Below are 43,781 nucleotides of genomic sequence, written 5' to 3' on the forward strand. Positions count from 1 at the left end.
AATGTAAGATGAGTATTTTTATTGGAGGCGCTTGGCCGTATGCAAATGGTTCGTTACATCTTGGACATATTGCGAGTTTGTTACCTGGAGATATTTTAGCACGTTATTATCGGGCAAAAGGTGATAATGTGTTGTATGTTTCGGGAAGTGATTGTAATGGAACACCAATTGCAATTCGGGCAAAACAAGAAGGTGTGACAGCGAAGGAAATTGCTGATCAGTATCATGAAGAGTTCCAGCGATGTTTCCGTAGCCTTGGTTTTACGTATGATTGCTATACACGTACAGATAGTGAGCACCATCATGAAACGGTTCAAAATGTTTTTTTACGTTTATTAGAAGAGGGACATATTTATAAAAAAACAGTGGAACAAGCATATTGCGAAACGTGTACACAATTTTTACCTGATCGTTATGTAGAAGGGATATGTCCGCATTGCCATGAAGCAGCAAGAGGAGATCAATGCGATGCGTGTTCAGCTATTTTAGATCCACTCGATTTGTTAGAAAAGAAATGTAAGTTATGTGGTAGTACACCATCCGTACAGAAAACAGAGCATTTCTATTTTGCATTGCATACATTTCAGGAGCAAATCAAAACGGCTGTAGAAAACGCCAAACAAACAGAAAGATGGCGCGACAATGCGATTCAACTAACAGAGAGATATGTAAAGGAAGGATTACTAGATAGGGCTGTATCACGTGATTTACCAATTGGGGTACCAATTCCAGTAGAAGGGTATGAAGATAAGAAAATTTACGTATGGATTGAAGCAGTGACAGGCTATTATTCAGCGAGTAAACATTGGGCTGAAAAAACAGGGGAAGATGATCAAGAGTTTTGGGATAGCGAAGCGAAAACATATTATGTGCACGGAAAGGATAATATTCCGTTTCATTCCGTCATTTGGCCAGCGGTATTACTTGGAATAGGGGAAGGAGCAATCCCGCGTCATATCGTTTCGAATGAATATTTAACAGTGGAAAAAAGAAAATTATCTACAAGTAAAAACTGGGCGGTATGGGTGCCTGACATATTAGAACGCTATGATCCAGATTCTATTCGTTACTTTTTAACCGTCAACGCACCAGAAAATCGCGATACTGATTTTTCATGGCGTGAATTTATTTACAGTCATAATAGTGAATTATTAGGTGCATACGGGAACTTTGTGAACCGGACATTAAAGTTTATTGAAAAATATTATGGTGGTATCGTGCCGAAAGGAAGTATTGATGTAGAGCTGAAAGATAAAGTAGAAGGATTATATAAACATGTAGGAGAGGGGATTGAGCAAACTAAATTCAAGGTGGCGCTAGAATCAATATTTGATGCAGTACGTTTTGCAAATAAATACTTTGATGAGAGGCAGCCTTGGAAACAAAGGGAGGATGATCCAGTTTCATGCGAAGAAACGATTTATAATTGTGTGTATCTCATCGCTAATTTTGTAAATCTTCTTGAACCATTTTTACCATTTTCAAGTGAAAGAGTTAGAAACACATTATCGATTGTGAACCGGAATTGGGAGCCTCAACATACGTTGCCAAGTAGAATTGATAGCGTGCAGCCACTATTTGAACGGATTGATGTGAAACAAATTGAGCATGAGGTAGAGAAATTATATGGAGCGGTAAAGTGAGATAGAGAAAAAGACCTTTCAAATACATGAAAGGTCTTTTGTTATGCAGTAGGATTCTCTTTCTTATCCTTTAAGAAGAACAGCACAGCAAGGATTACGAGAATAATAGCTGCAATATCATATGTTATTTTGAATGTGGTATTAAAGTTTAAGTACTCCACCAAAGGGGTTTTGACTGCTCCAGCATATATGCAAATAGGAATGATGAGCACATCGTAAAATTTCTTTTCTTTCATATATCTTATTAGGAAGAAGATACACATAATGGCAAAAAAGGCTACGCTTAAAATAGTCATTTATACCTCCAAATAGATTTGAAATTATACCACATTGTAACTTTATTTCCATTTATACGCAAGTTAATATTTTTAAGCACTATACACGCGATTACGTTTTTTTTCTTTCCTAGCTGTAAGAAGTTGAGGAGTGAAAATCCCAAGTAATATAACGATAATCCCAATCCACTGCATAAACGTTACGACTTCATGTACAAGTGTAATAGAAGCGATAATGGCCGTTGGTAATTCAGCTGCTCCTAGTATTGTACCAAGTCCTGTTCCTACTTTCGGTACGCCAATTGAAAAACAAATGACAGGTACGACAACACCGAACAAGCCGAGGAAGAAAGCATATTTCCATAGGCCAGCTTGCAAAGCACCGTCTGTTAAAAAGCTTGGTGGGAAGAATAGGCATACGATCAGAGTAGCGCTTGTTGTCATAAGAAAACTTTTCGTATAAGGCGGAACTTCTGTAGCGACACGCCCGCTTGCAAAAACATAGAATGAAAAAGAGACAGCGGCTAATAGTCCAAAGATAATCCCTTTTGTAGAAAAACTTTGTCCGAGGCCTTCAAATACACCGCCAGCAAACAATGTACCAGTAAATAAAATAATGATAGATATGACCTTTTCACGGCTCGGAAAAGTTCGATTTGCAATTGCTTCAATGACTACACCAATCCATGTGAATTGGAAAAGTAGGACGACAGCGATAGATGCTGGTAGTTCTTCTACAGAAATAGCGTAGAAGATACCGGTCATACTCATCGTTGTACCAACTGTTAGTAAGGAAAAGAATTGCTTTTTTGTTACTTTATGACGTGAAACGAAAAGAACGAGCAGGAGAAGACCAATCCATCCGAAGACATATTGTCCTCCTAATAGTTGATGTGCTGAAAATCCATCAATGAATCCGAGTTTGAAAATAGTTGAAAGTACGCCGTAGCTACAAGCTCCGAATAAAACGAGTAATGAATACTTAAATTTCTCCATGAAAATCCTCCTTTTAAATAATAAAAAACGCCCGCTATCCAAATAAGGATAACGGGCGAACGAAACAGAGTCATATACTCTACAAAATTCCGCCACTCATACGAAGTATGAATTTGGGGTATGAAATTGTAGTAGGTTTTTACATTGCTTTTGGGAATACAATAGAACATTTTACACCTTGAGGCGTGTTTTGTATCCCGTAAGGAAACTGATGTTTATCTAGTATTTGTTTTACAATGTATAACCCAAGACCACTACCTTGTACTAAGCCGTGTTTGTCAGGGTTTGCGCGATAGAATGGCTCAAATAAATGAGCAAGTTTATCCTCATCTATTTGTGAACCTGTATTTAATACTTCTAATGCGTAACCGTTTGGCTTTTCATAAAGCTTTATATATACATGCTGATGGTCAATTGTATAATGAATTGCATTTGAAATAATGTTAAAAATGGCAGTTTGAATAAATTTAGGATCAGCTAAAACTTGTACATCTTGTTTAATGTTAGATTGAACATTTAACTGCTTTACAGATACGAAATAATCTACTTTCTTCATAACATCCTCAATAATATTAGTTAATGAGATAACTTTTAAATCAGGTTTAAATTGAGGGTTTTGTATTTTGGATAATTCCGACATTTTTTCCGTTAATATGTTAATGTCTTGCATCATTTCATAGGAACGTTTTAAATATTTATCTCTATCTTTATAAGCTCCAATTCCGTGAATCATGCCATCTAGTTGTCCCATAACGGCTGCGATTGGTGTTTTTAATTCATGGGAAACCATAGACATAAATTCTTTACGAGATTGTTCTAATTGTTGTTCCTTTTTGAGTTCATTTCTTAAATCTTGATTGCTTGCATGTAAATTCTTCACTATATTTGGTACTTGTGAAGCAGCTACTTGTAAATTAAAATCTGTTTGATCCGTATTTTTGTTGAGTAGCTTTTTATCTGAGAAATCAAGATTCATAATATCTTTTAAAGCATCACTCATATATTGAAAAGGTTTAGCAATTAGTTTTGCATAAATTAAAGATCCGAGCAGAGATAATGCAAGCATTGTTGCGCCAATATGTGGAGCTAATTGCTGCAGTACATCTGTTAATTTTGGATTATCTTGCGCATCATTTGCTTTACTTGCTGCATTTTGTTTATGTAAGGCATCATTAGTAGCGACTTGCTTTTCCATTTCTGTAGATGGAGCAGAAGCGCTATTTTTCCCCGAAATATTTTGAGTATGTTCTTTTGCTTTTGCAGTTTGGCTAGGCTGCAAAAGGTGATTGATAGCTGTAGAGAGAGAATTATAATCTATAATAGCAGATTGGAAATTAAACATGTCCCCCTGTGATACAGCTTTATTTTGATTCGTTTTACTTTGGTCGTTTTGTTTATCTGAATCCGCTTGTTCTGTAGTATGCGTTCCATTTTCTTTCGCAAAACGTTCTTTATCGTAGTTTGAAGCTAAGAAGTAAATAACTTGATAAAGACAAAGTGATAAAAGAATACAAAATAATAAGGTTTTGATGAAAATATTTTTGGTGATGTTGTCTTTGCTACGATTCGATTTTGTAGCCAATGCCTTTCACCGTTTTAATATAAGGAATTCCTAATTTTTTTCGTAAGTTTTTAATATGTGTATCTATAACTCTTACATCACCATAATGTTCATAGCCCCATACCTTATTCAACAAATCACTTCTTGATAATACTTTTCCTCGATTTTGCAGTAAAGTATAAATAATTTCAAATTCTTTTGTTGTCAATTCAATTTGATTACCATGAACATAAGCGGCGTATGCTGTAGAATTTAACATCAATTCATGGAATTGTAGTATAGTCGCAGCTTCGGCTTCCTTCGTTGCTGCCCTTCTTAATACAGCTTCTACACGTTTAATAAATACGGTGTAATGGAACGGTTTCGTAATATAGTCATCAATACCTAATTCAAATCCTTTAATTTCACTTTCTTCATTATGTAAGCCTGTTAACATAATGATTGGTACATCAGATTGTCCTCGCATAATTTTACAAATACTATAGCCATCTATATCTGGTAACATCACATCAAGGAGGACAAGATCGTATGAATTTTTTTGGAAAAGAAGTATACCTTCTGTCCCAGCACCAACGACATCAACAGTAAAGTTTTGTGCCATTAGAAATTCACGAATTAGTTCTTGTATATCTGGGTTGTCTTCAATCACCAGTATATGCGTCATAGTAACACCTCCTAAATAACGCTTTTTACTGCAATATTCGAATTCATCATTTTTTCGATGACTCAGATTGTTTATACATATAATAAGCCCCCGCCATAAAATAATCATGAAAGTAGCAAGGGGAGTTGTTTAGTGAAACTGAATATTTAAGAATTACAGTAATTCTATTATAGTATGTATTATAAAATTTATAAAATATTATAACTGTATAATTTTAATATCCATGTTTATCAATGTTTAGATGTTACCTAACACAATCTATTCCTATTATATATGTAAATACAGTTGTTTTGCTACTGTAAATGAAGAAATAAAATAAGCCAAGACATAAAATTCTTGGCTACACGTAAATCGCGCTTTGAGGTTATTTTACAGTGACAGTAGCTTGCTGGGGAATACGCTCAAATAACCAGTGTATATCATTGTTATACATACGAATACAACCTAGTGTTGTCCACTTACCAATTGCCTGATTATTGTTCGTACCATGAATCGCATAAGTTGTTCCGTAAGTTCCTGCCATGTTTAGTCCGAGCCAACGGTCACCAAGCGGATTACGTGGATCGCCGCCTTTAATTTTGCCTGTGTAATAAGGACGATTTTTAATTTTATTTACGATTTGGAAAGTACCTTTAGGTGTAGGAGTAGATGCTTTTCCAGTAGCGACAGTAAAACTTTTTATGAATTTTCCGTTTTGATAATAATCCATTTTATTTAACTGTGTGTTTACAATCAGTTGATCTTTCGTTGTAGCTGCCTCAGCATTTGTGAATGGAATAGTTAAAAATCCTAATGATAATAGTGCGCCTAATAATAGTTTTTTCATTATATTCTCCTTTTTACTATTGTAATAGTCTTACATACAATGAATTTGCAATCCTCGTAATACTTTATTTACATTTTCATCTAATGTTTCAAAGAAAGTAGTAATTTTGGCATTGTGTTTGTTGTTTTTATCAATAAGTAATCTTTCATTTAATAAAAGTTCGCCATGTAGTCCAAAACTTTGAACTTGAATATTTAATTCATCTTCCGTTTCAGAAATAATTGGTAAGAAGTAGTGAAAAGCTTTCGTTGGAATGATGTAGCTTTTGCCAATCATGCTTTCTTGATTTGAATTAATCCATTTTTTCGTAACAATCTTAATGTTCTTTTTTGAAACGATAAAAGACAGTGTTGTAGACTTTGTTAAACTTACGTCAAATTCATTTGTTTCACATATGTGTAAATTAAAAACGGTTTCATTTTGGTGAGATTCAACATTTGTATTAATAAAATCGTGCATTTTATAAGCTTCCATTTCGTATTCACCCTTTTTTCAATTTCGAAAAGCGATTAATATTTATTCAAATTAATGTTTAGTCATATATTAGTTAAATTTTTAAACAAATTCCGATATAATCTTACAATACGTATATGAAGCTAATATGAAGTTCGTATGAGTTTGTAGTGGTTTTTTATTAAGAACAAAATATAACGATTTTTAAGTGTTAAAAAATGGATAAAAAATGCATATTAAGGCCCTGGTTTCTCACGTTATATACTTGTTAAGTTGTCTGAAAATGAAAGTAAATAAAGAACGGAAAAGTTTAGTGAGAGCCTTACAAAAATGTAATAAAAATGTAAGCTATTGTGATAGTTATTTCGACAATTTTTTTATACAATATTAGTAAGAAGTTGCACGTGATTGAAAGGAGAGATGACATGGAATGGATTCATGAATTATTTCAGCAATACGGGTACTATGTTGTACTTGTCGGCTTGCTGTTAGAATATATTGCACTTCCGTTTCCGGGAGAGCCAACGTTAGCATATGCGGGATTTTTAGCACATAAGGGTGATTTAAGTTTACCGATTTTAATTATCCTATCCTTCATTGGGACAAGTGTAGGAATGACGATCCAATACTTTTTAGGAAATAAATTAGGAATGCCCTTTGTTCAAAAGTATGGGAAATACGTATTTTTAACACAAAGAAAAATCGACTTAACAAGAATGTGGTTTGATAAGTATGGATACTTCTTGATTTTTATCGGTTTCTTTATTCCTGGTGTACGTCACTTTACAGGATACTTTGCGGGAATTATTAACTTACCGTTCCGCCGTTTTGCAATTACAATTTACTCAGGTGCTCTATTTTGGGTATCATTCTTCTTAATCGGTGGTTACTGGCTAGGTGGCAATTTACATGATATTTTTGGAGCGCTAGAAGGTCATATCGGTAAAATTATTTTTGGAGTGATTGCGATTGTAGCAATTACGTTAGGAGTTCGTTTCCGTAAACAGTTAAAACGAGCATTATTACAAAACGCAAGTTAATATGGAATCCATTCTATGTCAGAATTTAGGAAGGCAGTGCAGATGCACTGCCTTTTTTATTTTAATAAGTTTTTGTTTACCTGTTTAAAAATTTATAGATTATCTTGTCAATTATTAACGTCAAAATGACAATTATAATTGACAATAATAAGGATATTATTTACAATTTTATTTAAATAAATGAAAAAGAGGGAAGACATGAAGCTTCAAAATCGAGTGAGGGAATTGCGAGCAAAGCATCGTTTATCACAAGGGGATTTAGGGAAAGCGATTGGATCATCGCGGCAAACGATTAGTTTAATTGAGCGCGGGGATTATGCACCATCTATCGTATTATCGTTAAAAATCGCACAAATTTTCAATGTACCGGTGGAGGAAATATTTACGTTAGTGGAGGGGGAAGAGGATGATGAAGGGTAAAATGGGAGAACAATTTATTAGTTTTTGCAAACTCATATTAAGTATGGTAGGTGGCTTTTTTGCATCCTATATAGCTTTAGACTTACTCTCGGATGAACCGAGAAAATTATCACCCAATATATTAATAGGTGTATGTACTCTTTTTGGAATGATAATGATGTATTACACTTGGAAGAATACACGTATGTTAGCAGAGGCACGTGATGAAGAAGAGAGTGTACAAGGTAGAAAATTGGGGATTGTAATTATGTATTTACGTATAGGTGATATAGTTACGCAGGCATGGTTTGTATATGCAGTTATTGCATGTAGACGTGCATTCATGCATGATGCAAATGTTTCCTTCGCAATTTGGAACATGGTAGCTGCTACTGCTTTTACGATTATTATAGTGATCATTGGGATCATGGCGAGGAACCGTTATAACAAGCTTTACCCTGAACAAGGTGTAACGTATATGGAATCGATGGAGATGTGGAAGAAAAACGCTGATGAAGGATTAAAGCATATTGTGCATGAAGCTGGATATAAAGCGTACGAATTTACGAATAAAGTATTGGCATATGTGTGGTGGGCTGCCGTTATATATACAGCTGTTAGTGATATCAATTTCGTGTTGCTTGGTTTAATCTCATTTATTTGGATATTACATATCGGAAAATTCATGTATGAAATGCATAGAAAAATGATTTATTAAGGGGAGAAAAAGGTGGATATTTTAAGAAGGCCAGCTGGTACTATGACGGCGGCGTTAGTTTTGTCCATTTTATACGGAGTAATCCGAACTGGGAAATTAGAAGTAATTTTGAACCTATGGGCAATAGTTGGAATTTCATTGTTAGTATTAGCCATTCATGAGCTAGGGCATGTAGCATTCGGTGTAATAGGTGGTTTGAATTTTAAATTTATGACAGTAGGACCCATTACTGTTCAAAAAGAGAAGGGGAAAGTACGCATTCGAGAAAATAAATTATGGGCGTACTTTGGAGGCGTTGCAACACTAGTACCACCTTCTATAGAGACACCGAACCTTTCGAAAAAGTGGGCATGGCTTACTTTAGGTGGACCGATTACGAGTTTATTATTTGGTATTACTTCAGGTTACATATATATGGTGAGTTATTATCAATATCTTTTATATTTTTCCTTTTTCCATTTTGCAATCTTTGCAGTTACAATTGTGCCGATAAAAGGAACGCTTATGAGTGATGGTATGCAATTTCTTATTTTAATTAAAGATGATGAAAGAGCTAGAAATCATTTATATGAGATTCAAATATCGAGTGAGTTATTTAGTTATAAAAGACCGAGAGATTGGGATGAAAGATTGGTAGAACTGAGTGAGGAAAAAATAAAAGAGAATAAAGGGATAAGAGAGATAATGAGTAGACTTATGCTCGTCTTTTTGGCTCGTGCGGATCAAGAGGGAATGGAAAGAGCTGTACCGTATATAAAACAAATTGTTCAACTACCTGTAACGAAAGAAAATAAGTTTTTCGTTAGTAGTTTTCATAGTTGGTACCTTTTATATAAAGCCCTTTATGAGATGGATAGTCTTTCTTTAGAAGAAGCGAGGGAACATGGGAAGGCTATTACAAAAATGGACCTAAACGGATATTATCGCACACAAGGAATTATTAAATATTTAGAGGGCGATATGGAAGCATCTCGTACTTATATGAGGAAAGCTGATAAAGAATTGAAGAGCGCTGAGAAGAGTGGAATGGGATATTTACAATTAGAGAGAGAATGGTTTGAGCAGCTGAAAGAGAGGGTATCTTACGATGGGTGAGGTAACCTCTTTTTTCTATGTCGTCTTATGCCGTTCCATAAAAAGTGTGGGGCGAGTAAAATAAGATAAGAAGAGCAAAGCTTGGAGGAATTCTAGATGGAAATTTTAACGATTATTTTAATCGTCTTGCTCATTTATGTTGTTTTTAAAGTGGCATATGTAGCATTAAAAATACTCGCGATCTTATTAATTATCTTTTTAATCGTAGAGTTCGGCAGTAAATTGCTTGGGGGATAGGGTATGTTGAGCTTCTTGATTGTCGAAGAATGTCGGTAAGTCGATATTCTGTGTCGAACCGTCGATATAATGAAAAAATCGCTAATATAAGTGGAGAAATCGTCGATATATTTGAAAAATCGCTGATATAATCTGGTTGGTACTGGATGGGGTATATGGAAAAGAAGTTGCCGTGAGGGTAACTTCTTTTTATTGTAGTGGCGGGGTATAGAGTATAAATAGATTGCCGAAAATTGTCGGTAAGTCGATATCCTGTGTCGAATCGTCGATATAATGAAAAAATCGCTGATATAAGTGGAGAAATCGTCGATATATTTGAAAAATCGCTGATATATTCCGGCGATTACCAGATGGGGTATATAGGGAAGGAGTTGCTGTAGAGTAGCTTCTTTTTATTATGGTGACGGGGTCTGCAAACCAACATAAAAAAAGCTGGAAGAATCTCTTCCAGCTTACGAGTTACTTTCAATTTGGCGACCGTTTTCTTCTTCGTTGTCTTGTAATAGGTTGAATACATCTGCTAGACAGAATGCAATGAACCAAGTCCATAGACCGTGGAAGAAAGCTGAGCTTAATTGAAGTGGTAATGTATAGTTAGTCATTGAGTAGGAAATACATCCGCCGACAATTCCGATCATTGTTAATAACATTGTTTTTTGCGCATTTTCTTCTGGATTAAAGAGGAAGAAAATGTATCCACCTAAAATTGAAGCGCTTACAAGTGTTTCGATTCCATTAAAAATGATATTCTCTCCAAGCTGAGTGTTTGTCCAGAAGCAGATTGTTCCGCCGATAATAGCAAACAGGACAGCTATTGTATATCGTATATATTGATTCATATGTTCATCTCCTTATGTAATAAGATGATTTGGAAGTCAAAAAGGTAGGTATAGTATATTGAAGTGAGTTTTAATTGTACGTATCTTTTTATAAAAAGATCATTGAAGAGTAACTAAGATGATCGGTTATTTAAACCGTTACGTGTATGGTGTCTGAAATATACCTGACTGCTCGTTTCTTTTTGTTTGTAAAATATGAGAAACTTCCAAGTCTATATACTCTTTTTTTGTGAGTCTGTTTTCATTATAACACATTTAGAGACATAATAATAGAATTATCTGATTTTGTAATAAGTGTAAAAAATAAAAAACGCAAGGAAATACCATTAACGGTGCGGTTTAGTAGAAGAAGGAGTTTCATTTATTTTGATGAAATATGTAATCAAGGTGAGATCTAAGAAGGCTTAAATACGATAAAAAGTGTTTTATGGCATGCATGTAATGTAAGGGAGGAGAGTTAACTTGGAGTTCACAACAGAAAGATTAATAATTAGACCTTTTAAAAGTACTGATTTACAGGATGTATTTGCTATTTATAATAGTGAGGATACATGTAAGTTCCTATTACATAATAAGTGGACTCATGAAGACATGCAGGAAAGATTTAATAAGAAGATAGCAAACAATGCACTTACTAAAGACTCAATATTAAGTTTGGCGGTTATATACAAAACTAAGGTAGTTGGTGATTTATCCGTATGGTACACAAATATGAGAGACACTGTTGAGATTGGTTATAGTTTTTCAAATGAAGTAGCTGGGAGAGGTTTGGCAACAGAAGCAGTAAGTCGTTTGGTATTTAAATTATTTCATGAATGTAATGTACATCGTATACAAGCTAATCTTGATGCACGTAATACAGCTTCACAAAAATTGTGTGAACGAATAGGTATGAGAAAGGAAGCACATTTCATACAAGATTTCTGGAATAAAGATGAATGGACAGACAGTATTGTATATGGAATGCTATCCTCCGATTTGTAGTAATAAACTTAATGATTGTATTATGCTAAAAGGTGCGTGAGTTGAATAACAAAGGGCATCACATATAATATGTGATGCCCTTTCATGTATTGACCTTTTTTATATACGTTTGAAACGGCCGACAATTTCAACTGTTTCAGTAATGTTCATAAATGCTTTATTATCCACTTGACGGATAATGCGTTTCATTTCGCCTAACTCATAGCGAGTCACGACAGTGTAAATCATTTTTTTCTTATGGTTTGTATAGCCGCCGACAGCATCTACCATTGTCACGCCACGTATGCCGTGATGTAGTAGGGCGCTTTTTATTTCCTCGCCTTTTTCTGTAATTGTCATTATCGTTAATTTAATATGTTTCGTATGCACAGCATCGATCACTTTGCTGACTACAAATCGACTAATTAACGTATAAAGTGTAATATCCCATCCGAAAATAAATCCTGCTACAACAAGTAAGATTAAGTTGAATACAAATATGATTGCTCCAATTGAAACATCTCGATATTTCGCTACAATCAATCCAACAACATCAAAACCACCTGTTGAAGAAGCAAATCGGAATATGATTCCTGAAGCTGCTCCGCAGATTACACCGCCGAATACAGAAGATAGTAAAATATCGTCTGAAACTTGGTGTACAGGGATAATGTTCATCGCTAACGATGATACAGCTACAAAGTACGCTGTTAAAAAGGTTGTCTTCTTGCCTAAGTAAAAGTGACTTAAAATAAGAAGAGGAATGTTTAGTAAAAAGATAAGTGCACCGATATTGTAGTGCATTAAATAACCGATAATCATCCCTACTCCAGCGAATCCACCGCTAATCATGTTATGCGGGATAAAGAACATATTCATAGAAATTGCATACAAAATAGAAGCTACGAAAATAACAACCAACTGTATGATAAATTCTAAGTGAAATGTTTTAGCTGCTGGGAAGGATAAAAAGGCGGTGTCGGGAACGTAATCGGCGTCTCCTAGTTGACCCATAGTATGTTTCATCTCCATATTCATTTTTGATTACAAGAAGAGAATAAAGGTTTTTTCAAAAACTGGCAATAGTTTTATTATAATGCAAAAATTTTATAAATTTCTAATAAATCAAGCCTATTCATTGATGTGTGTGAATATACTAAAGAAAGCGAATACAATGTTTCTTAATTATTATTTTCTTGAGAAAATATGCAAAATACTTTTTTGACGATAAAAGGAAATAGAGAATGTTTGCCGAATGTGCTAAAATGACCTTATTAAGGATGTGAAGCGATGGAATTTTTATTGCAGGATGCAATTCTATATATATCGTTTGTAACGACAGCACTTTGTTTATTAGAAGTTTTCTTCCTTGCTAACGTTTCTCGCTTTGTGCGTCAGCAAGCATCGAGCGGTAGACAAAGAGCATTTGCGTTAGTTGATACATGTGAAGATAGTGCGGGGAATGTACCGCTATTTTCTATTTTTTATAAATATGGAATGATTCGTTCTGTACGCAGACAAGAATCAAGTGAAGAGAATGACGAGGTCGGTCCGTATACACCAATGTTTCGCTAAATAATTACGAAACATTGGAGGAATGAACATGTTAAAATCATACCGAGCTGTGCTCGTTAGTTTATCATTATTACTTGTTTTTGTTTTATCTGGTTGCAGTAATGCAACACCAATTGATGCACATAGTACGGGAATTTGGGATCATTATTTTGTATATCCAATCTCGTTTATGATTCAATTTGTTGCTCATCATATACCGGGAGCTAGCTTTGGGATTGCTATCATTATTATGACGCTCGTTATTCGTTCAGCAATGATTCCATTAGCTGTTTCGCAATATCGTAGCCAAGCGAAAATGAAGAAAATGCAACCTGAATTGCAGAAGTTAAAGCAGAAATACGGTGATGTAAGCAAAGATCTAGAAAAACAAAAACAGTATCAAAAAGAAATGTCAGAACTAATGAAATCAGGCGGTTGGAATCCACTTGCTGGTTGTTGGCCAATCTTTATACAAATGCCGATTTTCTCTGCTTTGTATTATGCGATTAGCCGAACAGAAGAGATTCGCACATCTTCGTTTTTATGGGTGAACTTAGGACATGCAGATCCTTATCATATATTACCGATTATTGCAGCATTAACGACATTTATTCAAATGAAGGTTTTCCAATCGAATATTACACCTGGAGAACAAGTACAGATGCTAAAGATGCAGCAAATTATGATGCCGGCAATGATTTTATTTATGGGATTTGCGGCACCATCAGGTCTTGTGTTGTACTGGATAACAGGTAACTTATTTACAATGACACAAACAATTGTATTAAGAAGAATAATGGAACGTGAAGAATTACAATTACAAAAAGCATAGAATAACGCCGCTCATCATGAGCGGTGTTTTTTTGTTAAGTCGTTAAGGAAATGTTAAGAAACCAACATTACTATAGGCGTTGTATACGAAAGTGTACATGCATTAGAAATATGAAGGAGGAAATTTCCTATGAAGAAGAAAACAGTTGGGTATTTAGCGATTGCAGGTGCGTTATCATTCGGAATCATTGGGGGAGTCGGCATCCCGGCATTCGCGGCAACGAATACTCCAGCAGTGGATCAGTCTGCAAAAACGGCGAGAAAAGATTTAGATGACGCTACAAAACAAAAAGTAAAAACGATTATGAATGATACAAAGAAACAGTTGGAGGAGTTAGGTGTAAAGCTTCCAGAGAAAGAAAAACGTAAAGAAATGTTTGCGGGATTAGATGATCAAACGAAAGAAAAAGCGAAATCAATTTTAGAGCAAGAAAAGTCTGGAAAATTAACAAGAGAACAAGCAAAAGAAGAATTGACAAAACTAGGAGTGAAGTTGCCGGAAAAGGGTAAACAGAAAGAAATGTTTGCGGGATTAGATGATCAAACGAAAGAAAAAGCGAAATCAATTTTAGAGCAAGAGAAATCCGGAAAATTAACACGTGAACAAGCGCAAGAAGAATTAACGAAATTAGGCATGAAAATGCCGGAGAAGGGTAAGCGTAAAGATATGCTTGCTAACTTAGATGAACAGGCGAAAGAAAAAGTGAAGTCAATTTTTGAACAAGTTAAGTCCGGCAAATTAACGCATGAGCAAGCAAAAGAAGAATTAACGAAGTTAGGTGTGAAACTCCCAGAGAAAGAGAAGCATGAAGAAATGTTTGTGGGATTAGATGAGGCAACAAAAACAAAGGCAAAAGAGATTTTAGACAATGAAAAGAAACAATTAGAGGCATTGAATGTTGATTTACCGCACCATAAGTTTTTTATGAAAAAAGATGAGAAATAATTGAATGAATTCGTATCTTTCGTGTGGGCAACCGGAAGGTACGTGCGAGGACCGATTTCTGTCAGCAGAAATCGGTCCCTTTTAATGATTTAATAAAATTTTTTTCATAGTTAGTATGTATCCAAAGACGCAGTAGAAGATTGCAAAACCGATAAATACTTCTGTATATTGATATTTGCCTAATACATAGAAGGAAACAGCTGGTATAATAGCTACCGCTAAAATGCTATAACCAGGATACTTGTACCGATGCATGATAGCGAATAGAACAGAAAGAAATGTAGCGATGATACAAAAAACAGCAATCATTATTGGTGCACCTCCTATATGAATTATACCGTTTTTAGGGAATTAGAGAAGTGTCGTAAATTCTGTTATAATATAAGAAGAGAAAAATTTCGTATGTTATATAAAAAATATATTGATTTTTTCTAACAATTCAATATAATGAACAATAACTACAAAATTCGACATCAAGAAGTGATGATGAGGACACGATCAATTTTTTACGATTCTCAGAGAGGGAAGCCTTTGGCTGTGAGCTTCCTAATACGAAAAAATAGATTACCACCTCTGAACTGCAGCAGTGAACGAACATTTAGTAATTGCTTGCCGGCAAAAACCGTTATTTTAGACTTGAGAAATTGGTGAAGTGTGTTACTTTGCGAATTGAAACAAGGGTGGAACCACGAATATAACACTCGTCCCTTTTTTAGGGAGGAGTGTTTTTTTATTTCATTTTTGCATCACACTAGAATTGGAAGGAGGATAAGAAGCATGCATCATGATGAGAAGAACAAAATTGGTTTAACGGTAGCACTTTCTATCGTAGTAGGAACGATCATTGGGTCTGGTGTGTTTATGAAACCAGGCAGCGTATTAGATTACTCGGGGAGTTCTAATATGGCGATTCTTGCTTGGATAATTGGTGGTCTGTTGACGTTAGCAAGTGGTTTAACAGTAGCTGAAATTGGAGCGCAAATCCCGAAAAATGGTGGGTTGTATACGTATTTAGAGGAGATTTATGGAAGCTTTTGGGGATATTTATCAGGCTGGATGCAAACGATTGTGTATGGGCCAGCTATTATTGGAACGTTAGGGTTATACTTTAGTTCTTTAATGATTAATTTTTTCTATTTAGATAAAGTATGGAATTTACCAATTGCGATCGGAACAGTTGTGTTCCTTGGCGTTGTAAATAGTATGGGAACAAAATACGGAGGTATCGTTCAAACGATTACGACAATCGGAAAGATGATTCCAATCGTATTAATTGTTGTGTTAGGTTTTTGGAAAGGGAATAGCGACATCTTTAACGTAGTTGTGCCGATATCAGAAAATCAAAGTATCGGGATGGCAATTTTAGCAACGTTATTTGCTTATGACGGTTGGATTTTACTTGCTTCGATTGGTGGAGAAATGAAGAATCCAACAAAGCTATTACCGAAAGCAATGACAGTTGGGATTTTAATTGTAACAGCTGCTTACGTATTAATTAATTTGGCGTTATTGAATGTATTACCAGCAACGCAAATTGTAGAACTTGGAGAAAATGCAACAGCGACAGCTGCAGGAATGCTACTTGGAGAATATGGTGGGAAAATTATTAGTATCGGTATTATCGTTTCTATTTTCGGTTGTTTAAATGGAAAGATTTTAACGTTCCCACGTATCCCGATGTCGATGGCAGAACGTGGACAACTTCCATTTGCTAAGTTTATTGCGAAGGAAAGTCCAAGATTTAAAACACCAGCAAATGCGATTACTGTTGAAATCATTTTAGGAATTATTTTAATGATTATTAGCGATCCGAATAAGCTATCTGAGATTTCCGTATTCATTATTTATATTTTCTACGTAATGACGTTTATCGGTGTCTTCATTTTAAGAAAACGTAATAAAAATAAAGAGCGTGCATACAGTGTACCGTTATTCCCAATCGTACCAATCGTTGCGATTTTCGGCTCGCTCTTTGTAATTGGTAGTGCCATTATCAATGATCCGGTAAGTTGTTTCTTATCAATTGGAATTGTGTTTACGGGGCTGCCGGTATATTGGTATTTAAATAAGAAGAATAAAAATGAAGTGTCATGACTGAAGGGTAGGCGTATAATGCGCCTACCTTTTTTACTGTAAAAAAATTGTACTTGTGTTCAACTTCTATTTTGGTTACTATAATCGTAGTAACCAAAATAGAAAGCGTGGGGAAAGACTTGAATTTTCGTGTGTATATTTTAGCTATCGCGGCTTTCGTAGTCGGAACGGTTGAGCTAATTATAGGAGGAACGCTCGATTTAGTTGCCAACGATTTAGGTGTATCTATTAGTGCAGCTGGTCAGCTTATCACAATATTTTCAGTAGTATTTGCTTTATCAGGTCCTGTTTTACTAGCTTTAACAGGGAAATTTGAAAGAAAAACATTGTATGTTGGGGCATTATCAATTTTCTTAATCGGAAATATTATTTCAGCATGTAGTGTGAATTACGGGATGTTAATGTTCTCAAGGGTGATTTGTGCGGCGAGTGGTTCGCTTATTATTGCACTGTCAGTAACACTTGCTTCTAGCGTTGTAGAACCGCATTTTCGTGCGCGTGCAATTGGAATCATTTTCATGGGGATTAGTGGGTCACTTGTACTTGGAGTACCGCTTGGCCTTGTACTCGGAAATGCATACGGATGGCGTGCACCATTTGTACTCATTTCGATCTTAACAGTTATAGCAATCGCTTGTATTTCATTATTCTTAACGAAAGTACCACCGAAATCGGTATTATCAATAAGAGAGCAGATTGCTACGTTAAAAGATAAAAAAATCGTCAGTGCACAGTTAACGTCATTCTTATTTTTAACGGGTCATTTAACACTATATGCATATTTAACACCATTTTTAAAAGATGTTATGCATGTGGAAGCGAATTGGATTAGTGTATTTTACTTCATCTTCGGAATCGCAGCAGTAATTGGGGGCGGCTTCGGAGGTTGGCTTGCTGATAAATGGGGATCGAAGAAAAGTATTATTTCAATTATTATCGTATTTGCGTGTGCGATCTTCCTATTGCCGATGATGACATTCTCATTCCCGCTGTTCATTATTATGATGGGACTTTGGAGTATGCTGAGCTGGGCTATTTCGCCAGCACAACAAAATTATTTAATTGAAATTGCACCGGAATCAGCTGGTATTCAGCAAAGTTTAAATAACTCTGCCCTTCACTTAGGAATTGCGCTCGGTTCAACAGTAGGCGGAGTTGTTATTGAGAAATCGTCTGTTATATATAATGCTTGGGTAGGAGGCGGCTTTATTATATTAGCGCTGCTTTGTGCGATTTTCTCGATTACGAGAGGACGTTCTACTCAGTTTGCGAAGGAAGAATCTATCGTTTGATAGGTTCTTTTTTATTTGTAAAAAATTGCAGGTTTTAGTAGAAAGGTAGAGAATTTGTATGTAGCGAGGTGATAGAAAATGGCATATGATTTAGTCGGAGTGATACTTAGCCTTATACCAATATTTGTGGTCGCGTTTATTTTTAGATGGGTTCGTTTCATCTATCAAAATTCAGAGAAACAAGAGGAGCAAAATGAGAAGATTATTGAGCTGTTGATGGAGATAAAGGAACAAAATGAAAAGGAGTCTAGGTGAACAGCTAGACTCCTTTTTTGTATGCAATTAATATCTCAACTTCATCAACAAACTCTTAATTTCCTCATCTTCCATAAAGAGATCATGGTGTTTCTGGGTAATCTTTGCAAGTGCAACGTCATGATAGAAAAATTCTGTAAAGAACTTTACGAAAGGTTGTGACATTGTTTTCATTGCTTGCCATGACTCTTGCTCTACACCAGCAAATAAAATTTCGCGGTCGTCAACGATGAGCAGTAAGTATCGCTCTAGCGCGTTAGGCTCTTCCGCTGGGATTAGAAAATGCATATTTTCTAAGTCTGTTTCGACTTTTCCAACTATAAGTGATTCGGTTTTGACGCCTTGTTTTGCTTTTTCTTCTAATAACGGAAGATATTCTAAAAGAGTATCATTCCAAGCTGAAATGCGAATTGATTCTTTTGCACTTTCGATGAGCTCTTTACTTTGAACGCGAATAGAAGATTGCATTTTTAAGCTCCATACACGGTCATCTGTAAATGATTTTTTCGATATAGTTGTCTCCAATTCTTTAATATTGGATTGAAATTCTGTCGTTAATTTTTCAATTGCTAGCTTGAGTGGTAATGCTGTATACATCTTTTTCTTCTCCGAAACAGAATCCATTACCATTCCTTTATCGATTAGACGTGCAAGCACTTCATATATTTTTGCTTTTGGCACGCCAGAATGCTTCACAATCGTTGTAGCATCTAATGGTTCGTTGCTTGATACGACAACTTCGTAAGCTTGGCTTTCATATTGTGAGAAACCGAATTTTTGTAACATAGTTCCCTCCGAACGAATGAGATTATAGTTTAAGGATAATGAACTATTTGTTTTTGCACAAGTGGTAGTCAGTTTTCTAATTGTATTAAGGTGAGAATTAATTTCAATTTTTTAATTTTATCCATTATACTTAATATAGTGATTAATATGATTACAATACAACAAGAAGGGTAATTAACTGTTACGATTTATTTAACAAATTATAACGAAAGTTAATTAAATATATCAGTAAGCCCTGCTAGTCAAGTGATTGGCTAGTAGTGAGGGTTAACTGCGGGCAATCCCTAAAGCTGATTGAACTACAACGTGGCTAGAAATGGCGAGCGTGAATGTCGCGAAAGCAGAAAAAATCAATCAGATGGTGCAAGGTTAAACCCTAAACACTAGAACAATGGGTCTTCCGCATCGAATCATCTAAGTCAAAAGTGATAAGATGAACGTTCAACGACTATCTCGTATAACTGACGAGAGTACACCACAAGCCTATGGTGGTGGAAAAATCCTCTATCTCTAAGTAGATAAACATATAGTCTGCGCTCATGTGAAAACATGAGAAGTTCATAAGAGAACTGGCTAAGGAATTGCGCCCTTAGTTGAACAAGATAAATTTGATTGAATCTATCAAACTTCATTGATTTTATCGAACGTACGTGCTATGTTTGGTTCGATGAGGTGAGAATAATAATGAAATTTTCACGAGTTAGTCAAGTATCAGAATTAACAGGTTTGCATCCGAGTGGTCTCAGGAGAATGCTGGTGGAACACGCTACGATTCAGAAGAACAAATCTTTCATTAAAGGAGTTACATTCTGATGATATTGGCGAAGAAAGTTAGACTGATTCCAACGCCTGAACAAGAAAAAGTGCTTAGAAATCATGCTGGTGCTGCAAGATTTGCTTATAACTATTGTAAAAGAATGAGTGATAGATACTATAAGCTATTTGGAAAATCTGTTTCACAGTTAGCTTTACAGAAACGATTTACAAAGATTAAGAAGCGAAAGAGGTATGAGTGGTTAAAAGAAATCAATGCACAAGTTCCCAAACAGGCTTCAAAAGATTTTGATACGGCGAGAAAACATTCGTTCAAAAAGTACAAAAATGGTTATCACACTTCTTATAAATCCAAAAAAGATTTAATCCAAGGATTTTATGCCAATTATGAAAGACTGGTTATAGGAAAGAAAGTCGTTCATATTCAGTCTATTGGAGAAGTGAAAACAAGCCAACAACTACCAAGGAATAAAAAACCATCCAATCCAAGAGTTACCTTTGATGGTCGTCACTGGTGGATTAGTGTAGGGTTCCAAGAAGACTTTGAATCACAAGAACTAACGAATGAGTCGATTGGTGTGGATGTTGGTTTAAAAGAACTTTTTGTAGCTTCTAATGGTATGAAAGAACGAAATATAAACAAAGATGCTAAGGTTAAAAAACTTTTGAGAAGGAAAAAGTCAGCGCAAAGAGATATGTCTAGGAGATTTAAAAAAGGTGTAAAAATTCAATCTGCCGGATATGAAAAAGCGAAAGCTGAGCACCTGCGGTTATCTAGGAAAATTATGAATATCCGAAATAACCATATCCATCAAGCAACAGCTAAATTGGTGAAAACCAAACCAATGAGGATTGTTGTGGAAGACTTATCTATTTCGAACCTGTTAAAAAACAAAAAACTATCGAAGGCACTTTCCTTTCAAAAATTAAACTTCTTCTTTCAATGTTTATCATACAAGTGCGAGAAGTACGGCATTGCGTATGAAAAAGCTGATAAATGGTTCGCCTCAAGCAAGATTTGCTCATGTTGCGGCGTAAAATACGACCATTCGGTTCAACCAGAAGGACAGTGGAGTTTAAAGATTCGTGAATGGCGTTGTGCTTCATGCAATAGCTATCACGATAGGGATGTAAATGCTGCGATAAATTTATCAAGATGGGTAAAATAAATGCTTGATAATAGGAGGTAACGATACTGCCTCGTGTGGAGTGTTATACCCCTCGTCCCTTCGGGGTTGCGAGAACACGATGAAGCACTAACTCGTGTAAATTTGATTGAATTGTATAGATTTAGTTAAGTTTATCGTATCGGGATGCTTGGGGGAAGATGTTAAGAAGTTTACGTTTAAAAATTGCGGTAGTATTTTCGGTACTTATTTCTATGATGTTCGTAATATTAGGTACAGCTATGTATGAATTACAGAAAGAGAAGGAAGTGCGCTCCTTAGACCAGTATTCTCAAAATACGATGGATCTTGTGACAGAGCAACTTACGACATTTGTTCAAAGAACGGATGAAGATATGGGGTATTATGCGAACAGTGAGATGATTCGTAATATGCTTCAAGACGGAGTTACTCCAGAAGAGGAAGCATTTTTGACGAAAGAGTTTTCGGAGTATAAAAAGAACCATCCAGGCATTTTAGACTTATATATTGGTACGAAAGATAAAAAAACATTAAGTGCCAATCTTGCTGAAGGTGGAAAAGTGCCAGAGGGATATGATCCAACGACAAGACCTTGGTATAAAGACTCAGAAGCTGATGTGAAAACGGTTCACTGGGGACAACCTATGTATGAAATTGCAACAGGTAAGTTAAGCGTGGGAGTTTCTAAAGCAATTACAGCTCAAGATGGATCTGTATTAGGTGTTGTGGCGATGGATGTATCGCTCGGAACAATTCAGAAATTACTTCATAATATTCAATACAATAACGGCGGAGAAATGTTTATTATAAATGATAAAAATATGGCTCTTGTTTACCCGGAAAAGATAGGGAAAGATGTTTCGAAAGAGCCACTTGTGCAGAGTTTAAATAAAGATGTAACAAAATATGCTGTCACTACATTAAAAGGTGAAGAGGTAGTTGCATATAGTCAGTCATTTGATTTGATGAAATGGAAGATAGGAATTTTTTATCCGAAAGAAACAATTGATGGGCTATTACATAGTACGAGAAATACAGTCATTATAATGGCATGTATTAGCTTATTCGTTGGAATCGTAGCTTCATACTTGTTCTCACGAAGATTAGCAAGACCACTGCAATTATTAACGAATCACGTTCAAAAAGTAGCAGAAGGTGATTTAACGTTGCAAATGAAAGTGACAAGTAAGGATGAAGTTGGAGAACTGACGAACCATTTTAATCATATGGTTGAACAAATGAATGAAATGGTAAGAAAAATTAAAAATAGTGTATCAACCGTGCAACAATCAACGAATAATCTACATTATTTAACGAATGAAACTGTAGCAGCTAGTAAAGAAGTGTCAGGTGCAATGGATGACGTGAGCGGAGGAGCTTCTACGCTCGCTAATAGTGTAGATGAAGTTTCAGAGCAGCTCGAGAATATGGCGCAGTCAGTGGAACAAATGAATAACTCTGTTGGTGAAATAAAAGGAGTAGCTGGCAAAGCAGAAGAGGCATCTAAGCAAGGATTAAATACGATGCGAAATTTAGTTCGTACGAGAGAACAATCTTCTTCAATTGTCGTTCATACAGAGGAAGCATCTGGAAAGTTAGAGCAAAGAGTTGGATCGATTCAAAATGTTGTAGAGCTTATAAAAGGTATTTCGGATCAAACGAATTTACTTGCTTTAAATGCTTCAATCGAGGCGGCACGTGCGGGTGAACAAGGTAAAGGCTTTGCTGTTGTTGCGGAAGAGGTTCGAAAATTAGCGGAACAATCAAAAGAAGCAACAGTAGAAATTGCGACGATGATTGGTGATGTACAAGTAGAGGTAAGAAGAGTTGTAGAAGTTGTAAGTAAATTAAAAGACATTGCGGATATACAAAATAATGTTACGACAGAAGCAGAGGCGGAATTCCGTACAATTATGTCAGTTGTAAATACAATTAGTACTTCAGTAGAGCAAATCGTAGAAGAGGTACATAACATCGGTCACGAACAAGGAGAAATTACAGCGGTCATGCATACAATTGCTGGTACGAGTCAAGAAAGCGCAGCTGTTTCGGAAGAAGTAAATGCTGCAACTGAATCACAAGTGAATCATCTAGAAAAGGTAGCTCATACGATGGAAAGCTTGACGGAGCATATGAGAGACTTGGAAAGATTGGTTGAGCAATTTAAAATAGAGGAATAACAAATTAGTAAAATGATGCGTATTTCGGTAAAATAGATAATGGATATATAAGAAGCAATTATAGGAGGAAGACTACTATGGCAATTGTTGACGTATCGATTATTCCAGTAGGAACAGGTAATCCAAGTGTTAGTGAATATGTAGCAGAAGTACAAAAGGTGCTAGAGAAAAATGCAGATCGCGTGAAGTATCAATTAACACCAATGAATACAATTATTGAAGGAGATCTTCCTGTCATTCTAGAAGTAATTCAACAAATGCATGAAGTTCCATATACGAAAGGTGCACAGCGCGTTGCAACAACAATTCGTATCGATGATCGTCGTGATAAAGTAAGCACAATGGAGAAGAAATTAAACTCTGTTCGATCAAAATTATAAAGAAAAGCAGCGATCTTCGCTGCTTTTTTCATATAGGAGGTAGATAAGATGAGTGAAAAATTTAACGAACAATTTGACGGGTTATTAGAGAAATACACGGAACTATTACTTGGAGAGAGCAATGAAGAGAGAAAAGAACAGGTACAGAAGTGGGCACTGTATTCTTACATAGCGAAGACGATGCCGGCTTTAGTGAAGCACTGGAATGAGACTTATCCCGATGCGAAAGAAGAGATGGTGCAGTTAATTACTGATATTAAAAGGCTGAATGAAGAAAAGAGAAATGAACAATAAAAAAAACTTGGGATAAATATAATCTCAAGTTTTCTCTATTAATATCCTCATATAATTTACATGGAATATAAAGGATTTTATAAGCATGTCGAATATTTTCGGCATGCTTATTTTGTGCCTATTAAACTCTATTTTTCTAAATGTCGAAAAATATTTCAGGCATATTTATAAGCGAGAATATAGGTTTTTAAATGTTTTTATAGTATTTTATAAATTATCTAAATAATTATTTGTATCCAATAATTTTAAACAATGATATAATTTCGAAGAGGGGTAAAAAACAGATAAATCAAGTCATAGGGGTGAATTACATGGAACAATTAATGCGAAATTCGTTTCTTTTCTTATCTAAAAATAAAGCGCTAACAAAACTGGCTAAAAAGTACGGTTTACGCTTTGGTGCAGGTCGCTTTGTCGCAGGGGAGACAATTGAATTAGCGACAGCAGCTATTAAACAATTAAACAAGCAAGGACTTTGTGTAACAATCGATTATTTAGGGGAGTTCGTTGATAATGAAGCGGAAGCAAATGAAATGGCTAACCAATCGATTGAAGCAATCCGTGCTATTGGAAGAGAAGGTTTGGATTCGCAACTTTCTTTAAAGATGACTTCTATGGGATTAGATATCTCTGATGAAATTGTAATGAACAATATGCGCCGCATTTTAGAAGCTGCAAAAGAAAATGGTGTATTCGTTACAATTGATATGGAAGATTATACACGTTGCGGAAAGACAATCGATATCTTTAAACAATTAAAATCTGAGTACGATAATATCGGTACTGTTATTCAAGCTTACCTATATCGTACAGAAAAAGATATTGAGGATTTAAATGCTTATAATCCTAATTTACGTCTTGTAAAAGGGGCTTATAAAGAACCTGAAGAAGTGGCATTCCCAGACAAGAAAGATGTAGATGAAAATTATAAAAAGATTATTAAAATGCACTTATTAAATGGAAATTATACTGCAATTGCTTCACATGACGAAGCGATTATTGAATATACAAAAAAACTTGCCGAAGAACACAACATTCCAAGAGACCAATTTGAATTCCAGATGTTATATGGTATTCGTAATGAGCGTCAACTTGAGCTAGTAAAAGAAGGTTACAAAATGCGTGTTTACGTACCTTATGGAAACGACTGGTATGGTTACTTCATGCGTCGCCTAGCAGAGCGTCCAGCAAACGTTGCGTTCGTATTAAAAGGTATGGTTAAAAAATAACCAAGGAGAAAATACTCCTTGGTTATTTTAATTGCTGAAATGCGTAATGTGCCATTTTCTTTGTATCAGGATACAGTTGCTTGCGAGTAGAAGATAATACAACATTAATGACGCGTTTACCGTCTTTCTCATCCACTGTTACGACTGTATATTTTCCGAGTGCTGATAGACCGCTTTTACTTCCAATTGCATATGGATCGTCATATAGTTCTTCTCGTCCATAGTTTGCAATCTTTGGAGAGCGTTCTGAAGTATGTAGAGTTGTACGCGTTGAATTCATATATTCTAAAACAACTGGGTACTTTAATGCTTCTTTCGTAATTATAGCAATGTCATATGGTGATACTTTGTTTCCTAGTGCATCAGCACCACTTGCGTTTTTGAAAGTCGCATGCTTTGTACCAAGTTCCTTCGCTCTAGCATTCATCATTTTTACAAATTCATTTTTTGATCCTGCGATATGTTCTGCGATGGATTCAGCTATTGGATCTGCACTAATGATAAGCATCAGTTTTAATGCCTCATCACGTTTTAACTTTTCCCCAGCACGAAGTTTAATTTTCTTACTTTGACTTTCTGTTTTAATTGCGTTTTCTGTAACTGTAATTTCCTCATCCTCTTTTACATTCTCTAGTAAAAGAAGCGTTGTCATCATTTTGGCTATACTAGCCGGATAAGAGCGTTCGTCTTCTCGTTTGCCATACAAAATTTCACCTGTGTCTGCATCGATTGTAATCCCGTATTGCCCAGTGATGCTAGGTTGATCGGCTCTTACAGCTTGTTGTCTTTGTGCGTAAGAGAAGAAAATCATCCCTGTAAATAGTGTGGCAATCATTACAATCATAACTATTGTTCGTTTCATTATAATTCCCTCATTTGTTACAAATAAATTGGGCAGAAAAAGCAGCCATTACCCATTATGCCACGTTCTCTGCCCAAAAATATAGCGTTATTTTTCGCCCATATTATGCTTCTTATATTGTTGGTTATTACCTTGACGTCCTTTTTCCACGCCTCGATCAGTTGGTCCAGCGTTTCCTGTCACACTTGCTGCGCTAATTCCAGCCTTTGAAGGGTTCTTCTTAAGTTTTGCCATATATATTCCTCCAGTTTCGTCAGATTATAAAAAGGGAAAGTGTATTTTAGTGAAGAAAATACATATATAGCATGGGCAAATAAAAGAAAAATATTTATTTCAGAAAATTTTATCAATAAATATATTGCGAAAATTTAAACAGTATCATATATTTATTAGTAGAGGCTCACTCATTGATTGCGACTTATGTCGAAAAATTGAATGAGCATTCATTCAAGAATAGGGGGAGAATTGGATGTTCCAAATTAAAAAGGCTGCTGTTCTAGGTTCAGGCGTAATGGGTTCAGGAATTGCGGCACACTTAGCTAATATTGGTATTCCGACATTATTGCTTGATATTGTACCACCTGCGCTTACGAAAGAAGAAGAAGCGAAGGGACTTACATTAGAACATAAAAGTGTGAGAAATCGTTTTAGTAATACGGCACTACAAAAACTATTAAAGCAAAAACCAGCTCCTCTGACAGTGAAAGGAAATTTAGCACTGATTGAAGCAGGTAACTTAGAAGATGACCTTGAGCGTCTAGCTGATGTAGATTGGATTATTGAAGTAGTAGTTGAAAACTTAGATATTAAAAAGAAACTATTTGAAAAAGTAGATGCTGTTCGTAAACCGGGTTCTATCGTAAGCTCGAATACGTCAGGCATTTCAGTTGAAAAAATGGCAGAAGGTCGTTCAGACGACTTCCAGAAACACTTCTTAGGAACACACTTTTTTAACCCACCACGATATTTAAAACTTCTAGAGGTAATACCGACGAAAGAAACTGATCCACAAGTATTAAGCTTCATGAAACTATTTGGCGAAGACGTTCTTGGAAAAGGCGTTGTTATCGCGAAAGACACACCAAACTTTATTGGAAACCGCATCGGTACGTACGGTTTATTAGTAACTCTTCAAGAGATGGTAAAACGCGGCTATAGCATTGGGGAAGTTGATTCTGTAACAGGCCCACTTATTGGTCGTCCGAAGAGCGCAACGTTCCGTACATTAGATGTTGTCGGTTTAGATACATTTGTACACGTTGCAAATAACGTATATGAAAACGTACAAGAAGAAGAGCGCGATGTATTTAAAGTACCAGCTTTCATGCATGACATGCTTGATAAAAAATGGCTTGGAAGCAAAACAGGTCAAGGCTTCTTCTTAAAACAAGGAAAAGAAATTCTAGAATTAAATCCAGAAACAATGGAGTACGAAGCTCGCAAAAAATTAAAAGCTGCATCGATCGAGTTAAGTAAACAAGAAAAAGGTTTATCGAATAAATTGAAAGCGCTTGTATACGCGAAAGACCGCGCAGGAGAGTTGTTATGGAACATCATTACACCAACTCTTTTATACTCTGCAAAACTTCATAAAGAAATTGCTGACGATATCGTTGCAATTGACCAAGCGATGAAGTGGGGCTTCGGCTGGGAGCAAGGACCGTTTGAAGTTTGGGATGCAATTGGCGTTGAAAAGTCCGTTCAAAAGATGGAAGAAAACGGCGTAGTTGTTCCGACTTGGGTGAAAGAAATGTTAGAGAAAGGTTTCACTACTTTCTACAAACATGATAACGGAGATAGCTACTATTACGATAATGGCGAATATAAGTTAATTGAGCGTAATAAAAAGGCCATTTCTCTTAAACAATTAAAAGCGAAAAACGGCGTATTAAAGAAAAATAGTGGAGCGAGCTTAATCGATTTAGGCGACGGCATCCTTTGTTTAGAATTCCATTCGAAGAGCAATGCAATCGGTATGGATATTACGCAAATGATTAACTACGCTGTTGATGAAGTAGAAAAGAATTATAAAGGTCTTGTTATCGGTAACCAATCGAAGAACTTCTGCGTTGGTGCGAACTTAGCAATGATCTTAATGGAAGCACAAGACGACAACTACTTTGAAATTGAGTTAGTTGTGAAAAACTTCCAAGATGCAATGATGAAAATGAAATACTCTTCTAAGCCAGTTGTAGCAGCGCCATTTGGTATGACGCTTGGCGGAGGTACAGAAGTTTGCTTACCAGCAGCGAGCATTCAAGCTTCTAGTGAAACGTATATGGGCTTAGTAGAAGTTGGTGTTGGCTTAATCCCTGGCGGAGGCGGTAATAAAGAGCTATACATTAAACACTTAAATAAAATGGCAAACGGCGTAGAATTTGATCTACAAAAAGTTGCAAATAAAGTGTTCGAAACAGTCGCAATGGCGAAAGTTTCAACTTCAGGACAAGAAGCGGTTTCTCATAACTTCTTAGGTGATAAAGACGGTATTAGTGTGAATGGTGATCACTTACTATACGATGCGAAACAGAAAGCACTTGCTTTATATGAAGCTGGTTATAAAGCACCGATTCGTAAAAAGATACCGGTTGTTGGTGAAACAGGATATGCAACTCTTGCACTTGGTGCAGAAGCAATGCATTTATCTGGTTACATTTCAGAGTACGACCTTCATATTGCGAAGAAACTTGCATATGTCATCGCAGGCGGAAAAGTGCCGTACGGAACAGAAGTTGATGAGCAGTATTTATTAGATGTAGAACGTGAAGCATTTATTAGCTTAGTAAGTGAGATGAAATCACAAGCAAGAATGCAGCACATGCTTGTAAAAGGAAAGCCATTACGTAACTAATAACGAGGGGAGATATCGTTCATGAGAGAAGCTGTCATTGTTGCGGGAGCAAGAACACCAATTGGAAAAGCAAAGAGGGGTTCATTAAAAACAGTTCGTCCTGACGATTTAGGGGCGTTAGTAGTAAAAGAAACGTTAAAGCGTGCGAATTATGAAGGACCAATCGATGATTTAATTTTCGGTTGTGCCATGCCAGAAGCAGAGCAAGGTTTAAATATGGCTCGTAATATCGGCGGATTAGCAGGACTTTCTTACGATGTTCCAGCTATTACAATTAACCGTTACTGTTCTTCAGGTTTACAAAGTATCGCTTACGGAGCAGAGCGCATTATGCTTGGGCACTCGGAAGCGGTATTATCAGGCGGAGCGGAATCAATGAGTTTAGTTCCAATGATGGGACACGTTGTTCGTCCGAATAGTCGCCTTGTAGAAGCAGCTCCAGAATATTATATGGGTATGGGACATACAGCAGAGCAAGTTGCTGTGAAATATGGAATTTCTCGTGAAGAGCAAGATGCATTTGCAGTAAGAAGTCATCAACGTGCTGCGAAAGCATTAGCTGCAGGGAACTTTGCTGATGAAACAGTACCTGTAGATGTAACGTTACGTACTGTTGGAGCAAATAACAAACTGCAAGAAGAAACAATCACTTTCACGCAAGACGAAGGTGTAAGAGCTGAAACGACGCTAGACATTTTAGGGAAATTACGTCCAGCATTTAACGTTCGCGGTTCTGTAACAGCTGGTAACTCTTCACAAATGAGTGACGGGGCAGCATCTGTACTATTAATGGATCGCGAAAAGGCAGTGAGCGATGGCATGAAGCCACTTGCGAAATTCCGTTCATTTGCAGTAGCTGGCGTACCACCAGAAGTAATGGGAATTGGCCCAATCGCTGCAATTCCAAAAGCGTTAAAACTAGCTGGCTTAGAGCTATCTGATATTGGCTTATTCGAACTAAATGAAGCATTCGCTTCTCAATCGATCCAAGTTATTCGTGAACTTGGTTTAGATGAAGAAAAAGTAAACGTAAACGGCGGTGCAATCGCACTTGGACATCCACTTGGCTGTACAGGAGCAAAACTAACACTATCTCTTATTCACGAAATGAAACGCCGCAACGAACAATTCGGTATCGTAACAATGTGTATCGGCGGCGGAATGGGAGCAGCGGGAGTGTTTGAATTACTATAAAAAGTGGAAGCGGCTTGCTCAGAATGTGAGAGGGATGGAGCTTCAGACGTAGAGGCGCTCTTTGCCTCGCAGGAAGAAGCGAAGCCACCGAACATTCTAGCCGCTGGAACTGGATTAGATAAAAAGTGCAGGTGGCTTGCTCAGAACAGGAGGGCGTTGGAAGCCCTGACGAAGAGGCGCTTTTTGCCTCACAGGAAGGGGTGAAACGACCGACTGTTCTAGCCGCTGGAACTGGATTATAAAAAAAGTGGAAGCGGCTTGCTCAGAACGAGACGTCACCAATGCAAAGAATGGAAGCAACAAAGGTTTATAAAAAATAAACGGGAGAGCCAGCTTCTTTCAAAATGAGAGAAGCGGCTTATGAAAATATGAGGGAGGAAATTTTCATGGAAAAAACAGTAGGAAGTGCGGTTAAAGGCGGTAGCTTTTTAGTAGATGAGATTACGATTGATCAAGTGTTTACGCCAGAAGATTTTTCATCTGAGCATAAAATGATTGCAAAAACGACAGAGGACTTTATCGTAAATGAAGTTCTTCCAGAGCTTGAATATTTAGAGCAACATGAGTTTGATCGTTCTGTTCGTCTTTTAAAAGAAGCTGGGGAACTTGGTTTATTAGGCGCTGACGTACCAGAAGAGTACGGCGGAATTGGTCTTGATAAAGTAAGCTCAGCGTTAATCGCAGAGAAATTCTCTCGCGCTGGTGGTTTTGCAATTACTCACGGTGCTCACGTAGGTATCGGATCTTTACCAATCGTGTTATTCGGTAACGAAGAGCAAAAGAAAAAGTATTTACCATTACTTGCAACTGGTGAAAAATTAGCTGCATACGCATTAACAGAGCCAGGTTCAGGATCTGACGCATTAGGTGCAAAAACAACGGCACGTTTAAATGCAGAAGGTACACATTACGTATTAAATGGTGAAAAACAGTGGATTACAAACTCCGCATTCGCTGACGTATTTATCGTATACGCAAAAATTGATGGAGAGCACTTCTCAGCATTTATCGTAGAGAAAGACTACGCTGGTGTATCTACAAGCCCAGAAGAAAAGAAAATGGGTATTAAATGTTCTTCAACTCGTACGTTAATTTTAGAAGATGCGTTAGTACCGAAAGAAAACTTACTTGGTGAAATCGGTAAAGGTCATATTATCGCATTCAACATTTTAAATATTGGTCGTTATAAATTAGGTGTTGGTACAGTTGGGTCTGCGAAACGTGCAGTAGAAATTTCAGCACAATATGCAAACCAACGTCAACAGTTCAAGCAACCAATCGCTCGTTTCCCATTAATTCAAGAGAAACTTGCGAATATGGCAGCAAAAACATATGCAGCTGAAAGCTCTGTATATCGTACAGTAGGCTTATTCGAAAGCCGAATGAGCACATTATCTGAAGAAGAAGTAAAAGACGGTAAAGCAGTAGCAGCTTCTATCGCTGAATATGCAATCGAGTGCTCTTTAAACAAAGTATTCGGTTCTGAAGTACTAGACTATACAGTAGATGAAGGTGTTCAAATTCACGGTGGTTACGGATTTATGGCAGAGTACGAGATTGAAAGAATGTATCGCGATTCTCGTATTAACCGTATTTTCGAAGGAACGAATGAAATTAACCGCCTAATCGTACCAGGTACGTTCTTACGTAAAGCGATGAAAGGTGAATTACCACTTCTTCAAAAAGCACAAAAATTACAAGAAGAGTTAATGATGATGATGCCAGAAGAAGTAGGCGATGAGCCATTAGCACTTCAAAAATATTTAGTAAATAACGCGAAGAAAATCGGCTTAATGGTAGCTGGATTAGCTGCTCAAAAATACGGTAAAGCATTAGATAAAGAGCAAGAAATTCTTGTGAATATCGCTGACATCGTAAGCAACTTATACGCAATGGAGTCAGCTGTTCTTCGTACAGAAAAAGCAATTAAAACAACTGGTCTTGAAAAGAATAAACAAAAAGTGTTATACACTGAAGTATTCTGCCAAGAAGCGTTCAACGAAATCGAAGCACATGCGAAAGAAACACTTATCGCAGTTGAAAACGGCGACATGTTACGCATGATGTTATCATCATTACGTAAATTAACTCGCCACACACCACTTAACGTAATTCCGAAGAAACGTGAAATCGCTGCGAAAATTTTAGAAGATGAGCGTTATACAGTTTAATATCTTTAAATAACAGTAGTCGTTTATACGACTACTGTTATTTTTTCTGAAAAAAATAAATTTTTAGTGACATAAAACTAATACCATTAGTATAATAAAACTAATGGTATTAGTTTTCGTGAAGAGGGAGATGGGAATATGAGAATGATGCATGAAAAAACGGTATATCAATTGTCATTTTTGCCAAGAGTGTTTCCTGTGAATTGTTACTTTGTGGAGGAAGAAGATGGTTTAACTTTAATTGATGCTGCTTTACCATATAGCGCAAAAGGGATCTTGCAGGCGGCTGAGAAAATAGGGAAACCAATTACTAAGATTGTATTAACACATGCGCATGATGATCACATCGGTGCATTAGACGCATTAAAGGAAGTAATTCCTCATGTTCCAGTCTATATTTCTAAGCGGGACGCAAAGCTGTTAGAAGGAGATACGACGTTACAAAAGGATGAACCAAATACGCCAATAAAAGGCGGTGTACCTAAAAAGATAAAAACGGTACCTGATATTTTATTAGAAGATGGTGACCGAGTTGGATCGCTGCTTGCTATTATGACACCGGGACATACACCGGGCTCCATGTCGTTTCTTGATATAAGAAATAAAGCTCTTATTGTTGGAGATGCATTTCAAACAAGAGGAGGTACGGCTGTTTCGGGACAAATGAAATTTTGGTTTCCGTTTCCTGCGATGGCAACGTGGAGTAAAGAAATATCATTACAAAGTGCAGAGAAGTTAAGAGAATATGAGCCTTCCTTACTTGCGGCAGGACATGGGAAAATGATAAAGGATCCAGGTGCTATTATAGAGCTTGCTATTAAGGAAGCGAAGCGGAATATAGAAAGTAGAAAAGAGGGTTAATTTATGTCACCGAGAATCGGACTTACATTACAGAAAATTGTAGAAACAGCAGCAGAAATTGCAGATACAAATGGAATACAAGAAGTAACGTTAGCTTCATTAGCGCAAACATTAGGGGTACGTTCACCCTCGCTATACAATCATGTGAAAGGTTTACAAGATGTACGGAAACATCTTGGTATTTACGGAATCAAACAGCTGTATAACAAACTGGAAGAAGCGGCCGAGGGTAAACGGATGGATGAAGCAATTCATGCTTTAGGAGAAGCGTATGTAGCATTCGTACGTAAACATCCTGGACTGTATGAAGCAACTTTTTTACGAGATGAAGAAGTAAGAAAAGCAGGTGACGGAATTGTAAAGCTTTGTCTTCAAGTTTTACAACAGTACGGCTTAGAAGGAGAGAATGCACTTCATGCGACACGTGGATTCAGAAGTATTTGTCATGGATTTGCGTCGATTGAACAGCAGGGCGGATTTGGTCTGCCATTAGATTTAGATACAAGTTTACATGTATTGTTGGAAACGTTTATTAAAGGATTATGTGGAATGAGAGAGTGAATAAGAGGAGAAAAACATGAATTTGTCGCTGAGCATGCTTTTTATATAGTAGGCTTTGATTTGCTGGAGGGACAATGACAAAAGGATGTGAAGTGAAATGTTTGCAGGGCATTTTGGTTTAGCAGTATTAGTGAAAACAAAGTCACCGAAACTACCACTTTGGGTTCTCATGTTAAGCTCACAATTGTTGGATGTCATTTTTTTGCCACTTTATATTTTAGGAGTAGAGACAATTGAACCTATTAACAGGAATAGTTATGGTGAAGCAATCATTCATGCGGATTACACACACTCTTTAATAGGAGCACTGTTTATTGCTTTTGTTGCAGGAATAGTCGGTACGAGGCTGTGGGGAAAGCGAAATGGCTTTGTTATTGGAGCTGTAGTTTTTAGTCATTGGATTTTAGATTTACTTGTGCACCGTGCTGATTTGCCGTTACTTCCGGGCAATTGCGGGGATTTACCTATGCTTGGTTTTGGATTGTGGAGATTTCCGGCTATTAGTATCATATTGGAATGTATTCTTATTGCGATAGGTGGTATATTATATTTCCGTTTTATCGTTTCAAGTGCGGGCGAACAAAAGAAATTTATAGCAAGAATAATCGGCGGGTTGGTAGTTATATTATTAATTTTTTCGTTGCTCATCAGTATAGTGTCTTGAATATGGATAGCCGGAAACCTTAGAAGCGATTCTAAGGTTTTTTAGTGCGTATGAGTCCAAAAGATTAGATGAGAAAGAGCCTCTAGTGGTTTAGAGGCTTTTTCTTGTTAAATGATATTATTTTGCAGGTTTGAAAAATGTATATATTGCTAAGAAAAAGCAAACGAAGCCGAATACGAAGGGATCTTGATAGGGACTAGGCTCAGAGCCCTTCTGGATTTCTGTAAGGAAGTCGTGTGTTTTCATGTTCATTGCTCCTTTAACTAATAAGTTTTATATGATGCGAGGGTTATAGTGGATAGTAAATATTTTTTGAAATTTCATATAATAATTATTGCATAGCAATTCTATTCCTAAAACTATAAAATATAAAGTTTTCATAATATGTAAAATTGCATATTATTCTTTTTGTAAAATTTGTTATATTATCTTTATATTTAAATTAAGGGATTTTAATGGGATAAATGAGAATAACTGGAGGGATACTGTGAGTAAAACAGTGTTAGAAGCGTATAGTGTGGAAAGAAAAATCGAGAATATAGCATATAAAAATCTATTTGTAATGATAGCAATGATTATAGGGATTTCGCTCCTAGGAGGATTATTTCTTGGTTTAGCCTTTGAGATTTATGGAGAAGAAGCATTAAGTACTAAATTAGAAGGATATTATTTACTCTTATTCGATGCAATTGTTGTTGCTATCGTTTTATTAGCTTATAAACCAGTTCTTCATTTTATTAAATACATTTGGGATGTATCCGTTTTGAAGAATGGGAAGACATATTTATATCTATTAATTGGTTTTATTATCATTGCAGTATCACAATATTTAATGTTACATGTGTTTAGTTTTGAAAGCGCAGCAGAACAAAAGGAACAATTAGGGAGTTTAGGGCTTCAAAATAGCATACAAAGTATTATATATGTGTTAAGTGTTGCTATCATTACACCGGTTAAAGAAGAAATTCTATTTCGAGGTATTTTATATCGATTTTTAGAAAAGAAATATAATTTTTTAGTTAGTATCATTATTTCTTCCTTCATTTTTGGACTTATTCATGGGGGGCTTCTAATTACAGCAACGATTATGGGAATGGTATTTGCAATGTTATACAAAAAGACGCAATCTATTATACCTAGTATTATTTTACACATTGTATGGAACTTGCTTGTGAGTATAAGTATGATTGTATCTCTATAAAAATAAATACATAACCAGTATAAAAGGTGAAGAGCTTAGCTATTCATCTTTTATTTTGTATGCACGTGAAAAAGTTAATTCATGTATACAATCAAAAAATAACTAAATACTAACAGTGAACGAATAAAGAAAGGTAGGAGTATTCCATGCAAAACTTAACAGAGCTTGAAGTAGAAAACTTACGTCATTTAATTGGTGGACACGCAACAATTATTAACAAATTGGAGCAGTATGCACAGACGTGTACGGATCCACAACTGAAACAAATGCTACAAAAAGATGCGCAAGATGCACGAAATACGAAGCAACAATTAATGACTTTCCTAGGATAGGAGGAAGCGGAACATGAATGAAAAAGATATGGTAAATGATTATTTAGCAGGATTAAATGCAAGTTTAACAAGTTATGCAAATTATATTGCTCAGTCTGATAATGAACAGTTACACCAAACGTTAATTCAAATTCGTAATCAAGATGAAATGCGCCAACGTAATATGTATGAGTACGCAAAGCAAAAGAGTTATTACAAGCCGGCAGCACCTGCAAATCCGATGATTGTACAACAATTAAAAAGCCAATTAAGTGCGGAATAACAGGGAAAAGAAAACGAGCGAATCTATTTGCTCGTTTTCTTTTTGTATATATCAATAAATACATAATAAATATTTTTCCAGTTGTAACAAATATGACGAAAATGGAATATGGCAATTCACAAAAAGGACAAAAACTTTGTTCAATATTTCACAAAGTATCCATGGTTTCTATCGTGGGAATCTCTATAATTAAGGGTGTAAAGAACAAAAGAAATAGATTATATGATCAATTAGGAGAGATTGCTATGAAAAGACATACAAGAAAAATTGCAATTATCGGTACTGGATTAGTTGGATCAAGTTGTGCATATTCCATTGTCAATCAAGGCATTTGCGAAGAGCTATTATTAATTGATATAAATCATGAACGTGCAGTTGGGGAAGCAATGGATTTATCACACTGCATTAACTTTACAAATACAAGAACAAAAGTATATGCAGGAAGCTATGAAGACTGCAAAGATATGGACATCGTTATTATTACAGCAGGACCAGCACCAAAGCCAGGACAAAGTCGCTTAGATACTTTAGGAGCAAGCGCAAAGATTATGGAAAGTGTTGTTGGCGGCGTAATGGAAAGTGGATTTGATGGTATTTTCTTACTTGCATCAAACCCAGTTGATATTATTACATATCAAGTGTGGAAATTATCTGGATTACCTAGAAATCGTGTGATCGGTACTGGTACATCACTAGATTCTTCTCGCTTACGAACAATTTTATCTGAAATGTTACATGTAGATCCTCGTAGTATTCATGGGTATTCATTAGGAGAACATGGTGATTCTCAAATGGTTGCTTGGTCACACGTAACTGTTGGTGGAAAACCAATTCTGCAAATATTAGAAGAACAAAAAGAACGATTTGGTGAAATAGATTTAGATGAAATCGTTGAGAAGACTGCGAAAGCCGGATGGGAAATTTATAAACGAAAAGGTACTACTTATTACGGAATCGGAAATTCTCTAGCATATATTGCAAACTCAATCTTTAACGATGATCACCGTGTCATTGCTGTATCAGCTATTTTAGATGGTGAGTATGGTGAATATGATATTTGTACAGGAGTGCCAGCTATTATTACTAGAGATGGTATAAGAGAAATTGTAGAACTAAATTTAACGGAGGATGAAGAATCTCGATTCGCAAAATCAAACGACATTTTACGTGATTATATGAAAACAATTGGCTACTAACTTATAGGAGAAGGTGAAACAAATGAAGGAATATATAATGTCTCGTGTATTTAAAGCATCAGCTGGAATCGCACAAGGTATTTTCGTATCCCTTGGAATTGGTTTACTAATCGAAAATATAGGAAGAATTGTTGATATTCCGTTGCTTATTACAATCGGAGTTGTTGCAAAATCACTTATGGCACCAGCCATTGGTGCTGGAATTGCTTTTATGCTCGGTGCAAACGGTCTTGTAATCTTCTCAGCTATGGTAGCTGGAGCAATTGGTGCCGGATCCATTTCAATTACTGAAGCAGGTCTAATTATTAAAACAGGTGAGCCAATCGGTGCATTATTAACAGCGACTTTAGCTGTATATATTGGTAAACGTTTAAGTGGAAAAACTGCGTTAGATATGATGCTCGTTCCATTTGCGGCAATATTAGGTTCTGGTTTAGTCGGTATTTGGTTATCTCATAATATTACTCCTGTTTTAAATGCAGTTGGAGCATTCATTAAAGATAGTTCAGCTGGTAGCCCGTTTATCGCTTCTATCGTCATTGCAGTCGTTTGGGGACTATTACTTATCTCTCCAGCTTCATCAGCTGCGTTAGCGATCGCACTTAGCTTAGACGGTGTTGCAGGTGGTGCTGCTCTTGCAGGCTGCGTTGCTCAGTTTATCGGATTCTCTGTCATCTCAGCGAAAGAAAATAATTTAGGTGGCATATTAGCTCAAGCACTTTGTACTCCGAAAGTACAGTTGCCAAATATCACTAAAAATCCAATGATTCTCGTCCCAACTGTCGTCGCCAGTGCAATAGTTGGTCCAGTATCCGCATTAATTTTCCAACTGGAAGCAGGAAAAGAAATTGCAGGTCTTGGATTAAGTTCTCTTATTGCACCAATTAATTTAATTTCCAGCGAAGGATGGGAAGTTGTCCCAGCGATGGTAATCACTTATATCGTCATTCCAGTAGCTGTTTCTTATATACTTTACATTGCTCTTAAAAAAGCAGGTCGTATTCACTCTGGTGATATGACTGTACCGCAATCTTAACTTAAAAATCTCCTTTTATATAGAGAAAAGCAGACTGAGAAGCCACAGTCTGCTTTTTACATTTTATGATTTTGTTTTACTGGAACACGTACGGTTTCTTTTGCTAATAAAAGCTGAACGCCGAAGTAGAGTATGCTTGCAAGCGTCATTCCAGAAATGGCGTCTACAAATGCGTGTTGCTTTGTAAATAGCGTTGATAAAATAATAAGCGTACCGAAGAAGGTAAGAATGTAATATTCAAAAGCATGTTGTTCTCTACGTCTAAAGGCAGCTAACATAATGATAAAGGTAGTAAGAACGTGAATGCTAGGGAAACAATTTACCGGTTGATCGATACTATAAATATAGCGGACTAGTTCGGAAAATACGTCTGTTCCAACGACGGTTGGACGTGGTACAGTTGTTTGCCAAAAATAATAAATAGAAAAACAAGCAAGTTTTCCAAGAATGATACTACTTAAAGTGACATAATATTGTTTTCGATCTGCAAAGCAATAATAAATAAGTGCGCCGTATAAGTAAGGAAACCAAATTAAATAAGGAATAATAAATGCTTTCACAAATGGAATCCAATCATCTACTACAGTTGTGACATCTACTGCGTGTACAGTCGATTTATTTAATACATCGTAAAGGGGACTTACGAGTACGAGTAGAAGTATATAACTTAACGGAAGAAAAGATGAAAGTTTAAATTTCTTCATGATAATCTCCTATGTTTAGTAATGTAAGTAAATTCAATTGATTATAATATAGAAACGTAATTTGGGCTATCGATTTTACTTACATTTTCTTGAATGAACCTTACGTTTTTGTCACTTGACTGAAAAGAAGGGGAGGGTGCTAAATGAAGCGTTTATCGTATTTCTTAGTTTTTATATTCATATGCCTAGTCGGTGCTGGGTGTGCAAAGGATAAAGAAGGAGAGAAATTAGAATATAACGGAAGAGCACTCGTAATTGGAGTTGTTGGAGAAAAACCGAAAGATACGTTTAGGAATGTAAAGTTTGAGGAAATAAAGTTAGAGGAACTGGAAAAGAAATCTAAGGAAGTAGATGGTTTTCTAATAATGAAAGATCACTTTCAAGAAGCCTCAACAGAGCAATATAAAAATGTATTTTCATCACTAAAGAAACCAGTATTTTTTATCGGTTTACAAGATAAATCATATTCGATTTTTATTACAAAAGGGATAGAGTATAACAGTGCCCGAAAAGATGTAAATGCGATGTATACGCAAGGGTTTGCAAATATCGGAAGTGGTGAAGGACAACAATGGGCAGTTGGTTTATCTAATGGCGGAAATACAGAAGAAAGTATTCATAATATGTATATCGTCGTATTTCAAACAATTGCAGATTATTTGAATAGATGAGGAAGAAGCCTGTAAACAAGGTTTCTCCTTTATTTTGCATTCAGGAATTGGTTATATAATGGTCCAAATGATTCCATTTTTATGAGGTTACTAGTAGGGCTTTTTTATTAACAGTAATTCCTCAATATACACGAAATATGCAAATATGCATATTGTATTTATTTGGAATTTTTGTATGTTAAAATTAAATATAGAGATTTTTTATATGTAATGAACTAAAATTAGAAATATCCAATGAATTTTGAGAGGTGTTACATGTTTAAAAATAAGAAATTAATTCGATTCGGTCTAACATTACTTGTATGTTTATTTGTAATTGATTTTACAATCAGTTATTTTCAAACATATCTTGAATCAGCGGCAGGTATTAAATGGGCAGTATCAGAAACTTGGAGAACTATTTTGTTAGATGCCCCTGAAAGTATATTGGTTATTTTAGGCGCAATTGCTTTATATGATTTCACAAAAGAAACATCGCCAAAAGACGCATCTATTTAAATGCGTCTTTTTTATTTCATGCAATTAGCAATTTTGTGGATGGTAGTCTTGCTATCAATGATAGAGCATTATGCCATACAATGAAGATAATATTAGAAATTTATGGGGATGATTACGTTGAGGGAATTTTTAATTAGTTATGCTGCAAGCCTGCTTACTTTTACTATTATATGGTTCTTAATACCGTATATTTCGGATCCTAGTTATTCTAACGAGAATGGTTTACCTAACATAGTTGGATTTATTGTAATTCTCATCATATTTGGTAGTGTATTAGATCTTGTAGCTTGCCTAATTGGAGAAGTGTTATACAGGAACATAAAACAATGTAGGAAGTTTCGAGTTGGAATTCCTGTATTTATTGGACTATCTCTTATCTATATATTTATACTCTCTCTTTTTACTATTACTAGTGCATATGCTTCTAGTTTAGTTGCACCTACTATTATGGGTTCCTTAGCTTTTTATGTAGTACGTAGAAAAATATAATTAACCTCAGCTAACGATAATGATGTAAATAAGCTAGTGGCGATTCCGCAAAGAGTTTAAATAAACTACGAAAAAGTAGAAAAGTATACATTTCTGCTTTAATAAAGGATACGTTTACCTTTAGATTGATGATAAAAAAGAAGTGCTCCTGTTTCTAAGCAAGGGCACTTCTTTTTATATTTCAGTCAGTAATTTGAATTTCATATTCTCAGGAGCAGTTACTTTTGCTTTATTGATGATAGGCTTAATAACTTTTTTATGGGCTCACTACTACGGTCAAAATCGTTAGTTCCTTTCATCTGTACGCCTTTGTCATGTAAAGTGTTTCCGGGTTTTGTGACTATAGGCTGAACTGGTTAAATAAACGTTTGTTTAAGATGTATGTTCGGCAGGAAGAAAACGATGCAGCTCAAGGGTTAATAAAGAAAAAAGGGAATTAATCAAACGTTTGTTTAAGATGTATGTTCGGTAGGAAGAAAGCGATACAGCTCAAGGGTTAACAAAGAAAAAAGGGGAGTTAATCAAACGTTTGTTTAAGATATATGTTCGGAGAGTGATAAGAGAAGAATCTAAAAAAATTTATATATTTATTTTTTCTTAACAAATGGCGGAAAAATAAGAAAAATTCGCAGGATTATTAAAAATTATCACGAAATAAGTAAAAGTTTAGCGAATAATCGTTTGAAATAATAAAACGTTTTCTATATGATAAAGGTAAAGGTTAGTAAAAAAGTAGGTGAATTTATGACAGTAACATTTTATTCATATCCAAAGTGTGGCACATGTCAAAAAGCAAAGAAATGGTTTGAGGCAAACGATGTAGCATATGAGATGATTCATATTGTTGAAAATCCACCATCAAAAGAAGATTTACGTAATTTACATGAAAAAAGTGAATTACCATTAAAAAAATTCTTTAATACAAGTGGAATGCGTTACCGTGAACTTGGTCTGAAAGATAAGTTAAAAGATGCAAGTGAAGACGAAATGTACGAGCTTTTAGCATCTGATGGCATGTTGATTAAACGTCCAATTGTAACAGATGGAACGAAGGTAACACTTGGTTTTAACGAAGAGCAGTTTGAAAGTGTGTGGAAAAAGTACCAATAAGGTATTTTTACATAATTAATACATTCACTGGAGGTACAGTCATGAGCATTCCAAATAATTTACGTTACTCTGAAGAACACGAATGGGTAAAAACTGAAGGTAATGAAGTTGTTATCGGTATTACTCACTTTGCACAAAGTGAGCTAGGCGATATCGTATTCGTTGAACTTCCAGAAGTAGGTGCAACAATCGAAGCTGACGAGCCATTCGGAAGCGTAGAATCTGTTAAAACAGTTTCTGAATTATATGCACCTGTAAGCGGTAAAGTTGTAGCAGTAAACGAAGAATTAAGTGACCAACCAGAACTTGTTAACGAATCTCCATACGAGGGTGCATGGATGGTTAAAGTTGAACTTTCTGATGCAAGCCAAGTTGAGAAGTTATTAACTGCTGAAAAATATGCAGAAATGACAAACCAAGACTAATTATAGTCGACTGAAGGACAGCCTTTGTGCTGTCCTTTTTTATTTTGTGTTACATAATGCATTTAAAAACGAGCGCAAATGAATAAGCTATTATGGGAATGAATGTTTTTCGATAAGGTTTCATGGGGCTTTGTAATCTGAACGAGCCGCTTGCGCTTTTCATTATGATCCAGCTCCAGCAGCTAGATTGTTCGGTGGCTTCGCTTCTTCCTGCAAGGCAAAAAGCGCCTTTACGTCAGAAGCTCCATCCCCCTCACAATCTGAACGAGCCGCTTGCGCTTTTCATTGTCTAGCTCCACCTCCTAGCCCTTCATGTCTAAGAACCTTCCGCACGAGAAGACAAAAAGCGTCTTCTGTGCGAAAGAACCTTAGCCAACAGGGCTAAGCAGTCGGTTCCGCTTTTCTTTTGCAAAAATAAACAGGAAACAACATGAAAATAACGAATATACTATATACTAAGTTAAAGGTTGTATAGTATATGGTGATCGGGTGATGACATATGATTTATGTAGAAAAAGTCATTATTGTAGAAGGTACATCAGATAGAAGAAAGATTGAATCTATTATTCGGGAACCGGTGGAAATTGTTTGTACAAATGGTACAATTGGTTTGTCGAAAATGGATGAGCTCGTTGATCAGTTTTTTGATAAGGAAGTGTATGTCCTAGTGGATGCTGATGATGCTGGAGAAAAGTTAAGGAAACAGTTTCGAAAAGAATTTCCGCAAGCAGAGCATATTTATATTGATCGCTCGTACCGGGAAGTGGCAACAGCACCATCTTCACACTTAGCAAATGTATTATGGGGAGCTGACATTGACGTTTATACAGAATATTTACGGTAAGGAATGATAGAAGTGATTGATTGGACAGGAGCCGAAGCTACAGCCCTAATAGAGAACGAAGAAAAAACAGTGTTATATGTATATACTCCAATGTGTGGAACATGCCAATTAGCAAAAAAGATGTTAACAGTCGTTGAGATGACAATTGAAGATTTGAAAATTGGGATGTTAGATTTAAATTATGCTCCGCATTTCGCGAAAGAGTATGGAATTGAAAGTGTACCGTGTTTACTTGTTTTTGAAAATGGGACACTCATGAAGAAGATATATGCATTTCATTCGGTTGAATATTTATATACGGAATTAAAGTAGGCGGCAAAGTTTTTGCCGCCTCGACATATTTCTTGGGAAATATGTCGAGATGCAGGGTGGTTACA

General features: G+C 36.0%; 50 protein-coding genes and 1 other annotated feature. Of the genes, 37 read left to right on the top strand and 13 right to left on the bottom strand.

Annotation, left to right across the window (positions count from 1 at the left end; genetic code table 11):
- Positions 1–8: 8 nt before the first annotated feature.
- Complete coding sequence (metG, locus tag BAQ46_RS15775; RefSeq protein WP_071742136.1) at positions 9–1,643, top strand: methionine--tRNA ligase; 1,635 nt, start codon at positions 9–11, stop codon at positions 1,641–1,643.
- A 41-nt stretch (positions 1,644–1,684) separates the two neighbouring features.
- On the opposite strand, the gene BAQ46_RS15780 is transcribed toward metG, so the two are convergent.
- From BAQ46_RS15780 to BAQ46_RS15805, 6 genes are all read right to left on the bottom strand, one after another.
- Positions 1,685–1,939 (bottom strand): hypothetical protein, encoded by a 255-nt coding sequence (locus BAQ46_RS15780; RefSeq protein ID WP_000154152.1) that lies wholly within the window; start codon positions 1,937–1,939, stop codon positions 1,685–1,687.
- Between the two features lie 72 nt (positions 1,940–2,011).
- Complete coding sequence (locus BAQ46_RS15785; RefSeq protein ID WP_061131777.1) at positions 2,012–2,914, bottom strand: EamA family transporter; 903 nt, start codon at positions 2,912–2,914, stop codon at positions 2,012–2,014.
- Between the two features lie 139 nt (positions 2,915–3,053).
- Positions 3,054–4,496, bottom strand: a complete 1,443-nt coding sequence (locus BAQ46_RS15790; RefSeq protein WP_071742137.1) for a sensor histidine kinase — start codon at positions 4,494–4,496, stop codon at positions 3,054–3,056.
- Positions 4,474–5,139, bottom strand: coding sequence for a response regulator transcription factor (locus BAQ46_RS15795; RefSeq protein WP_000148833.1), 666 nt, complete (start codon positions 5,137–5,139; stop codon positions 4,474–4,476). Before BAQ46_RS15795 ends, BAQ46_RS15790 begins: the two co-directional genes overlap by 23 nt.
- A gap of 364 nt (positions 5,140–5,503) precedes the next feature.
- Entirely contained in the window at positions 5,504–5,965 is a 462-nt protein-coding gene (locus BAQ46_RS15800; RefSeq protein ID WP_000734937.1) for a L,D-transpeptidase, read from the bottom strand.
- Positions 5,966–5,995: 30 nt separating this feature from the next.
- The gene (locus BAQ46_RS15805) at positions 5,996–6,439 is read right to left on the bottom strand and encodes a DUF3978 domain-containing protein (RefSeq protein WP_000388752.1); all 444 of its coding nucleotides are present in this window, start codon (positions 6,437–6,439) and stop codon (positions 5,996–5,998) included.
- 404 nt (positions 6,440–6,843) lie between these two features.
- Here BAQ46_RS15805 and BAQ46_RS15810 point away from each other — a divergent pair, with 404 nt between their 5' ends.
- From BAQ46_RS15810 to BAQ46_RS15830, 5 genes are all read left to right on the top strand, one after another.
- Positions 6,844–7,458, top strand: coding sequence for a DedA family protein (locus BAQ46_RS15810; protein ID WP_000454757.1), 615 nt, complete (start codon positions 6,844–6,846; stop codon positions 7,456–7,458).
- Between the two features lie 198 nt (positions 7,459–7,656).
- Positions 7,657–7,878 carry a helix-turn-helix transcriptional regulator gene (locus tag BAQ46_RS15815; protein ID WP_071742138.1) on the top strand — a complete coding sequence of 74 codons (222 nt, stop codon included), beginning with the start codon at positions 7,657–7,659 and terminating at the stop codon, positions 7,876–7,878.
- Complete coding sequence (locus BAQ46_RS15820) at positions 7,865–8,575, top strand: DUF3169 family protein (protein WP_076868489.1); 711 nt, start codon at positions 7,865–7,867, stop codon at positions 8,573–8,575. Before BAQ46_RS15815 ends, BAQ46_RS15820 begins: the two co-directional genes overlap by 14 nt.
- A 42-nt stretch (positions 8,576–8,617) precedes the next feature.
- The gene (locus tag BAQ46_RS15825; RefSeq protein WP_071742154.1) at positions 8,618–9,670 is read left to right on the top strand and encodes a zinc metalloprotease; all 1,053 of its coding nucleotides are present in this window, start codon (positions 8,618–8,620) and stop codon (positions 9,668–9,670) included.
- Positions 9,671–9,766: 96 nt separating this feature from the next.
- Complete coding sequence (locus BAQ46_RS15830) at positions 9,767–9,907, top strand: DUF3985 family protein (RefSeq protein WP_000404784.1); 141 nt, start codon at positions 9,767–9,769, stop codon at positions 9,905–9,907.
- Between the two features lie 452 nt (positions 9,908–10,359).
- Here the strand turns inward: BAQ46_RS15830 and BAQ46_RS15840 are convergent, their stop codons facing one another.
- A complete protein-coding gene (locus BAQ46_RS15840) occupies positions 10,360–10,746 on the bottom strand; it encodes a DUF3938 domain-containing protein (protein ID WP_001077770.1) in 387 nt (128 codons plus the stop codon).
- A gap of 462 nt (positions 10,747–11,208) precedes the next feature.
- Here BAQ46_RS15840 and BAQ46_RS15845 point away from each other — a divergent pair, with 462 nt between their 5' ends.
- Positions 11,209–11,730: a GNAT family N-acetyltransferase gene (locus tag BAQ46_RS15845; protein ID WP_071742139.1), complete on the top strand. Its 522-nt coding sequence runs from the start codon at positions 11,209–11,211 to the stop codon at positions 11,728–11,730.
- Between the two features lie 99 nt (positions 11,731–11,829).
- Here BAQ46_RS15845 and BAQ46_RS15850 read toward each other — a convergent pair whose 3' ends face one another.
- Positions 11,830–12,723, bottom strand: coding sequence for a YitT family protein (locus BAQ46_RS15850; RefSeq protein ID WP_000530037.1), 894 nt, complete (start codon positions 12,721–12,723; stop codon positions 11,830–11,832).
- A gap of 276 nt (positions 12,724–12,999) precedes the next feature.
- On the opposite strand from BAQ46_RS15850, the gene BAQ46_RS15855 reads away from it, so the two are divergent.
- The 3 genes from BAQ46_RS15855 (at position 13,000) to BAQ46_RS15865 (ending at position 15,040) form a co-directional block, all read left to right on the top strand.
- On the top strand, positions 13,000–13,284 hold the full coding sequence (locus tag BAQ46_RS15855) for a hypothetical protein (protein ID WP_000394930.1): 285 nt from the start codon (positions 13,000–13,002) through the stop codon (positions 13,282–13,284).
- 28 nt (positions 13,285–13,312) lie between these two features.
- Positions 13,313–14,095 carry a membrane protein insertase YidC gene (gene yidC, locus BAQ46_RS15860; RefSeq protein WP_071742140.1) on the top strand — a complete coding sequence of 261 codons (783 nt, stop codon included), beginning with the start codon at positions 13,313–13,315 and terminating at the stop codon, positions 14,093–14,095.
- Between the two features lie 129 nt (positions 14,096–14,224).
- A complete protein-coding gene (locus BAQ46_RS15865; RefSeq protein ID WP_071742141.1) occupies positions 14,225–15,040 on the top strand; it encodes a hypothetical protein in 816 nt (271 codons plus the stop codon).
- Positions 15,041–15,121: 81 nt separating this feature from the next.
- On the opposite strand, the gene BAQ46_RS15870 is transcribed toward BAQ46_RS15865, so the two are convergent.
- The gene (locus BAQ46_RS15870; RefSeq protein ID WP_000562242.1) at positions 15,122–15,349 is read right to left on the bottom strand and encodes a hypothetical protein; all 228 of its coding nucleotides are present in this window, start codon (positions 15,347–15,349) and stop codon (positions 15,122–15,124) included.
- A 165-nt stretch (positions 15,350–15,514) separates the two neighbouring features.
- Positions 15,515–15,752 (top strand) — a binding site (T-box leader).
- A gap of 65 nt (positions 15,753–15,817) precedes the next feature.
- Between BAQ46_RS15870 and BAQ46_RS15875 the strand changes: the two genes are divergently transcribed.
- The 3 genes from BAQ46_RS15875 to BAQ46_RS30680 all read left to right on the top strand — a co-directional run bounded on the left by BAQ46_RS15875 (position 15,818) and on the right by BAQ46_RS30680 (position 18,681).
- Positions 15,818–17,134 carry an APC family permease gene (locus BAQ46_RS15875; protein WP_061131772.1) on the top strand — a complete coding sequence of 439 codons (1,317 nt, stop codon included), beginning with the start codon at positions 15,818–15,820 and terminating at the stop codon, positions 17,132–17,134.
- 107 nt (positions 17,135–17,241) lie between these two features.
- Positions 17,242–18,426, top strand: coding sequence for an MFS transporter (locus BAQ46_RS15880; protein WP_116777237.1), 1,185 nt, complete (start codon positions 17,242–17,244; stop codon positions 18,424–18,426).
- A 78-nt stretch (positions 18,427–18,504) separates the two neighbouring features.
- Positions 18,505–18,681: a hypothetical protein gene (locus tag BAQ46_RS30680; protein WP_071742143.1), complete on the top strand. Its 177-nt coding sequence runs from the start codon at positions 18,505–18,507 to the stop codon at positions 18,679–18,681.
- Positions 18,682–18,708: 27 nt separating this feature from the next.
- On the opposite strand, the gene BAQ46_RS15890 is transcribed toward BAQ46_RS30680, so the two are convergent.
- Positions 18,709–19,467 (bottom strand): TrmB family transcriptional regulator, encoded by a 759-nt coding sequence (locus BAQ46_RS15890; protein ID WP_000939491.1) that lies wholly within the window; start codon positions 19,465–19,467, stop codon positions 18,709–18,711.
- Between the two features lie 684 nt (positions 19,468–20,151).
- On the opposite strand from BAQ46_RS15890, the gene BAQ46_RS31395 reads away from it, so the two are divergent.
- The 6 genes from BAQ46_RS31395 (at position 20,152) to BAQ46_RS15915 (ending at position 25,472) form a co-directional block, all read left to right on the top strand.
- Positions 20,152–20,280: a hypothetical protein gene (locus BAQ46_RS31395; protein ID WP_000672782.1), complete on the top strand. Its 129-nt coding sequence runs from the start codon at positions 20,152–20,154 to the stop codon at positions 20,278–20,280.
- Positions 20,280–21,410, top strand: coding sequence for an RNA-guided endonuclease InsQ/TnpB family protein (locus BAQ46_RS15895; RefSeq protein WP_071742144.1), 1,131 nt, complete (start codon positions 20,280–20,282; stop codon positions 21,408–21,410). The genes BAQ46_RS31395 and BAQ46_RS15895 overlap by 1 nt, the downstream gene beginning before the upstream one ends.
- A gap of 158 nt (positions 21,411–21,568) precedes the next feature.
- A complete protein-coding gene (locus BAQ46_RS15900) occupies positions 21,569–23,569 on the top strand; it encodes a methyl-accepting chemotaxis protein (RefSeq protein WP_071742145.1) in 2,001 nt (666 codons plus the stop codon).
- Positions 23,570–23,646: 77 nt separating this feature from the next.
- Positions 23,647–23,949, top strand: a complete 303-nt coding sequence (locus BAQ46_RS15905) for an MTH1187 family thiamine-binding protein (protein ID WP_001018860.1) — start codon at positions 23,647–23,649, stop codon at positions 23,947–23,949.
- Between the two features lie 48 nt (positions 23,950–23,997).
- Positions 23,998–24,243 (top strand): YusU family protein, encoded by a 246-nt coding sequence (locus BAQ46_RS15910; RefSeq protein WP_001290594.1) that lies wholly within the window; start codon positions 23,998–24,000, stop codon positions 24,241–24,243.
- Positions 24,244–24,554: 311 nt separating this feature from the next.
- Entirely contained in the window at positions 24,555–25,472 is a 918-nt protein-coding gene (locus BAQ46_RS15915) for a proline dehydrogenase family protein (protein ID WP_000436775.1), read from the top strand.
- Between the two features lie 22 nt (positions 25,473–25,494).
- On the opposite strand, the gene BAQ46_RS15920 is transcribed toward BAQ46_RS15915, so the two are convergent.
- Positions 25,495–26,334 carry a D-alanyl-D-alanine carboxypeptidase family protein gene (locus BAQ46_RS15920; protein WP_000831472.1) on the bottom strand — a complete coding sequence of 280 codons (840 nt, stop codon included), beginning with the start codon at positions 26,332–26,334 and terminating at the stop codon, positions 25,495–25,497.
- 87 nt (positions 26,335–26,421) lie between these two features.
- Positions 26,422–26,568 (bottom strand): YuzL family protein, encoded by a 147-nt coding sequence (locus BAQ46_RS15925; RefSeq protein ID WP_001096347.1) that lies wholly within the window; start codon positions 26,566–26,568, stop codon positions 26,422–26,424.
- A 235-nt stretch (positions 26,569–26,803) separates the two neighbouring features.
- Here BAQ46_RS15925 and BAQ46_RS15930 point away from each other — a divergent pair, with 235 nt between their 5' ends.
- The 11 genes from BAQ46_RS15930 to BAQ46_RS15990 all read left to right on the top strand — a co-directional run bounded on the left by BAQ46_RS15930 (position 26,804) and on the right by BAQ46_RS15990 (position 38,663).
- Positions 26,804–29,185, top strand: a complete 2,382-nt coding sequence (locus BAQ46_RS15930) for a 3-hydroxyacyl-CoA dehydrogenase/enoyl-CoA hydratase family protein (RefSeq protein WP_071742146.1) — start codon at positions 26,804–26,806, stop codon at positions 29,183–29,185.
- Positions 29,186–29,206: 21 nt separating this feature from the next.
- Positions 29,207–30,379 carry an acetyl-CoA C-acetyltransferase gene (locus BAQ46_RS15935; RefSeq protein WP_001206325.1) on the top strand — a complete coding sequence of 391 codons (1,173 nt, stop codon included), beginning with the start codon at positions 29,207–29,209 and terminating at the stop codon, positions 30,377–30,379.
- A gap of 386 nt (positions 30,380–30,765) precedes the next feature.
- Positions 30,766–32,550, top strand: a complete 1,785-nt coding sequence (locus BAQ46_RS15945) for an acyl-CoA dehydrogenase family protein (RefSeq protein WP_000416296.1) — start codon at positions 30,766–30,768, stop codon at positions 32,548–32,550.
- Positions 32,551–32,688: 138 nt separating this feature from the next.
- Positions 32,689–33,411, top strand: a complete 723-nt coding sequence (locus BAQ46_RS15950) for an MBL fold metallo-hydrolase (RefSeq protein WP_071742148.1) — start codon at positions 32,689–32,691, stop codon at positions 33,409–33,411.
- A 3-nt stretch (positions 33,412–33,414) separates the two neighbouring features.
- Positions 33,415–33,972: a TetR/AcrR family transcriptional regulator gene (locus BAQ46_RS15955; protein WP_071742149.1), complete on the top strand. Its 558-nt coding sequence runs from the start codon at positions 33,415–33,417 to the stop codon at positions 33,970–33,972.
- A gap of 97 nt (positions 33,973–34,069) precedes the next feature.
- A complete protein-coding gene (locus tag BAQ46_RS15960; protein ID WP_071742150.1) occupies positions 34,070–34,636 on the top strand; it encodes a permease in 567 nt (188 codons plus the stop codon).
- A 487-nt stretch (positions 34,637–35,123) separates the two neighbouring features.
- A complete protein-coding gene (locus tag BAQ46_RS15965) occupies positions 35,124–35,837 on the top strand; it encodes a CPBP family intramembrane glutamic endopeptidase (RefSeq protein WP_071742151.1) in 714 nt (237 codons plus the stop codon).
- A gap of 146 nt (positions 35,838–35,983) precedes the next feature.
- Positions 35,984–36,169 (top strand): hypothetical protein, encoded by a 186-nt coding sequence (locus BAQ46_RS15970; RefSeq protein ID WP_001180555.1) that lies wholly within the window; start codon positions 35,984–35,986, stop codon positions 36,167–36,169.
- A gap of 13 nt (positions 36,170–36,182) precedes the next feature.
- The gene (locus BAQ46_RS15975) at positions 36,183–36,431 is read left to right on the top strand and encodes a spore coat protein (protein WP_001002987.1); all 249 of its coding nucleotides are present in this window, start codon (positions 36,183–36,185) and stop codon (positions 36,429–36,431) included.
- Positions 36,432–36,676: 245 nt separating this feature from the next.
- The gene (locus tag BAQ46_RS15985) at positions 36,677–37,627 is read left to right on the top strand and encodes an L-lactate dehydrogenase (protein ID WP_000820657.1); all 951 of its coding nucleotides are present in this window, start codon (positions 36,677–36,679) and stop codon (positions 37,625–37,627) included.
- Between the two features lie 22 nt (positions 37,628–37,649).
- Positions 37,650–38,663, top strand: a complete 1,014-nt coding sequence (locus BAQ46_RS15990; RefSeq protein WP_000666170.1) for a PTS sugar transporter subunit IIC — start codon at positions 37,650–37,652, stop codon at positions 38,661–38,663.
- A gap of 56 nt (positions 38,664–38,719) precedes the next feature.
- Here BAQ46_RS15990 and BAQ46_RS15995 read toward each other — a convergent pair whose 3' ends face one another.
- Positions 38,720–39,367 (bottom strand): phosphatase PAP2 family protein, encoded by a 648-nt coding sequence (locus tag BAQ46_RS15995; protein ID WP_000713754.1) that lies wholly within the window; start codon positions 39,365–39,367, stop codon positions 38,720–38,722.
- Between the two features lie 143 nt (positions 39,368–39,510).
- Here BAQ46_RS15995 and BAQ46_RS16000 point away from each other — a divergent pair, with 143 nt between their 5' ends.
- The 7 genes from BAQ46_RS16000 to BAQ46_RS16035 all read left to right on the top strand — a co-directional run bounded on the left by BAQ46_RS16000 (position 39,511) and on the right by BAQ46_RS16035 (position 43,716).
- Complete coding sequence (locus BAQ46_RS16000) at positions 39,511–40,038, top strand: hypothetical protein (RefSeq protein ID WP_000826892.1); 528 nt, start codon at positions 39,511–39,513, stop codon at positions 40,036–40,038.
- A gap of 255 nt (positions 40,039–40,293) precedes the next feature.
- Positions 40,294–40,536, top strand: a complete 243-nt coding sequence (locus BAQ46_RS16010) for a DUF3937 family protein (RefSeq protein WP_000475829.1) — start codon at positions 40,294–40,296, stop codon at positions 40,534–40,536.
- A gap of 117 nt (positions 40,537–40,653) precedes the next feature.
- The gene (locus tag BAQ46_RS16015; protein WP_080501294.1) at positions 40,654–41,025 is read left to right on the top strand and encodes a hypothetical protein; all 372 of its coding nucleotides are present in this window, start codon (positions 40,654–40,656) and stop codon (positions 41,023–41,025) included.
- A 744-nt stretch (positions 41,026–41,769) separates the two neighbouring features.
- Positions 41,770–42,135, top strand: coding sequence for an arsenate reductase family protein (locus BAQ46_RS16020; protein ID WP_000218967.1), 366 nt, complete (start codon positions 41,770–41,772; stop codon positions 42,133–42,135).
- A gap of 41 nt (positions 42,136–42,176) precedes the next feature.
- Entirely contained in the window at positions 42,177–42,560 is a 384-nt protein-coding gene (gene gcvH / locus BAQ46_RS16025) for a glycine cleavage system protein GcvH (protein ID WP_000026900.1), read from the top strand.
- Positions 42,561–43,059: 499 nt separating this feature from the next.
- The gene (locus BAQ46_RS16030; RefSeq protein WP_000640869.1) at positions 43,060–43,404 is read left to right on the top strand and encodes a toprim domain-containing protein; all 345 of its coding nucleotides are present in this window, start codon (positions 43,060–43,062) and stop codon (positions 43,402–43,404) included.
- Between the two features lie 3 nt (positions 43,405–43,407).
- Positions 43,408–43,716 carry a thioredoxin family protein gene (locus BAQ46_RS16035; protein WP_001998544.1) on the top strand — a complete coding sequence of 103 codons (309 nt, stop codon included), beginning with the start codon at positions 43,408–43,410 and terminating at the stop codon, positions 43,714–43,716.
- The last annotated feature ends 65 nt before the right edge of the window (positions 43,717–43,781 follow it).

The sequence above is a fragment of the Bacillus paranthracis genome (genome assembly GCF_001883995.1).
GTDB classification, from domain to species: domain Bacteria; phylum Bacillota; class Bacilli; order Bacillales; family Bacillaceae_G; genus Bacillus_A; species Bacillus_A paranthracis.

Excerpts from the sequence above, each read along its gene's own strand:
- BAQ46_RS15950 (WP_071742148.1), top strand. The coding sequence starts at position 32,689 with ATGAGAATGATGCATGAAAAAACGGTATATCAATTGTCATTTTTGCCA.
- yidC (WP_071742140.1), top strand. The coding sequence starts at position 13,313 with ATGTTAAAATCATACCGAGCTGTGCTCGTTAGTTTATCATTATTACTT.
- BAQ46_RS15900 (WP_071742145.1), top strand. The coding sequence starts at position 21,569 with ATGTTAAGAAGTTTACGTTTAAAAATTGCGGTAGTATTTTCGGTACTT.
- BAQ46_RS16030 (WP_000640869.1), top strand. The coding sequence starts at position 43,060 with ATGATTTATGTAGAAAAAGTCATTATTGTAGAAGGTACATCAGATAGA.
- gcvH (WP_000026900.1), top strand. The coding sequence starts at position 42,177 with ATGAGCATTCCAAATAATTTACGTTACTCTGAAGAACACGAATGGGTA.
- BAQ46_RS15920 (WP_000831472.1), bottom strand. The coding sequence starts at position 26,334 with ATGAAACGAACAATAGTTATGATTGTAATGATTGCCACACTATTTACA.
- BAQ46_RS15795 (WP_000148833.1), bottom strand. The coding sequence starts at position 5,139 with ATGACGCATATACTGGTGATTGAAGACAACCCAGATATACAAGAACTA.
- BAQ46_RS15910 (WP_001290594.1), top strand. The coding sequence starts at position 23,998 with ATGAGTGAAAAATTTAACGAACAATTTGACGGGTTATTAGAGAAATAC.
- BAQ46_RS15815 (WP_071742138.1), top strand. The coding sequence starts at position 7,657 with ATGAAGCTTCAAAATCGAGTGAGGGAATTGCGAGCAAAGCATCGTTTA.
- BAQ46_RS16010 (WP_000475829.1), top strand. The coding sequence starts at position 40,294 with ATGTTTAAAAATAAGAAATTAATTCGATTCGGTCTAACATTACTTGTA.
- BAQ46_RS16035 (WP_001998544.1), top strand. The coding sequence starts at position 43,408 with ATGATAGAAGTGATTGATTGGACAGGAGCCGAAGCTACAGCCCTAATA.
- BAQ46_RS15840 (WP_001077770.1), bottom strand. The coding sequence starts at position 10,746 with ATGAATCAATATATACGATATACAATAGCTGTCCTGTTTGCTATTATC.
- BAQ46_RS30680 (WP_071742143.1), top strand. The coding sequence starts at position 18,505 with ATGGCATATGATTTAGTCGGAGTGATACTTAGCCTTATACCAATATTT.
- BAQ46_RS15810 (WP_000454757.1), top strand. The coding sequence starts at position 6,844 with ATGGAATGGATTCATGAATTATTTCAGCAATACGGGTACTATGTTGTA.
- BAQ46_RS15970 (WP_001180555.1), top strand. The coding sequence starts at position 35,984 with ATGCAAAACTTAACAGAGCTTGAAGTAGAAAACTTACGTCATTTAATT.
- BAQ46_RS15895 (WP_071742144.1), top strand. The coding sequence starts at position 20,280 with ATGATATTGGCGAAGAAAGTTAGACTGATTCCAACGCCTGAACAAGAA.
- BAQ46_RS15955 (WP_071742149.1), top strand. The coding sequence starts at position 33,415 with ATGTCACCGAGAATCGGACTTACATTACAGAAAATTGTAGAAACAGCA.
- BAQ46_RS15960 (WP_071742150.1), top strand. The coding sequence starts at position 34,070 with ATGTTTGCAGGGCATTTTGGTTTAGCAGTATTAGTGAAAACAAAGTCA.
- BAQ46_RS15785 (WP_061131777.1), bottom strand. The coding sequence starts at position 2,914 with ATGGAGAAATTTAAGTATTCATTACTCGTTTTATTCGGAGCTTGTAGC.
- BAQ46_RS31395 (WP_000672782.1), top strand. The coding sequence starts at position 20,152 with ATGAAATTTTCACGAGTTAGTCAAGTATCAGAATTAACAGGTTTGCAT.
- BAQ46_RS15800 (WP_000734937.1), bottom strand. The coding sequence starts at position 5,965 with ATGAAAAAACTATTATTAGGCGCACTATTATCATTAGGATTTTTAACT.
- BAQ46_RS15995 (WP_000713754.1), bottom strand. The coding sequence starts at position 39,367 with ATGAAGAAATTTAAACTTTCATCTTTTCTTCCGTTAAGTTATATACTT.
- BAQ46_RS15925 (WP_001096347.1), bottom strand. The coding sequence starts at position 26,568 with ATGGCAAAACTTAAGAAGAACCCTTCAAAGGCTGGAATTAGCGCAGCA.
- BAQ46_RS15905 (WP_001018860.1), top strand. The coding sequence starts at position 23,647 with ATGGCAATTGTTGACGTATCGATTATTCCAGTAGGAACAGGTAATCCA.
- metG (WP_071742136.1), top strand. The coding sequence starts at position 9 with ATGAGTATTTTTATTGGAGGCGCTTGGCCGTATGCAAATGGTTCGTTA.
- BAQ46_RS15930 (WP_071742146.1), top strand. The coding sequence starts at position 26,804 with ATGTTCCAAATTAAAAAGGCTGCTGTTCTAGGTTCAGGCGTAATGGGT.
- BAQ46_RS15830 (WP_000404784.1), top strand. The coding sequence starts at position 9,767 with ATGGAAATTTTAACGATTATTTTAATCGTCTTGCTCATTTATGTTGTT.
- BAQ46_RS15780 (WP_000154152.1), bottom strand. The coding sequence starts at position 1,939 with ATGACTATTTTAAGCGTAGCCTTTTTTGCCATTATGTGTATCTTCTTC.
- BAQ46_RS15805 (WP_000388752.1), bottom strand. The coding sequence starts at position 6,439 with ATGGAAGCTTATAAAATGCACGATTTTATTAATACAAATGTTGAATCT.
- BAQ46_RS16020 (WP_000218967.1), top strand. The coding sequence starts at position 41,770 with ATGACAGTAACATTTTATTCATATCCAAAGTGTGGCACATGTCAAAAA.
- BAQ46_RS15825 (WP_071742154.1), top strand. The coding sequence starts at position 8,618 with ATGACGGCGGCGTTAGTTTTGTCCATTTTATACGGAGTAATCCGAACT.
- BAQ46_RS15985 (WP_000820657.1), top strand. The coding sequence starts at position 36,677 with ATGAAAAGACATACAAGAAAAATTGCAATTATCGGTACTGGATTAGTT.
- BAQ46_RS15935 (WP_001206325.1), top strand. The coding sequence starts at position 29,207 with ATGAGAGAAGCTGTCATTGTTGCGGGAGCAAGAACACCAATTGGAAAA.
- BAQ46_RS15820 (WP_076868489.1), top strand. The coding sequence starts at position 7,865 with ATGATGAAGGGTAAAATGGGAGAACAATTTATTAGTTTTTGCAAACTC.
- BAQ46_RS15865 (WP_071742141.1), top strand. The coding sequence starts at position 14,225 with ATGAAGAAGAAAACAGTTGGGTATTTAGCGATTGCAGGTGCGTTATCA.
- BAQ46_RS16000 (WP_000826892.1), top strand. The coding sequence starts at position 39,511 with ATGAAGCGTTTATCGTATTTCTTAGTTTTTATATTCATATGCCTAGTC.
- BAQ46_RS15915 (WP_000436775.1), top strand. The coding sequence starts at position 24,555 with ATGGAACAATTAATGCGAAATTCGTTTCTTTTCTTATCTAAAAATAAA.
- BAQ46_RS15945 (WP_000416296.1), top strand. The coding sequence starts at position 30,766 with ATGGAAAAAACAGTAGGAAGTGCGGTTAAAGGCGGTAGCTTTTTAGTA.
- BAQ46_RS15890 (WP_000939491.1), bottom strand. The coding sequence starts at position 19,467 with ATGTTACAAAAATTCGGTTTCTCACAATATGAAAGCCAAGCTTACGAA.
- BAQ46_RS15990 (WP_000666170.1), top strand. The coding sequence starts at position 37,650 with ATGAAGGAATATATAATGTCTCGTGTATTTAAAGCATCAGCTGGAATC.
- BAQ46_RS15855 (WP_000394930.1), top strand. The coding sequence starts at position 13,000 with ATGGAATTTTTATTGCAGGATGCAATTCTATATATATCGTTTGTAACG.
- BAQ46_RS15975 (WP_001002987.1), top strand. The coding sequence starts at position 36,183 with ATGAATGAAAAAGATATGGTAAATGATTATTTAGCAGGATTAAATGCA.
- BAQ46_RS15850 (WP_000530037.1), bottom strand. The coding sequence starts at position 12,723 with ATGGGTCAACTAGGAGACGCCGATTACGTTCCCGACACCGCCTTTTTA.
- BAQ46_RS15875 (WP_061131772.1), top strand. The coding sequence starts at position 15,818 with ATGCATCATGATGAGAAGAACAAAATTGGTTTAACGGTAGCACTTTCT.
- BAQ46_RS15870 (WP_000562242.1), bottom strand. The coding sequence starts at position 15,349 with ATGATTGCTGTTTTTTGTATCATCGCTACATTTCTTTCTGTTCTATTC.